58 protein-coding genes, 3 tRNA genes and 4 pseudogenes (1 of these 65 running past the window's edge) are annotated in these 56,846 nt (G+C 68.0%); 46 read left to right on the top strand and 19 right to left on the bottom strand.

The window, feature by feature from the left end; translation table 11 throughout:
* The 3 genes in view from ric to IPN02_08360 are tightly spaced (at most 46 nt apart) and all read right to left on the bottom strand, a layout consistent with a single transcriptional unit that may run on beyond the window.
* Positions 1-85: the beginning of an iron-sulfur cluster repair di-iron protein gene (gene ric, locus IPN02_08370; protein ID MBK9296838.1), read on the bottom strand. Its footprint begins 638 nt before the window's first position; the window shows 85 of its 723 coding nt (coding positions 1-85); the start codon lies at positions 83-85; the stop codon falls past the left edge of the window.
* 46 nt (positions 86-131) lie between these two features.
* Positions 132-1,010 (bottom strand): YwiC-like family protein, encoded by an 879-nt coding sequence (locus IPN02_08365; protein MBK9296837.1) that lies wholly within the window; start codon positions 1,008-1,010, stop codon positions 132-134.
* A complete protein-coding gene (locus IPN02_08360; GenBank protein ID MBK9296836.1) occupies positions 1,010-1,159 on the bottom strand; it encodes a hypothetical protein in 150 nt (49 codons plus the stop codon). Before IPN02_08360 ends, IPN02_08365 begins: the two co-directional genes overlap by 1 nt.
* A 179-nt stretch (positions 1,160-1,338) precedes the next feature.
* On the opposite strand from IPN02_08360, the gene IPN02_08355 reads away from it, so the two are divergent.
* Positions 1,339-2,067 carry a helix-turn-helix domain-containing protein gene (locus IPN02_08355; GenBank protein MBK9296835.1) on the top strand — a complete coding sequence of 243 codons (729 nt, stop codon included), beginning with the start codon at positions 1,339-1,341 and terminating at the stop codon, positions 2,065-2,067.
* Here the strand turns inward: IPN02_08355 and IPN02_08350 are convergent.
* From IPN02_08350 to IPN02_08315, 8 genes are all read right to left on the bottom strand, one after another.
* Entirely contained in the window at positions 2,010-2,483 is a 474-nt protein-coding gene (locus IPN02_08350; protein MBK9296834.1) for a group III truncated hemoglobin, read from the bottom strand. The genes IPN02_08355 and IPN02_08350 overlap by 58 nt on opposite strands.
* A complete protein-coding gene (locus IPN02_08345; protein MBK9296833.1) occupies positions 2,480-2,953 on the bottom strand; it encodes a group III truncated hemoglobin in 474 nt (157 codons plus the stop codon). The genes IPN02_08350 and IPN02_08345 overlap by 4 nt, the downstream gene beginning before the upstream one ends.
* Positions 2,954-3,109: 156 nt before the next feature.
* Positions 3,110-3,198, bottom strand: a tRNA-Ser gene (locus tag IPN02_08340).
* A gap of 84 nt (positions 3,199-3,282) precedes the next feature.
* Positions 3,283-3,489, bottom strand: coding sequence for a hypothetical protein (locus tag IPN02_08335; protein MBK9296832.1), 207 nt, complete (start codon positions 3,487-3,489; stop codon positions 3,283-3,285).
* Positions 3,490-3,577: 88 nt separating this feature from the next.
* The gene (locus IPN02_08330) at positions 3,578-4,288 is read right to left on the bottom strand and encodes an ATP-binding protein (protein MBK9296831.1); all 711 of its coding nucleotides are present in this window, start codon (positions 4,286-4,288) and stop codon (positions 3,578-3,580) included.
* 7 nt (positions 4,289-4,295) lie between these two features.
* The gene (locus IPN02_08325; GenBank protein ID MBK9296830.1) at positions 4,296-5,120 is read right to left on the bottom strand and encodes a sigma-70 family RNA polymerase sigma factor; all 825 of its coding nucleotides are present in this window, start codon (positions 5,118-5,120) and stop codon (positions 4,296-4,298) included.
* Complete coding sequence (locus IPN02_08320; GenBank protein MBK9296829.1) at positions 5,072-5,530, bottom strand: ATP-binding protein; 459 nt, start codon at positions 5,528-5,530, stop codon at positions 5,072-5,074. The genes IPN02_08325 and IPN02_08320 overlap by 49 nt, the downstream gene beginning before the upstream one ends.
* A 3-nt stretch (positions 5,531-5,533) precedes the next feature.
* On the bottom strand, positions 5,534-5,860 hold the full coding sequence (locus IPN02_08315) for an STAS domain-containing protein (GenBank protein MBK9296828.1): 327 nt from the start codon (positions 5,858-5,860) through the stop codon (positions 5,534-5,536).
* Positions 5,861-5,999: 139 nt separating this feature from the next.
* Here IPN02_08315 and IPN02_08310 point away from each other — a divergent pair, with 139 nt between their 5' ends.
* The 8 genes and pseudogenes from IPN02_08310 (at position 6,000) to IPN02_08275 (ending at position 12,039) form a co-directional block, all read left to right on the top strand.
* On the top strand, positions 6,000-6,554 hold the full coding sequence (locus IPN02_08310; GenBank protein ID MBK9296827.1) for a carboxymuconolactone decarboxylase family protein: 555 nt from the start codon (positions 6,000-6,002) through the stop codon (positions 6,552-6,554).
* Positions 6,555-6,834: 280 nt separating this feature from the next.
* A complete protein-coding gene (locus IPN02_08305; protein MBK9296826.1) occupies positions 6,835-6,933 on the top strand; it encodes an SDR family oxidoreductase in 99 nt (32 codons plus the stop codon).
* A 460-nt stretch (positions 6,934-7,393) separates the two neighbouring features.
* Positions 7,394-8,278 carry a C1 family peptidase gene (locus IPN02_08300; protein ID MBK9296825.1) on the top strand — a complete coding sequence of 295 codons (885 nt, stop codon included), beginning with the start codon at positions 7,394-7,396 and terminating at the stop codon, positions 8,276-8,278.
* A gap of 19 nt (positions 8,279-8,297) precedes the next feature.
* Positions 8,298-8,630, top strand: coding sequence for a protease inhibitor I42 family protein (locus IPN02_08295; protein MBK9296824.1), 333 nt, complete (start codon positions 8,298-8,300; stop codon positions 8,628-8,630).
* A gap of 625 nt (positions 8,631-9,255) precedes the next feature.
* Complete coding sequence (locus tag IPN02_08290; GenBank protein MBK9296823.1) at positions 9,256-9,417, top strand: SHOCT domain-containing protein; 162 nt, start codon at positions 9,256-9,258, stop codon at positions 9,415-9,417.
* A 235-nt stretch (positions 9,418-9,652) separates the two neighbouring features.
* Positions 9,653-10,534, top strand: a complete 882-nt coding sequence (locus IPN02_08285; protein ID MBK9296822.1) for an MBL fold metallo-hydrolase — start codon at positions 9,653-9,655, stop codon at positions 10,532-10,534.
* A gap of 66 nt (positions 10,535-10,600) precedes the next feature.
* Positions 10,601-11,089: pseudogene (locus tag IPN02_08280) on the top strand (hypothetical protein).
* Between the two features lie 181 nt (positions 11,090-11,270).
* A pseudogene (locus IPN02_08275) lies at positions 11,271-12,039 on the top strand (AI-2E family transporter).
* A gap of 35 nt (positions 12,040-12,074) precedes the next feature.
* On the opposite strand, the gene IPN02_08270 reads toward IPN02_08275, so the two are convergent.
* The 4 genes and pseudogenes from IPN02_08270 to IPN02_08255 all read right to left on the bottom strand — a co-directional run bounded on the left by IPN02_08270 (position 12,075) and on the right by IPN02_08255 (position 13,923).
* Positions 12,075-12,341 carry a malonyl-CoA decarboxylase family protein gene (locus IPN02_08270; protein MBK9296821.1) on the bottom strand — a complete coding sequence of 89 codons (267 nt, stop codon included), beginning with the start codon at positions 12,339-12,341 and terminating at the stop codon, positions 12,075-12,077.
* 178 nt (positions 12,342-12,519) lie between these two features.
* The gene (locus IPN02_08265; GenBank protein ID MBK9296820.1) at positions 12,520-12,867 is read right to left on the bottom strand and encodes a malonyl-CoA decarboxylase family protein; all 348 of its coding nucleotides are present in this window, start codon (positions 12,865-12,867) and stop codon (positions 12,520-12,522) included.
* A 69-nt stretch (positions 12,868-12,936) separates the two neighbouring features.
* Entirely contained in the window at positions 12,937-13,209 is a 273-nt protein-coding gene (locus IPN02_08260; protein MBK9296819.1) for a hypothetical protein, read from the bottom strand.
* A 257-nt stretch (positions 13,210-13,466) separates the two neighbouring features.
* Positions 13,467-13,923, bottom strand: a pseudogene (locus IPN02_08255) (DoxX family protein).
* 282 nt (positions 13,924-14,205) lie between these two features.
* Here IPN02_08255 and IPN02_08250 point away from each other — a divergent pair.
* The 10 genes and pseudogenes from IPN02_08250 (at position 14,206) to IPN02_08205 (ending at position 22,335) form a co-directional block, all read left to right on the top strand.
* Positions 14,206-16,081, top strand: a pseudogene (locus IPN02_08250) (hypothetical protein).
* Between the two features lie 237 nt (positions 16,082-16,318).
* Complete coding sequence (locus IPN02_08245; GenBank protein ID MBK9296818.1) at positions 16,319-16,633, top strand: hypothetical protein; 315 nt, start codon at positions 16,319-16,321, stop codon at positions 16,631-16,633.
* 284 nt (positions 16,634-16,917) lie between these two features.
* Positions 16,918-17,856, top strand: a complete 939-nt coding sequence (locus IPN02_08240; GenBank protein ID MBK9296817.1) for a sigma-70 family RNA polymerase sigma factor — start codon at positions 16,918-16,920, stop codon at positions 17,854-17,856.
* A 76-nt stretch (positions 17,857-17,932) separates the two neighbouring features.
* Positions 17,933-18,028, top strand: a tRNA-Sec gene (locus IPN02_08235).
* A 168-nt stretch (positions 18,029-18,196) separates the two neighbouring features.
* Positions 18,197-18,949: a hypothetical protein gene (locus IPN02_08230; protein MBK9296816.1), complete on the top strand. Its 753-nt coding sequence runs from the start codon at positions 18,197-18,199 to the stop codon at positions 18,947-18,949.
* Positions 18,946-20,094: a CpaF family protein gene (locus tag IPN02_08225; GenBank protein MBK9296815.1), complete on the top strand. Its 1,149-nt coding sequence runs from the start codon at positions 18,946-18,948 to the stop codon at positions 20,092-20,094. Before IPN02_08230 ends, IPN02_08225 begins: the two co-directional genes overlap by 4 nt.
* Positions 20,091-20,825: a type II secretion system F family protein gene (locus tag IPN02_08220; GenBank protein ID MBK9296814.1), complete on the top strand. Its 735-nt coding sequence runs from the start codon at positions 20,091-20,093 to the stop codon at positions 20,823-20,825. Before IPN02_08225 ends, IPN02_08220 begins: the two co-directional genes overlap by 4 nt.
* Before the next feature lie 34 nt (positions 20,826-20,859).
* On the top strand, positions 20,860-21,513 hold the full coding sequence (locus tag IPN02_08215; GenBank protein ID MBK9296813.1) for a type II secretion system F family protein: 654 nt from the start codon (positions 20,860-20,862) through the stop codon (positions 21,511-21,513).
* Between the two features lie 64 nt (positions 21,514-21,577).
* The gene (locus IPN02_08210) at positions 21,578-21,871 is read left to right on the top strand and encodes a DUF4244 domain-containing protein (protein ID MBK9296812.1); all 294 of its coding nucleotides are present in this window, start codon (positions 21,578-21,580) and stop codon (positions 21,869-21,871) included.
* Between the two features lie 140 nt (positions 21,872-22,011).
* On the top strand, positions 22,012-22,335 hold the full coding sequence (locus IPN02_08205; protein MBK9296811.1) for a hypothetical protein: 324 nt from the start codon (positions 22,012-22,014) through the stop codon (positions 22,333-22,335).
* A gap of 55 nt (positions 22,336-22,390) precedes the next feature.
* Here IPN02_08205 and IPN02_08200 read toward each other — a convergent pair whose 3' ends face one another.
* Together IPN02_08200 and IPN02_08195 are read right to left on the bottom strand one after the other, a co-directional pair.
* The gene (locus IPN02_08200) at positions 22,391-22,864 is read right to left on the bottom strand and encodes a glutathione peroxidase (protein MBK9296810.1); all 474 of its coding nucleotides are present in this window, start codon (positions 22,862-22,864) and stop codon (positions 22,391-22,393) included.
* 140 nt (positions 22,865-23,004) lie between these two features.
* Positions 23,005-25,374 (bottom strand): DEAD/DEAH box helicase, encoded by a 2,370-nt coding sequence (locus IPN02_08195; GenBank protein ID MBK9296809.1) that lies wholly within the window; start codon positions 25,372-25,374, stop codon positions 23,005-23,007.
* A 121-nt stretch (positions 25,375-25,495) separates the two neighbouring features.
* Here IPN02_08195 and IPN02_08190 point away from each other — a divergent pair, with 121 nt between their 5' ends.
* The 16 genes from IPN02_08190 (at position 25,496) to IPN02_08115 (ending at position 43,288) form a co-directional block, all read left to right on the top strand.
* A complete protein-coding gene (locus tag IPN02_08190) occupies positions 25,496-26,089 on the top strand; it encodes an ATP-binding protein (GenBank protein MBK9296808.1) in 594 nt (197 codons plus the stop codon).
* 176 nt (positions 26,090-26,265) lie between these two features.
* Positions 26,266-28,755 (top strand): DUF4040 domain-containing protein, encoded by a 2,490-nt coding sequence (locus tag IPN02_08185; protein ID MBK9296807.1) that lies wholly within the window; start codon positions 26,266-26,268, stop codon positions 28,753-28,755.
* On the top strand, positions 28,752-29,231 hold the full coding sequence (locus IPN02_08180; protein MBK9296806.1) for a hypothetical protein: 480 nt from the start codon (positions 28,752-28,754) through the stop codon (positions 29,229-29,231). The genes IPN02_08185 and IPN02_08180 overlap by 4 nt, the downstream gene beginning before the upstream one ends.
* Entirely contained in the window at positions 29,228-29,773 is a 546-nt protein-coding gene (locus IPN02_08175) for an NADH-quinone oxidoreductase subunit K (protein ID MBK9296805.1), read from the top strand. The genes IPN02_08180 and IPN02_08175 overlap by 4 nt, the downstream gene beginning before the upstream one ends.
* The gene (locus IPN02_08170; protein ID MBK9296804.1) at positions 29,770-31,257 is read left to right on the top strand and encodes a Na+/H+ antiporter subunit D; all 1,488 of its coding nucleotides are present in this window, start codon (positions 29,770-29,772) and stop codon (positions 31,255-31,257) included. Before IPN02_08175 ends, IPN02_08170 begins: the two co-directional genes overlap by 4 nt.
* On the top strand, positions 31,257-31,895 hold the full coding sequence (locus tag IPN02_08165; GenBank protein ID MBK9296803.1) for a Na+/H+ antiporter subunit E: 639 nt from the start codon (positions 31,257-31,259) through the stop codon (positions 31,893-31,895). The genes IPN02_08170 and IPN02_08165 overlap by 1 nt, the downstream gene beginning before the upstream one ends.
* Positions 31,892-32,161, top strand: coding sequence for a hypothetical protein (locus IPN02_08160; protein ID MBK9296802.1), 270 nt, complete (start codon positions 31,892-31,894; stop codon positions 32,159-32,161). Before IPN02_08165 ends, IPN02_08160 begins: the two co-directional genes overlap by 4 nt.
* 161 nt (positions 32,162-32,322) lie before the next feature.
* Entirely contained in the window at positions 32,323-32,679 is a 357-nt protein-coding gene (locus IPN02_08155) for a monovalent cation/H(+) antiporter subunit G (GenBank protein MBK9296801.1), read from the top strand.
* Positions 32,680-32,989: 310 nt separating this feature from the next.
* A complete protein-coding gene (locus tag IPN02_08150; protein MBK9296800.1) occupies positions 32,990-34,297 on the top strand; it encodes an acyl-CoA dehydrogenase family protein in 1,308 nt (435 codons plus the stop codon).
* A gap of 130 nt (positions 34,298-34,427) precedes the next feature.
* On the top strand, positions 34,428-37,211 hold the full coding sequence (gene topA, locus IPN02_08145) for a type I DNA topoisomerase (protein MBK9296799.1): 2,784 nt from the start codon (positions 34,428-34,430) through the stop codon (positions 37,209-37,211).
* 265 nt (positions 37,212-37,476) lie between these two features.
* Positions 37,477-39,036 (top strand): MFS transporter, encoded by a 1,560-nt coding sequence (locus tag IPN02_08140; protein ID MBK9296798.1) that lies wholly within the window; start codon positions 37,477-37,479, stop codon positions 39,034-39,036.
* On the top strand, positions 39,033-39,662 hold the full coding sequence (tmk, locus tag IPN02_08135; protein MBK9296797.1) for a dTMP kinase: 630 nt from the start codon (positions 39,033-39,035) through the stop codon (positions 39,660-39,662). Before IPN02_08140 ends, tmk begins: the two co-directional genes overlap by 4 nt.
* Positions 39,662-40,792 (top strand): hypothetical protein, encoded by a 1,131-nt coding sequence (locus IPN02_08130; protein ID MBK9296796.1) that lies wholly within the window; start codon positions 39,662-39,664, stop codon positions 40,790-40,792. Before tmk ends, IPN02_08130 begins: the two co-directional genes overlap by 1 nt.
* A 199-nt stretch (positions 40,793-40,991) precedes the next feature.
* The gene (locus IPN02_08125) at positions 40,992-41,933 is read left to right on the top strand and encodes a polysaccharide deacetylase family protein (GenBank protein ID MBK9296795.1); all 942 of its coding nucleotides are present in this window, start codon (positions 40,992-40,994) and stop codon (positions 41,931-41,933) included.
* A 30-nt stretch (positions 41,934-41,963) separates the two neighbouring features.
* Positions 41,964-42,039 (top strand) — tRNA-Thr (locus tag IPN02_08120).
* Positions 42,040-42,160: 121 nt separating this feature from the next.
* On the top strand, positions 42,161-43,288 hold the full coding sequence (locus IPN02_08115) for a site-specific integrase (protein MBK9296794.1): 1,128 nt from the start codon (positions 42,161-42,163) through the stop codon (positions 43,286-43,288).
* Here IPN02_08115 and IPN02_08110 read toward each other — a convergent pair.
* Both IPN02_08110 and IPN02_08105 read right to left on the bottom strand, forming a co-directional pair.
* Positions 43,250-44,389, bottom strand: a complete 1,140-nt coding sequence (locus IPN02_08110; protein ID MBK9296793.1) for a cytochrome P450 — start codon at positions 44,387-44,389, stop codon at positions 43,250-43,252. The genes IPN02_08115 and IPN02_08110 overlap by 39 nt on opposite strands.
* Positions 44,386-45,000 (bottom strand): hypothetical protein, encoded by a 615-nt coding sequence (locus tag IPN02_08105; protein MBK9296792.1) that lies wholly within the window; start codon positions 44,998-45,000, stop codon positions 44,386-44,388. The genes IPN02_08110 and IPN02_08105 overlap by 4 nt, the downstream gene beginning before the upstream one ends.
* 151 nt (positions 45,001-45,151) lie before the next feature.
* Here IPN02_08105 and IPN02_08100 point away from each other — a divergent pair, with 151 nt between their 5' ends.
* The 11 genes from IPN02_08100 to IPN02_08050 form a co-directional block, all read left to right on the top strand.
* Positions 45,152-46,186: a D-alanyl-D-alanine carboxypeptidase family protein gene (locus IPN02_08100; GenBank protein ID MBK9296791.1), complete on the top strand. Its 1,035-nt coding sequence runs from the start codon at positions 45,152-45,154 to the stop codon at positions 46,184-46,186.
* A 116-nt stretch (positions 46,187-46,302) separates the two neighbouring features.
* Positions 46,303-48,564 carry a tyrosine-type recombinase/integrase gene (locus tag IPN02_08095; GenBank protein ID MBK9296790.1) on the top strand — a complete coding sequence of 754 codons (2,262 nt, stop codon included), beginning with the start codon at positions 46,303-46,305 and terminating at the stop codon, positions 48,562-48,564.
* A gap of 248 nt (positions 48,565-48,812) precedes the next feature.
* Positions 48,813-50,216 (top strand): tyrosine-type recombinase/integrase, encoded by a 1,404-nt coding sequence (locus IPN02_08090; protein MBK9296789.1) that lies wholly within the window; start codon positions 48,813-48,815, stop codon positions 50,214-50,216.
* Between the two features lie 136 nt (positions 50,217-50,352).
* Positions 50,353-51,282 carry a hypothetical protein gene (locus IPN02_08085; protein ID MBK9296788.1) on the top strand — a complete coding sequence of 310 codons (930 nt, stop codon included), beginning with the start codon at positions 50,353-50,355 and terminating at the stop codon, positions 51,280-51,282.
* Positions 51,283-52,021: 739 nt separating this feature from the next.
* Positions 52,022-52,453, top strand: a complete 432-nt coding sequence (locus IPN02_08080; GenBank protein ID MBK9296787.1) for a hypothetical protein — start codon at positions 52,022-52,024, stop codon at positions 52,451-52,453.
* 1,099 nt (positions 52,454-53,552) lie between these two features.
* Positions 53,553-53,837, top strand: a complete 285-nt coding sequence (locus tag IPN02_08075) for a hypothetical protein (protein ID MBK9296786.1) — start codon at positions 53,553-53,555, stop codon at positions 53,835-53,837.
* A 250-nt stretch (positions 53,838-54,087) separates the two neighbouring features.
* The gene (locus tag IPN02_08070) at positions 54,088-54,321 is read left to right on the top strand and encodes a hypothetical protein (protein MBK9296785.1); all 234 of its coding nucleotides are present in this window, start codon (positions 54,088-54,090) and stop codon (positions 54,319-54,321) included.
* 125 nt (positions 54,322-54,446) lie between these two features.
* Entirely contained in the window at positions 54,447-54,953 is a 507-nt protein-coding gene (locus IPN02_08065) for an SWF/SNF helicase family protein (protein ID MBK9296784.1), read from the top strand.
* Between the two features lie 112 nt (positions 54,954-55,065).
* Entirely contained in the window at positions 55,066-55,575 is a 510-nt protein-coding gene (locus IPN02_08060; protein ID MBK9296783.1) for a hypothetical protein, read from the top strand.
* Positions 55,576-55,990: 415 nt separating this feature from the next.
* Positions 55,991-56,407, top strand: a complete 417-nt coding sequence (locus IPN02_08055; protein ID MBK9296782.1) for a DUF3883 domain-containing protein — start codon at positions 55,991-55,993, stop codon at positions 56,405-56,407.
* A partial coding sequence (locus IPN02_08050; protein ID MBK9296781.1) for a DUF1156 domain-containing protein occupies positions 56,400-56,846 on the top strand: 447 nt, incomplete at its 3' end. The genes IPN02_08055 and IPN02_08050, both read left to right, overlap by 8 nt.

Below are 56,846 nucleotides of genomic sequence, written 5' to 3'. Positions count from 1 at the left end.
CCACACCGGGGTTGGCGGTGACCAGGGCGCCGAGCGGTGGATCGGTGGGCAGATCGTCGAGTTGCGTGACGGTCGTATCGCTCATTGCTGCTCCTCGTGGAATGGTTGATTGGGTCGAGAACGAATGTGGCTCAGGCGAGGGCCACGCCGATGGCGGTGGCGATCACCACGGCAAGTCCCATCACCGTCTGGCGGATGCCGAGCACGACGGCGCGTTCGGTGGGAGCCCACGCGATCAGGGCCCGCTGGGCAACGATGGCGACGGCCACCGCGACCGCACCTGCGATCAGCGCCGGCTCGGCGATGGCGGTCGCTGCGACCAGGGCGAGCGCCACCAGGTCGGCGGCGACCGGCAGGACCGCCTTGGTCGGTCGGCCGTGCAGCTTGAGGACCTGGGAGCGGATCGTCGGGATGGCGGCGATCGCCCGCCCGGCCAGCACCGCCCACAGCCCGAGCGCCACCGCGGTGTCGAGGCCGCCGGCCAACGCCATCATGGCGGCCACGCCGGCGATGCCGACCGCTCCGGCGAGCTCGGGGATCAGCCGACGGCTGCGTGAGCGGATGTCGTAGGACAACTCGACGAGCAGCAACGGGGCGATGCCGAAGATCGGCCACCAGAAGCCCGGGGTGGCGGTGAGGAAGGCGATGACGACCAGCACGGCCAGCACGGCGAGCTCCGCAGCGGCCACCTTGCGAGCCATCCGGGTGCGCTCCAAGGTGCGTCCCCGTCGTGCGTCGACGACCGCCAGCTTCAGCGGGGTGCGGGCGAGAAACGCCAGTACGGCGGCCAGGCCGATGCACAAGGCCGAGACGCTGTGGGCGACCAGCAGCCCCAACAGCACCGGTTCGAGGGTGAGTCCCCAGCCACCGTGTTCGCTGGGCAGGGCCACCGTACGCAGCGGCGAACGTTGCTTGGCCCGGGGCGCTGCCGCAGGCGGGGGTGCCGCGGCGCCGGACGAGGCCAACGGCTCGGCGCCGGAGGAGGGTGGGCGTTGGTCGATGTTGGTCATCAGAACGAACTCATGACGGCGAGGAGGATGATCAGCAACGTGACGCCACCGACGACGAGGAGCGACGCACCCATCGGGTGGCTCGGCCGATCGGGCTCGGGTCGGTTGTGGTCGGCCGACGGGGAGATCGGATCCAGATCCTGGGGCATATCTCTAGCCTACATGAGAAGTAATCTATGTCGAGCCGCGCCCCCTCCTGGTCGAGTTTCGGCCGCGGCCCGACGGCCGGAGTCGTAATATCTCCAGCGTTTGCTAGAGTGAACACATGACAAGACCGGCGGTCGGTTGGTGCCCGGCCCGCTCGGGCCGCTGAGCTCACTGCGATTCCATGGCGAACCTTCAGGTGCAAGCGAGAGCGTTGGGTGATCCCACCCGGCACAAGGTGTTTCGCGCCATCGTCGATGGTGACGCGCCGTTGGATGTGGCGCACCTCACCGCCGAGTTTGGGCTGAACCACAACGCCATTCGCCAGCACCTGGCCAAACTGGTGGCTGCCGACCTGGTCGAGGAAACGGTGGCCGCCCCCAGTGGCCGCGGTCGTCCTCGCCTGCAGTACACGGTGGCGCCGGGAGCCGAGAGCCGTTGGGGGGTCACCGGCCCGTACGAGCGTCTGTCGATGTGGCTGGCCGAAGCGATCACGTCGAAGGAAACCCCGGTGGAGCTTGGCCGACGGGTCGGTCGCGAGGGCTACCGGGCGGCCGGTGCGTCGTCGTCGCCGATCGAGGAGATGGTGGCCCAGATGTCCCGGCAGGGCTTTCGACCCGTCGGTGCGCAACGACGGCGAGGTCGTCGAGATCGTGCTGGGGGAGTGCCCCTTCGCCTCGGCGGTGCTGGTCGCCCCGGACACGGTGTGCGGCGTACACCTGGGGCTGGCGGAGGGCGCAGCCGAGGTGATCGGGGGTATCGAGGTGGAGTCGCTCTCCCCCCGCGACCCCCGCACCGCCCATTGCGTGCTGCGCTGCCGGGTGGTCAACCCGGACTGAGCCTGCGCGGTTCGGGTCAGTTCGACCCGTTGACGGCTTCGGTGTCGGTGGGCACCGGCGGGGTCCATTCGTAGCCGAAGATGTGCTTGGCCATCCCTGCCATCAACGTGGCCGCATGGCCCTTGGCGTGATCGGCGGTCGGCCCGGCACCATGGCGGTCGACCGCTGCGCTCCACATCGTGAACCAGCGGTCGCAGTGCTCGGGACGCACGGCTTCGAGGGAGTGCAGGTGTCGATGAACCCCCATGACCTGTCCGACGTACTCCTTGGTGCCGAAGAGAATGCGGCACCAGTAGTCGATCAGGCGCGGGATGTGGCTGGCCCAGTCGACCTCGGCGACCTCACCGAACATCGGCTCGAGCAGCTCGTCGAAGACGATCTCGCGGTAGAAGTCGACGACCAGGTCGTGCACCTGCGGGCGGGTGGTCAGGTCGACGGAGGGGCCGGCGGGCGCCTGTTCCTCCACGTCGGTGGTGGCGTCACCCCTCATGGCGCCACGGCGCCGGCACGGCGTCCGATGGTGGCGGACACCACCTCGTCGGGGGCGGTCGATGTCTCGACCGAGGTGCCGAGCAGTTGGTTGCTGTGCACCCGGGCGACGTTGTGGGCAAGGGTGAGCGCCCGATTGCAGTTGGGGCCGCTCCAGCCGAGCTCGATCGTGTCGGTAAACAGCTCCAACCATCGTTGAAAGTGGGCGGGGGTGAACGGTTCCTGGGCGTGCACCAGCGTGTGGGCCCGAAACGGGTTGCCCTGGTAGCCGGGCAGGCCGAGCAGCGCGCGACACCAGAAGGCGGCCAGCTTCGGGAGATGCTCGGCCCAGTCGACTTGGGCCACGTCGTTGAACATCGGGCCGAGCAGGTCGTCTTGGGCGACGTCCTGGTAGAACCGCCGAACCATCTCGGCGATCTCCTCGGGGGAGTCCAGGTCGCGCTCCCGGTGGTCGTGTGCGCTGGCGCTCATGGTCTCCTCAAGCTGGCTTCGCGGATCGGTGACAACGATCCCGAGTTTATCCACTCAACAGCGGAAATATCCACCCACCTTGCCGATAGCGAGACAACGGCAGAGCCCCCGAACCAGTCGGTTCGGAGGCTCGTGATGTCCTACGACATCGTCGTGCGGAGAGGGTGGGATTTGAACCCACGGAAGGGTTGCCCCTTCACCTCCTTAGCAGGGAGGCCCGATCGACCTGGCTCTGGCACCTCTCCAAGGTGGGAGCCAGCGTAGCGGAGCCACCCGGCCCGACGCAGACCCGGCGCTCACTAGCGTGGTGCCGGCGTGAGGGCGGGATCTCAGACTTCGCCCTCGCCCTTCACGTTGGCGCCGGTCTCCATCATCTCTTCCTCGTGCTCGCGCACCGAGTCGGTCAGAGCGTCGCCGTGCTGGTCGGCCATCTGGGCTTCCTCGGGGGTGGCGGCCCGGTCGGCGGCGCCGGTCGTCCGGGCATCAACCTCGTCCGCTTCGGTGGTGGAATCAGATACTTCGCCGTGTTCGCTCATTGGTGACCTCCGGGTCGATAGGGAAGCGTTCGGGTAGGGGTTACCCGGCGGCGGGCTGCCCTAACCGGAAAAGTCCGACCCGCACGGGTCAGGCGGCCAGCTCGGCCCACACAACCTTGGACGCATCCCAGGAGGTAACCCCCCACCACTGAGCCAACTCGGACACGATGTGCAGCCCGCGGCCGGAGATGCGGGCGTCGGCCAGCGGGAGCGGGGTGGGCAGGTCGGGCGTCGTGTCGATCACCGAGAGCAGCGCGGTTTGGTCGAGGCGAGCCAACTCGACGTCGATCGGATCATTCGCCTGCCAATCGTTGCGCGAGGTGAGGGCGTTGGTCGTCAGCTCCGAGGCGACCAAAGCGGCGTCCATCGTGAGGTCATCCAGGCCCCAATCGTCCAGGCGTTCAACCACCCACTGACGAACCTCGGCCGGTGATCCGCCATCGTCCAGGCGAAGCGTCTCAAAGTCATCGGCCCAGGATTCCGGGGCCAGACCTCGGCCGGCCACGGTCCGGGCGACCCATTTCTCGATCTGGTCTTCGGAGAGGACCGAGTCGTCGGAGGCATCCAGATAGGCGCCGGCTATCAGCGAGGTGGGGGCCACCTTGCGAATGCTGGTGAGGATGCGGTGCAGGGGCCAGTCCTCCTGCGGGTTGATCACCAGCGTGCCATCGGGAAGCTGGTGATCGCTCAGCAGGCCGTCCTCGAAGGCTTCGACCAACGTGCAGGCCCACTCGTGGTCCTCACAGAGCCGCTCGAAGATGGTCGAGAAGGTGGAAGGTGAGCAGATCAAGAGGTTCATCAGCCAGTCAGTTCACTTGGTCGGTTTGATCGGCGAGCGTCGCTAGACGTTCAAGTGCCCGTCGTATCAATCGTGAAACATGCATTTGGCTGACACCGACCCGTTCGGCGATGTCGCTCTGGTTCAACTCCTCGAAAAATCGCAGTTCAAGGATGGTGCGTTCTCGTTCCGGCAGGCGTTCCAGGAGGGCCTCGATCGTCATCCGGTCGACCGCCCGGGTGACGCCGATATCGCCGACCGCCGGGTCGGGTGAGCCCTCGGGGCGGCCCTCCAAGCTGTTGGGCCGGTACATGCGCCTGGCCTCGAGCACCTCGTGGATCGTCTCGATTGGAAGGTTGGACTCGGCCGCCACCTCGGGCACGGTGGGGCTGCGGTCGAGACGGGCGGTCAGCGATTCCTCCGCCTGGCGCACACGTGGCATCAGGTCCTTGACGCCCCGCGACACCTTCGAGCCCCAGGAGTGGTCACGGAAATGACGTTTGATCTCCCCGACGGCGGTCGGCACGGCGTAGCTCTCGAAGGTTCCGCCCCGGTCGGGCGTGTACCGGTCCAGCGCCTTGAGGATGCCGTAGGCGGCCACCTGGGCCAGGTCCTCTCGGCTCTCACCTCGGTTGGCAAAACGCGACGCCAGGTTTTTGGCCATCTGCTGGTAGCGGACGGCCAGCTCGGAGCGAACCTCTTCGCTGCGGTCGGCCACCCACCATTCCAACAGCTGATCGTTGTCGGCACGACGGAGTTCGGAGCGGCTGCGGCGTTTGGTGCGGGCCGCAATGGCCTCGTCGGTCATCTGCCGCTCGAGGATCCGCTGCTCGCCGCTCCGGCGATCGGCCACGAGAACGTCAGCGCCGCCTCATCGGCGTCGAGGCGAAAATCGACGTCGTCGGCCAGCGAGCGCAGCACGAGCTGGGCGAGGTCGTCCACCTGGGGGTCCGGCCGGAGGCCGCCGCGCAGCTGGGCGCTGAAATCGATGGCCTCGGCGCGGGGTTCGATCGTAATCTCGACGCGGGCGGATGGCGTGGCGTGGCCGACCAGCATGGTGCAGGCCTCTCCGACGGCGATGCGCAGGTCTTCGATGTCGTCGAGTGAGGCGTCGACCGATCCAGCGACCGCAGCGCCGACCAGGCGGGCCAAGCGCACCGGCTCGGGTCGGGCGGGGAAACCCAACGTGATGGGCCCGGCAATCGCCCGCCGTGCGGCGTCATCGCCCGCATCGGTTGCTTGGATCTCGTCGGCATCCAACATGGTTCAGTCCAGCCTCTCGATCGCAAAATGGTCGAGCACGCCGGCAACCTCGAGGAGGCGCAGTGCGGCCCGTTGCGGAGAGAGCAGGGTGACCGAGTCGTTGCGATCACCAAAGCGCTGACGGGCCTGAAGGAGCGAACGCAGCCCGGAGGAGTCGATGAAGCCCACCGATTCCAGATCGAAGCTGAGCCCGTCGGCGCCGTCGTTGGCTGCCTCATCGACGGCGGCCTCCACGAGCGGAGCCGTCGTCATATCAAGCTCTCCTCGGAGTACCAACACGATGCCGTCCTCTGATCGCTCGTGGGCGACCGTGAACTCGTTGCCTGTCATCTCTCGCTCCAGTGGGGTACCCGGGTCGTGACGCAGCCGAAACTTGCGACCCCCATAAGATACCCAACGTTCATCGTGCTGCCCCACGACGCCGCCGCTTGGAAGGCATGCCGGCGCCCGACGCGTCATGATGACGACCGTGACCGACACACCTCGCATAGCGCCGTTGGCTCCCGAGGAGCGCGATGCACGCACCGACGAGCTGGTCCGGTCGCTTCGCTTCGATCCCGAAGCCGACGACATGAACCTGTTCGCCACCCTCGCTCACCACCCAAGGCTGCTCAAGCGCTGGTCCGCCTTCGGCGGCATGCTGCTGGCAGGTGGGGCGCTGCCCGCTCGGGACCGAGAGGTGCTCATCCTGCGCACCGCCGCCAACACCGAGGCCGATTACGAATGGGGCCACCACCTCCTGCTGGGGCGCCTCGCCGGCCTGACCGACGACGAGATGGCTGCCCTGGCGTCGTTCGACGCCGTCGAGCGGTCGGCGGGCGACGAGCTCCTGGTCCGGGCGGCCGATGAGCTGCACGCCGACAGCATCATCGGTGACGACACCTGGGCCGGGCTGGCCGAGTTGTACGACGAGCAACAGCTGATCGAGGTGTGCATGGTCGTCGGCCAGTACCACCTGGTCGGTTTCACGCTGAACTCCCTGCGCATCGCCAGAGAAGCCGGCGTCGAAGGGCTGCCCCGATGACGACCGACGTGACCCCGGCACCGACCTGGCACCGCGCCTCGCCACCCCCCCCGACCCGGCACCGGTCGCCTGCGCCGAACCCTGGGCGACGGCACGGCCTGGTGCTCAACGTGGGCATAGGCCGGCCTCGGACGCCACGTCGCCTTCGAGGGCGCTCGGCGGGGAATCCGGGCCAACGTGGTCGCACCCGGGTTGATCGACACTCCAGTGGGGCGTCTGCCAGCAGGGGACGGCCCGGCCGCACCGAGGCGTTGGTGGCCCTTCGCCGGCAGGGCACGGCTTGGGAGTGGCTGCGCCGGTGGTGTTCCTCCTCAGCGACAAGGCCAGCTACGTCACCGGGCAGATCCTCGCCGTCGACGGTGGCCTCTCCACTGTGTAAACGGAAGGAGCGAGCAGGTCGATGGGCCCGTCTTCCCAGCAGGGCGGGCACGGATCCTTTGGGACGATGACGGGCCACCCCCTGACCTCTAATCATCCCAAAGCGAGCGTCGTCTCAGCCGGGCGGCCCCGTGGGAGTGGCCGGCCTGCCCGATCGACAGGTTGGCAACGCACCGGTCGATGTTGTCCTGGCGCAGTTGCGTCGACGGCTCAACCCGCCAACCCTCCGAGTTTCGAGGCCGGCGAGTCCACCCATCAACCGAGCCTGGCCGTTTCGCCGCACACGGACACCACTTCAACGGTGGCCACCTCGCAGCGGTTGGTGAGTGCTTGGGCGCGCCCGGTTCGCCCGGCAACGAATCGAGACCGTGAAGCGGTTGCGTCCATCGGATTTTCGATGGAAAATGCGCGCGGGGCAGGGGACGTCCCTGGCTCAGACTCGGTGACCCGAGGGAGCGATGATGGCGAAAACAGCAGGTTCGAAGGGCAAGACCACGAGCGTGGCCAAGAAGGTGGCGGCCAAGCCAAAGCGAAAGCGTGCGGCATCGAAGACGTCTCCCCCCCGCCATGAGCGGGTCTGCAATCTGGTGCCCTCGAATGACACCCAAGCGGACTGGCAGTTTGAGGACGCGGTGGCTTCCGGAGCCTTGGGGGTCGTGGCGGCACTGCCGGCCAAGGTCGATCTGCGCCAGAAGTGGTGGACGGTCGGTGATCAAGAGGACACCGGATCGTGCGTCGGCTGGGCCACGGCCGAGGGTGTGCTGCGATACCACATGGTCCAAGCGGGCAAGCTTGGTCAGAGCGAACCGCTGTCACCGCGGTTCGTGTGGATGGCGTCCAAGGAGACCGACGAGTACACCACGCTTCCGGAGTCATTCATCGAGGGGGCAGGCACGTCCCTGAAGTCGGCCATGGACATTGCCCGCAAACGAGGCGTGGTCACCAACAAAGTGCTGCCATTCCACGTGGCAACCAAGATGTACACCGGCGATGAGAACGCCTTCTACGCCGAGGCCGCCCAGCGCAAGATATCCGCGTACTTCAACATGCAACGGAACCTGACCAAGTGGAAGTCGTGGCTGGCATCGCACGGACCGATCCTGGCTGGCGTGTCGGTGGACGCTACGTGGGGCAACGCAACCGCGACCAAGGGCATCCTCGACAAATTCCAGCCGGGCACGGTCCGCGGTGGTCACGCGATCGCGGTGGTGGGTTATCTGGCGAACGGCCGCTTCATCATCCGTAATAGTTGGGGTACCGGCTGGGGCGACAAGGGCTTCGGCTATGCATCGCCCGCTTACATCGCGGCGGCGTTCTTCAACGAGTCCTACGGCGTCACGGTGTGACCCCAGGCTCGCTGACCGGGTGACGCCCATGGCCACTATCGAAGTGACCAGTGCTGAGGACGGCACCTCGATCGAAGCGGATGTCGGCGACACGATCCTGCTGCGCCTGGCGGACAATCCCACGACCGGCTACCGGTGGGAGTTTGAGCCCGTGACCGGCGATTCCTTGGTGCTGACCAACTCGGGCTACGAGCCGTCCAGCGGCGCAATGGGCGGTGGTGGTGTGACCACTTGGACCCTGAGCGTTATCGCCGCGGGTACCACCTCAATCGCGCGCAAGCAAGGGCGGCCGTGGGAAGGAGACGCGTCAGTCTTGGACCGGTTCACCCTGACTGTTCACGCCCGCCTCTGATGAGCCGCTCAAGGTTCTCCGGCCCGATGGGGCAGGTGAGTTCTGCCACGGTGAGCAACACCAGCGGATCGTTGCGGGGTGAGCTCGTGCTTCTTCCCAGGTGGGCCAGGCCGGCGAGCCTTGCCGGATGCCCTTGGGGGCATCGCGGCGCAATAGGTTTACCGTGAATACATGCTTGGAAAGTCCAGTCGCCGCACACGCAAGAAGCTCGAGCAGAACGGACGTCGCGCTTCCGCCACCGTGGTCGCCGTAGGTGAGCGGGGGATGGCCATCACGCACGGCTCCGACAACGTCGTCTCCAACACCGAGATCGCATTGAAGCTCACGCTCCGTGTCGAGCCGCAGGACGAACCAGCCTTTGAGGTGGAGGAACGCTTTCGATTCGCGCAGCTCTCGATCCCCACCGAGGGCCAGGACTTGGCCGTGATCTACGACCCCGACGATCACGACGCCGTCATGCTGGACGGTAATCCGGCACCGAACATCGCGGCGATGATGCAGGGGAAGGGCAAGTCGGCGGGGCAGATCGACTTCATCCAGCAGCTCATCACGTCGGCGGCGGCCCCCCACCGGCGACCCCAGGCCATCCCCAGGCCCGCAGTGGGCCGAGCAGAACGGAGCCATGGTGATCACACCCGGAGCTGCCGGCGTCGGCGCCCCGCTCATGCATGGCGGCCCGCAGAAGGACCCGGTGGAATTGCTCTCCCAGCTCGTCGCGATGAAGGACCTCGGGCTGCTGACCGAGGCCGAGTTCGCCGAACAGAGGGCCCGGATCCTCGGCGAGTAGGCACCGCTTCTCGGCGGGGAGTGGCGGTCCCGTCGACCGGTGGATTGTCAACGGTCACTGCTCGTCCACTCAACCTTGGTCAACCGGCTGCCGGAGGGTGCTCACGAGCTGGCCTCACCCCGTAGGGAGGTTGGGGGGGGGGGGGCGGGCGGGGTTTTGCGCCCCCGGGTTTCAAGACCGTTCGCATTCGTCCGCTCTGCCATCCCTCCGTGCGTCACTCTAGAACCGACCCTGGATGGTCGACGAAGTAAGAGTCCAAGGCGCTCGTTGGCAGGGACCCGACGCGCTGAGATGGGCGGTGTCCCGGCCGGTGTCCGGCCGCTGGCCGCACGCTCGTCGGCGCGCCGACCACACTGGTGGCCTGCCAGTCGACTCGTCCGATACCACCCCCGCCCCGCCGACCGCTTCCGACCGGGTGTACTTCCGCCAGCTGCTGGCCGGGCGCGATTTCGCCAAGAACGACCCGATCGCCCGGCAGATGGTCAACTTCGTGTACGCCATCGGCGACCGTGAGACCGGTGAGGCGGTGCTGGTCGACCCGGCCTATGCGCCGAACGAACTGGTCGACGTGCTCGAGGCCGACGACATGACCCTCACCGGCGCGCTGGTGACCCACTACCACCCTGATCACTGCGGCGGGGACATGATGGGCCACGGCATCGCTGGGGTGCGCGAGCTGCTCGAACGGGTCGACGTGCCGGTACACATCCAGGCCGACGAGGAGGAATGGCTTCGGATCGTCACCGAGGTGCCCGAGAGCCAGCTGCGCACGCACACCTCGGGCGACGTGGTGATGGTGGGCGAGGTGGCGGTCCGGCTGATCCACACGCCGGGCCACACGCCGGGCAGCCAGTGCTTTCTGGCCGACGGCAAGCTGATCGCAGGCGACACCCTGTTTCTGGAGGGGTGCGGGCGCACCGACCTGCCCGGCGGCGACCCGGCGGCGCTGTACGAAAGCCTCACCCAGCGGCTGGCCAACATCTCCGACGACACCGTGCTGTTTCCGGGTCACATGTACTCGGCGGAACCCTCTGCCCCGATGGGCGAGACCCGCAAGCACAACTTTGTGTTCGCACCGCGTAACGCCACCGAATGGATGGGCATGTTCGGCCGATAGCCGGTCGCCGCCGAAGGCGACCGCTGCAAGTGCCCCGAGGGCGTTGGTACCTGCCAAGCTGGGGCGATGAGCGACGAGGCCGAACCCGGCAGCGCGACGCGCGAACCTACGAAGCCGCACCCAGACGGCGCGGAGACAGCGCCGGACTCCTCGCCGGACGAGTCCCACGCCGGCAACGACTCGGGAGCAGCGGGTTCGCCGGGCAGCCACTCGGCGGACCGGGACCAGCAGAGGCACCTGGTCAGGGCGATCGTGCCGTGCTGGACGACCGGGGCTGGGCACAGCTTCAACAACCCCGGACCGAGGCAGCGCACAGCCCGCTCGGCGACCGCATCCCCACCCTGGTTTCCCCGGGCGCTGATCTACACGGCGCTGACCGTCGCCGGCCTGGTGCTCTTGCGGGCCACGATCTACATGCTTCGCGACCTGTTGTTGATGCTGATGGTGGCGCTGTTCGTCAGCTTTGCCGTCGAGCCGGCTGTCAACTGGTTGGCCGACCGCGGCTGGCGCCGCGGCGCCGCCACCGGGTTGGTGTTCGTTGTCGTCGTCCTGGGCGGAGCGATGCTGACCTACGCCATGGTGGACCTGGTGATCAGCGAGACCAGCCGCCTGGTGGACGACGCCCCCCGCTACGTGCAGGACGTCACGGACTGGGTGAACACCCGCTTCAACACCGAGGTCACCTCCGACGACCTGGTGAGACAAATCCGAGACCTATCAGGGCGACCTGTCCAAGATGGCCACCAACGTCGGCGGCCGGGTGGTCACCCTGTCGGCGACGGCGGTCGGCGCAGTGTTCCGGCTGCTGACGATCGGGCTGTTCGCCTTCTACCTGACCCGCCGACGGGCCCAAGTTCCGGAACACGATCTGCTCCCGCCTGCCACAGGATCACCAACGCATGGTGCTCGACCTGTGGGAGCTGGCGATCGCCAAGACCGGCGGCTACCTGTACAGCCGCCTGGTACTGGCGGCGTTGTCGACGGTCTTCAGCTGGATTGCGCTCGAGCTGCTCGGCGTGCCCTATGCGCTGGCGCTTGCGCTGTGGATGGGGATCCTCTCGCAGTTCGTGCCGGTGGTCGGCACCTACCTGGCCGGCGCGCTCCCGGTGCTCATCGCCCTGGTGAACAACCCGATCGCTGCGCTGGGGTTGCTGATCTATTTCGCGGTGTACCAACAGATCGAGAACTACCTGTTTGCCCCCAGGGTGACCGCACGCACCATGGACATCCACCCGGCGGTGGCTTTCGGGTCGGTGATCGCCGGCGCCAGCCTGATCGGCCCGGTTGGAGCGCTGCTGGCGCTGCCCCTGGCTGCGATCATCCAAGCGTTCCTGTCGGCGTTCCTCCAGCGCCACGAGGTGGTGAGCTCAGGACTGACCGCAGTCGCGGTTCAACCGGCCGACGTCGTCGGAAAAGCGGTCGGGGGGACGACGACGAGAAGCCGGTGGGCCCCAATACCGACCAACGGGCCCCGGAACGCGTGCGAGCCTCGCTCATTCGCTTGATCCCTCGAAAAGGCGAGCCACCTCATCGCCAACACTCACAACACCCTGACCCCGGTAGTGACGAGCGCGATCGCTGACCTCCTGCGGCTCGTACAGGTAGTTGGCCATGATGCCCAGCGACTGGCCGAGCCCCTGGGGCTCCGGTTGGCCGCCCAGCACAGCCGCATCAGTCGGGCGCCGTTACCCAGATGGAAGTTGGCGACGGGGTCGGGTGAGCGTCCGGTGGCGCCGGTGTCGGTCAGGTACCGGGCGGCCAGGCCCGGCAGTGGGGAGGCCAGCTCGTCGGCTTCGTGGCTGACCAACCAGACCTCGTCGGTGAGCAGGCGCTGTACGTCGTCGACCGAGCGGTTCGTTCCCGTGCGTCGCCGTCACGCAACCGTCTCGAGGACGTGAGCGGCCAGGGGTTGGGATCGGCGACAGGGTGACGAAGGTGCTCAACGAGGGCTGCGACACACGCAGCTCAGCGCACCGCCGCCTTGATCAGCTCGTTGCCCAGGCCCAGGGAGGACAGCCCCGTTTGTGACGCCGAAATGCTCCAGAACACGGCGGTATCGGCCTTTTCGAGCGGGACGCTGGGCGCAGCCGGGTCGGTGATCGGGTCGAGTGAGTCGGGGACGCCACGGGTGAAGGCAACCCACACGAAGGCCAGCGGCTCGTCGTCCATGCCCGGTGGAACAGCGCAAACGCCGCCCGGTCCTCGTCCAGGCGGTCGCGCAGTTGCTCGATCGACTCGATCGGGTGGACCTTCTCCAGTACCGCCACCCGCTGCAACAGGCTGGCCGGCGTCTCCCAGTCCAAGCGCCGCATCTCGATCAGCGAGGGCGTCATCAACACCCGCAGGCGAGCGAGCAGGCACGCCTCCAGGGCGGCCGCTGGCGGATCGGCTCGGCGCCGGCCTCACCCGTGGCCAGCTCGAGGGCGGCGGCGCGGCTCGATAAGGAAGCGCACCCCTCCCGGCGCCGCGCACAGCTCGTCGAGGATTGGGTCGACCGGCATGCGCATCGCCCGCTGGGCGTCCCGCAGCAGATCGAGAAGGACCTGTTGGTCGGCGCTGGTTGGCGTCGAGCTGCCCAGCGCGGCCAGATCGGCTCGTTGGGCGGCGCCGGGAAGGGCCCGTTGGGCCAACGCCGGCAGCAGGTTGGGGCGGGCCGACGGCACGTCCTGGCCCACATCGTGACCAGCTCGGCGGCGATCCGGCGACGTTCAGACAGCTCAGGCGCATCGGTCAGCCGGGCGAACACCCGGTGAAGCCGACCGAGGTCCTTGGTGCTCAGCTCGTGGTGTTCGGCGGGGTTCGCGGGCTGCGATTCCCCGCGCCGAGACGGTCGAGCACACCCTGCAGGCCCGAGCGGCCCCTCCGGTGACCCAGGTCCCGGTTGCTCGCCTCCCGGCTACTCATGCTCCCGACCGCTCATGTTTCCAACCGTTCATGGTGCAGTATCGGACTCGGGGGCCGGAGGCCGGTAGAAGGCGGCGAGCAGGCTCACACCGCCGACGATGCCGAGGCCGGCCGACAGGGCTAGGCCGAGCCAGCCGCTGAAGCGTGCCGTCGAAGCCGAACGTCCGGTCGAGGGAAACCGTCCCGGGCCGATCATGGCCACGCCGACCGTGCCGGTGGCGAGCACCATGTTGTACTCCCAGCCGCCTTTGACGATGAAGAACTCCCTCGCGGTGCACCGTCCAAGCGGCCACCAACATGATGCCGACACAGCCGGCCGACATCAGCGGCGTCAGCAGCCCGATCGCGAAGCCCAAACCCGCCCCGATCTCGGTGCTTGCGGCCAGCGGGGCCATCACCTTGCCCGGCTTCATCCCCATGCCGTCGAACCACCCGGCGGTACCGGGCATGCGCCCGCCGGTGAAGAATTTCTGCCAGCCGTGCATGGCCAAGGTGAGGCCGAAGACGGCGCGCACGATGAGAAGTGCCGTGTCGACGGATGTAGTTGGGGGTCTGGGCGAGGATCTGGGCGAACACGAAGGGGCTCCGGGGGTTGTCAGGGGGACCTGACAGGCGATCCTAGATTCCGAGGCCGAGACGGCCCCCTTCGTGCTCGGAACCGCCGTTCTCTACGCTGGGGGTTCGTCGGAGCCGAGGTGGAACCATGGGGAACAGCCGAACCGCCCAAGGATGGCCCGGCGACCGATGTCAGGCCGGAGCTCAACGAGTTGGCCGCAGCCTTCGAAGCGCCCGACGAGAGCGAATGGTTGGCCCTGGTCGACAAGACGCTGCGCGGCCGCCCGATCGACACGATCGTCACCACCCGGCGCGACGGGATCGAGGTGGGGCCGCTCTATCAGCGCCCCCGTGGGGACGGTCGCCGACGCCGCCGGGTTTCCCGGCCAGGCGCCCTTCACCCGGGGCGTGGCCCCGGCCGGTCGAGCCCAGGGCACCTGGGACATCCGCTGCGTGATCGACGCGGCCGACCCGGGGACGGCGTCTGCCGACGCCCTCGGCGACCTGACCGGTGGGGCGTCCAGCCTGACCATCCGATTCGACCAGGCCGCCCGCCGCGGCCTCGCGCCTGGCGACGAGGCCTGGCAGGCCGCCGCCGGCGTGGACGGCCTGCTCGCCCTGGAGGTCGACGCCCTCGACGCTGCGCTCGAAGGAGTCGTCCTGGAGGCGGCTCCGGTGGCGCTCGACGCCGGCGCTTCCTTCGAGTGTGCCGCCGAGCTGTTGGTGGGGGTCTGGCAGCGGCGGGGCATCGACCCCTCAGAGGCGCTGGGCCCGACGTCAGCGCCCTCGGTATCGACACCGGCACCTACGCCGAGGCCGGGGCCACGCCGACCCAACAGTTGGCGACGATGCTGGCCACCGGCCGCCAGGTGCTCGATGCGGTGACCGACGGTGGGCTGAGCCTGGACCAGGCGTTGGCCCAGGTCACGATCACGGTCGCCCTCGACGCAGACATCTGGGGAGGCATCGCGCTGCTGCGCGCCGCCCGCCGGTGCTGGAGCCACCTCGCGCTGGCGGCCGGGGCCAGCGAAGCGGCCGCCGCCGCCTCGGTGCACGCACGGACCTCCTCGGCGATGCTCACTCGGCGTGACCCGTGGGTGAACCTGCTGCGCGGCACCGCCGCCACCGTGGCCGGCGCGCTCGGCGGCGCCGAATCGATCACGGTGGCGCCGTTTGATGCGTCGCTCGGCGGGCACAGCGACGGTTTCGCCCGCCGCATGGCCCGCAACACCCAGCTGCTCGCCCAGGAGGAGTCCGGACTGGGACGGGTCGTCGACGCCGCCGGGGGCTCGTGGTACGTCGAGTCGCTGACCGACTCGCTGTGCACTGCAGCCTGGGAAACGTTCCAACAGATCGAGGGGGGTGGGGGCATGGTGGCGGCGCTCACCTCCGGGTGGTGGGGCGACGAGATCGCCCGTGAACGCACCGCCACGCTGGAGCAGGTGGCGACCCGGGCTCGGCCCATCACCGGGGTGTCGGAGTTCCCGCTGCTCGACGAGGAACCCGTGCACCGCCCCGCCCCCGACCTCGACGGGCTGCGCCGGGCGGCGCTCGACGCCTGGGCTCATCCGGCCGACGGTGCTGCGCTGCTCGCCCCGGACACCGTGCTGCCCGCCCCCCTGACGCCGGTGCGCTGGGCCGAGGACTGGGAGGCGCTGCGTCAGCGCAGCGACGACACGCTCGCCGCAACCGGCGCCCGCCCCAGGTATTTCTGGCCAACCTCGGCCCGGCGGCGGTCCATACCGCCCGAGCCTCCTGGGCCCGCAACGCCTTCAGGAGGCGGGCGGTATCGAGGCGCTGGACAACGCCGGGTTCGACAGCCCTGAGGCGCTGGCGAGCGCGTTTGTCGACTGCGGCGCATCGCTGGCGATCGTCTGCTCCTCCGACGCCGTCTACGACGAGTGGGGCGAGGCGGCGGTGAACGCGCTCGGCGCAACTGGTCCTGCGCGCCTCTACGTCGCCGGGCGCGCCCGCCCAGCGTTCGACGAGGTCGCCGGGTCGATCGCCGCCTACGCCGGCGTCGGGGTGAACCTGCTCGATCTGCTCGGCGATGCCCACGACGCCGCCCGTCACGTCTCGACCCCATGACCGGTGACGACCTGGCCGCCTGGACGCTGAGCTTGGCCTGGGCCGAGCATCAGTGTTGTGTGTCGGTGGGCCGCTGGTCGGTCGCCGCCACGGTCGATGGGGTGACCGCAGCGCTCGGCCCGGTGAGCGCTCACCACGCTGGCGCGCCGAGCGTAAGCGCGAGTTGTGGCCCGCCCGGCGTGGAGGCCTCGACGGTGCTGCCGCCGATCCGCCACCCCGGCCGGGGCCGACGACCCCTTGGGGGGGCTCATCGGCGAGGTGCTCGCCGCCGACCGCGCCTTGGGGCCGACCGACGGTGAGCGGTGGGATGAACCGACGTCAGTGGCCGCTTTGGGGGTCACCGCACAAATGATATTGCCCAGGTTGATGGTGGGATATCGCACCCTGGTGCGGCTGGCCGACGGGCCGGCGGGCGTCGTCGTGCGGCGAAGCGCCGAACGCTCGCTGGGCGACGCCACCTCCGATTTCCTTGCGGTGAGTGGGAAGTTGGGTGCGCTCGGGTGCAGCCCGACCGCCACCGCCACGCTGTCGGCATGGGTCGAGCCGCAGTGAGCGCAGGCCGTTCGGAGCACGCTTGACGGCTCCCCGGGGTGGGATGCCCTTGACGTCGAACGTATCCTGCACATTGCCCAGGCCGGAATGGCACACCGACCGACCCATGCTCCGCTTGGGCGCCCGACCCCAACCCCTGTCACGACCAGCAGCACCGCAATGTCGCGTCGTCCAGAGTGCGACCAGCGCGACCGCAGCGAGGTTTTGGCCGAGGAGCCGGTTGGCCGTTCACCCGAACCCCGCACCAGCACTCAGCACTCACTCTCAGCACCGAAAGGAACCACGTGGCGAAAGATCGCGTAGAGCGCGACGAGGAGGACCTTGTCCGCCTCTACCTCACCGACATCGGCCAGTATCCGCTGCTCACCAAGGACGACGAGGTGCGCCTCGCCCAGGTGATCGAAAAGGGCGCCGACGCGCGCGGCCAACTGGACAACCCCGAGGTCACGTTGACTCCGGCCAAGAAGCGCGAGCTTCGGCGCGCCGCCCGCAAGGGTGACGCCGCCGAGCAGACCTTCGTGCAGTCGAACCTTCGTCTCGTCGTGTCGATCGCCAAGAAGTATCAGGCGTCCGGACTGCCGCTGCTCGACCTGATCCAGGAGGGCAACCTCGGCCTGATGCACGCCGTCGAGAAGTTCGACTGGCGCAAGGGCTTCAAGTTCTCCACCTATGCCACCTGGTGGATCCGCCAGGCGATCACCCGCGGCATCGCCAACACCGGTCGCACGATCCGTCTGCCGGTTCACGCGGGCGACACCCTGGCCCGGTTGCAGAAGGCCCGTGCCCGCCTCGAGCTGAAGCTGGGCCGTCCGGCCACCCTGCTCGAGTTGGCCGCCGAGGTTGAGATGCCCGAGGAGAAGGTGACCGAGGCGCTGCGCTTCGCCGCCGAGCCGCTGTCGCTGTCCGAGCCACTTCGGGAGGACGGCGACGCCGAACTGGGCGACGTGGTCGAGGACCGCTCGGCCGAGTCCCCCTTTGAGGTGGCCGCCACCGCGCTGCTGCCCGAGGAGATCTCCCGGCTGCTGTCCCCGCTCGACCAGCGCGAGCGCGAGATCCTGAAGCTGCGCTTCGGCCTCGACCGGGGCGAGCCCCGCACCCTCGAGGAGGTAGGGGAGCACTTCAACCTCACACGGGAGCGCATTCGCCAGATCGAGGCCCGTGCGATGAGCAAGCTGCGCCATCCGTCCTCGGACACCGGTGCCCGCGACCTGCTGGCCGTCTAAGGTCCGACGACTCGGAGGCCGAGCGGCCTCCCGTCCGCACAGCGCAGCGATCGCGCCGTTCGGTAAACACAGTCGTGGAGGTGTCCGGGTACCTGGTGGGCTCCGCCGCCTTCAAAGCGGTCGGGACGGGCGATCCTCGTCCGGCGGGTTCGATTCCCGTCCACCTCCGCCACGCAATCGAATCGGGCCCGGCCAGATGGCCGGGTCCGATTCGCGCCTGCCCCGGGTGAGCCGACCGGTGCGACCGGCCCGGGAGGGCGGCCCAATGACACGGTCGTGTCGCATGGGGATGCTGAGAGGTGCTCGACCACCACCGGTCGAACGGTTCAGGAGTTTTCCCATGATCACCGTGTGGTCCCCCAAAGGGGGCCAGGGCCTCAGCGTGACAGTCGCCGCTCTGGCGCTGGCGCACCTCCGACATGACGGTGCCAGCGTGGCGATCGTCGACCTTGCCGGCGATCAGCCGGCGGTGCTCGGCGTCGAGGGTGTTGGCTCGGTTGGGGTGCTCGACTGGCTCGGGTCCCGGGCGTCCCCACAGGCGCTGGGAAGAACTGCGATCGAGGTCATCGATGGGTTGACGCTCATCCCCCGGGGCGGCGGGCCGCCGTCGGTTCGGCCTCGGCCGACCGATGCCCCCGAGGTGGCCCGCCCATCCCGGGTGGTCGAACTGTGGGGCGCGATCGACGGCTTGGCCGATCTGGTGCTCGTCGATGCGGGCGTCCCGGCGCCTGCCCCGGGCGCCCTCCGCCTCGCCTACGGGGCCGACCTCAGCCGCCAGGCCGTGCGAGCGGCTGCGACCAACATCGTCGTCGTGCGGGCCTGCTACCTGGCGTTGCGCCGCTTCGGTCGGCTCGACCTGGCCGCCGGCGCGATCGTGTTTCTGCGTGAGCCTCGGCGGGCGCTGGTGGCGGCCGACCTGGAGACGACCGTCGGCGCGCCGGTGGTGGGTACCGTTGAGATCGACCCGGCGGTCGCCCGGGCGACCGATTCCGGATTGTTGACCTCGCGGCTGCCTCGGCGTCTGGAGCGCCAGCTTGTCGACGTTGTGCACACCGCTCGCCGGGCCGGCTCGGCGTTCGGGGGTGTGACATGACAGGCGATGCCGATGTCCTGCGGAACCGGCCCCGCATGGGCGCAGCGGCGGTGTCGCCGCCGCTGATCGCCCGGGTGCGCGAGCTGCTCGAAGCCAGCCGACCCGATGGGGACTGGACGCTCGACGAGGTCAAAGCGGTGCTCCATCGTGCCGACCCGCTGATCGACGAGGCTGAGAGCGCCGAGCTGCTCAGCGGCGTTCACGCCGAGCTGGTCGGACTTGGGGCGGTTGCCGCGCTGCTCGCGACCCCCGGCGTGACCGACGTGTTGGTCAACGGCCCCGGGCCGGTGTGGATCGAACGCCGGTGCCCTCGAGCGCACCTCGGTCGTCCTCGATGCGGGCGATGTCGCCCGGCTGGTCGAGCGCACGCTCGGACCGCTCGGTCGGCGCGTCGACCCCGCGCCGCCCATCGCCGATGCTGCGATGGCCGACGGCACGCGGTGGCGGTGGTTGTTCCGCCGGTGGCCCTCGGCGGCCCCGTGCTCGCCTACCGTCGCTTCGAGGTTCGGGCGGTGCCGCTCGACCGGTTCGCGTCGCCCCGGGTGGAGGCTGCGCTCGAAGCGGTGATCGCTCGCCGGTACAACACGGTTGTGTTCGGTGGAACCGGGGCGGGCAAGACCACCCTCCTCGACGCCTTGTGTGCCCGGCTGCCTCCGGAGGAGCGGCTGGTCGTCGTCGAGGACACCGCCGAACTGGCTCCGCCCGGCCGCCACCTGGTGCGTCTGGAGGCCCGCCGGGCCAACGCCGAGGGGTCGGGTTCGGTCGAGCTGGGCGACCTGGTGCGCACCGCACTGAGGCTGCGCCCCGACCGACTGATCGTCGGCGAGGTGCGGGGCGGGGAGGCGGCCGACCTGGTCACCGCCCTGTCGACCGGGCACGACGGCGGCCTGTCCACCGTGCACGCCGGCTCGCCGGCCGAGGCACTCGACCGGCTCGAATCGATGACGCTGCTCGGGGCACCCGGCCTCGGCGTCGCCGGCATCCGTCGCCGCCTGCATGCGGCGATCGACGTCCTCGTCGGCGTGGCCCGGCGGGGCGACGGCGCCCGATCGGTCACCGGCGTGTGGCGCGTGGCCGGGTCGGCCGAATCCCCCGAGTTCGAGGAACTCACCCCCGGGGTCGAGATCGAGGCGGTCGGCCGATGAGCGGCGGTCTGGGACCGTGGGCGATGGCGGTGCTGGTGGCGGGGGCAGCGGTGACGGCCGTGGTCCTGGCCACCGGTCACCCGAGCCGTCGAGCACGCACGCGCCCTGGCGAGACCGATCGAGCGGGTGGTGGCCAGCGCCGAGGCCGCTGGCGCACAGACGCGGGGGCCGGGGCCCGCCGGGTGGATGACGAGCAGGGGGCGGTGGGCGAGCTGGCCGAACGGTTGGCCGCCCAGCTGCGATCGGGGGCGTCGCTGCCCGAGTCGCTTGTCGGCGCCACGACCACGGCCGAGCCGCTGGGCGCCGACCTGGCCGCCATGGGCACGTTGCTTCGTCGGGGCGAACCAGTCGACGACGCACTGAGGGCATTTGGGGTCGGCGGGTCGGCCGAACGAGCGCTGCTGGTGGCAGCGCTGCGCATGGCCGCCCGCCACGGGGGTCGAACCGCCGATGCGCTCGACGGTGTCGCCGGCACCGTACGCGACCGCACGGCGGTCAGCGCCGAACTCGCTGCCCAAACGTCCCAGGCCCGCTACTCCGCCTGGGTGCTCGCCGCCCTCCCGCCGCTGTTTCTGGCGCTCGGCTCGATGGTCGACCCTCGGCTGCTTGGCGCGTTGGCCTCGCCGGGCGGCGTCATGGCGCTGTTGGGTGCGCTCGCCTTCGAACTGGCGGGTGCCGCATGGATCAGGCGCATCCTGTCCTCGGGGTCCCGCTCGATCGGGCACCGATGAGCCCCGCCGTAGCGCTGGCGACCTTGTGGGGGGCATGGGCCTTGTGGCACGTGGGCGCCGGGCGCCCCCCGACCACCGACGCAGCCCGGCACTGATCGCACGCCAACGGTCGCTTCGGCGCTGGGTGATCGCTGCCGTCGTCGCTCTGGCGGTGCACCCGATGCTGGCGATCGGTGTCGGGGTCTGGTGGACCCGGCGCCACCTGGCCGAGCGGCGTCGGCGCGCCAACGAGCAGGCCGCCCGGTTCGCCGACGTGCCCGAGGTGGCCGACCTGTTCGTCGTCGCACTGTCCGCCGGGTTGACCGTGCGCAGCGCCCTGCTCGGCGTGGCCGATGTCGCACCCGGAGCGCTCGCCTCCGACCTACGCAGCGCCCGTCGAAGCCTGGGGCGCGGTGAATCGGTGTCGGAGGTCCTCGGCGCCTGGCGCAGCTCCGACCATCCGTTGGCACCACTCGGGGCGGCGCTCGGCGCGGCCGAACGGACCGGATCCTCGTCGTTGCCCGTGCTGGCCCGGTGCGCCGATCAGCAGCGCGAGCTGGCCCGTCGACGATCCGAGGAGCAAATCAGGCGGTTGCCGGTGCGACTGCTGGGGCCGCTGGTGTTGTGCATCCTCCCGGCACTAATGATCGCCACGTTTGGGCCGCTGGCCCTGGTGTCGCTCCGCCAGCTGAGCACCACCGTCCCCTGAACCCCCCAACTACCCCTCGGCCAACCGGCCGGGACCAACCACAAGGAGTATTCCCATGTCAGCGATGAAGCAACCGATCTCGCCGCATTCGGCCACGCCGGCCTCGACCTACCGGGGTGCAACCCCGGCCCGGGACGCGGGCGCAGGTCCACACCGCCGACCATCTCGGTGGGTCCAGCCACAGATCCTGTTTGCCCGCCGCCACCTGGCCAGGGGCCAGAGCACGGTCGAGTATGCGCTGTTGGTGGTGGGCATCGCCACCTTGGCATTGCTGGTGCTGGCCTGGGCCAGCTCGACGGACGTGGTCGGTGCGCTGTTCGACCGGGTGTTCCGGTGGGTCACCGGCCGGGTCGGGTGAGGCCCCGAAGCGCCGCGGTGGGCCACCCGGTGGCGGCCGGTTCCACCAGCCCGCCACCGGCTGGTCGGCCGCATTGGTGTGGTCCACATCGACGGTCCTGCGGCGGTCAATCGACTGTCGAGCTGGCGGCGTTGTTGCCGGTGCTGGTGATCGTGACGCTGCTCGTCATCCAAGCGGCGCTGCTGGCACGCGACCGCATTGCGCTCACCCACCGCTGCGGGGTTGCGGCCCGCCACGCGATGGTGCGACCCGACGCTGCGGCGGTCACGGCCGCCGGTGCGTCGGCAGCCGAGGGCGGGTCCGGGTTTTCTGCCGAGCTCAGCGGGTCCCGCTCGGTGGGCTCGCTGGTCACGGTCACCTGCCATCAACGGCTGGTCACCGGGTTGCCGCTGGTGGGCCCCATGCTCGGCGACCCCGAGGTCGTCGAGCGCTTGGTGATCCGCGTCGAGTCGTTGGGCGGCTGACCGGCTGCGTGACGGAGCCGAGCGCCGGTCGGGCGGTCGTCGTAGCCCGAAGCCCTCAGACGAAGTTGGGCAGGTCGGCGCCGATCTCCTCCGGCTCGACCTGGGGCTCGTAGCGCTTCAGCGGGGTGCCGTCACGGTCGACGAGGAACTTGGTGAAGTTCCACGTGAGGTCGCCGACGCCGTCCTCCCTGGGCAGCGCGCTGCGCAGGAGTTGATACAGCGGGGCGGCGTTGTCGCCGTTGACGTCCACCTTGGACAGCAGCTGGAAGGGCTCGCCGTAGTTTTCGGTGACGAAGGCCAGGATCTCCTGGTCGGTCCCGGGCTCCTGGGCACCGAACTGGTTACAGGGCACGCCCAACACCACCAGGTCGTCATTGTTGGAATCGAGGGTACGCAGACCTGCGTACTGACCGGTGAGGCCTCAATAGCTGGCGACGTTGACGACGAGCACCAGCTTGTCGGCAAAGCTCGAAAACGAGATCTGTTCGCCGGTGATCGACGTCATCTCCAGGTCGTGGAATTCGCTCATCGGGAGCCCTTCGGTCGGTTGCTCGGTCCTCGCAGGCCGGCGACGGCCCCGCCCGACCCTACAGCGGCGTCGACCGCCCCCGGGCGGGTCGGCAGAGCGACGCGGAGAGTGCCGATCACCGTCTCGCGTCGTCGTCGCCGTCAGCGGCCGAGCAGGGCATCGATGGCGATGAGCGCCCCCGGCTTGTCGAGCGGTTCGTTCAGGTTGCCGCACTTGGGCGACTGCACGCACGACGGGCAACCGGCCTCGCAGGGGCATTCGGCGATCGCCGCGCGGGTGGCGGCCAGGTGCGCCTCGGCAACCCGTTCGGCCAACTCGGCGATGCCGGCACCGCCGGGGTAGCCGTCGTGAATCAGCACGGTGGGCCCTCCGGTGTCGGGATGGTCGGCGGTCGACAGCCCGCCGACGTCCCAGCGATCGCACAGCCCAAACAGGCCCAACATGCCGATCGCGCCATGCTCGGCCGCGTGCAGCGCCCCCGGCAGCGTGGCGGCGTTACAACCGGCGTCGAGCGCTGCCCTCGACCGGTGATCGACGCCGTCCCAGGTGAAGACGACCGCCCGGGTCTCAAGCTCTTGGGGCGGTAGGTCGAGGCGGGTGGTGCCCAGGTTGTCATGGCTGCCGACCGCCCGTCGCTGATAGCCCGTCACCCGGCTGGTGACCAGCACCGGGGCCACCCGCACCCGCCCGGTGCCGGCATCGGTTATCGCCGTTTCGGCGAGGAGCGGACGCCCCTCCGGCACCTCGAGAAGCCGGACGTCGGAGGTGGTTCGGGCCAGCGTGTAGGTGTCGCCGGGGTCCTCGACCACGGTGGCCAACCGGGCGTCGAGGTCGAGCTCGATCACCCGCCAGGCCCGGCCGCGATGCAGGTAGATGGCGCCCTCGTGAACGGTCTCGGGCGCCCGACCGGCGCCGACCGTGCCGATCAGGTCGGGCCCGCAGCGAATCTCCACCTCGGCGAGATCGCTGGACCGCAGGCCGACCAGCGAAAAGGGCCAGCGGGTGCCCGCCCAGGTGGCCACCACCTCGCGGCCCGCGCCTCGACCCCGCCGGCGCACGGAGAGCGCCCCGTTGCGGGCGAGGGTGGTGACCGCCTCGTCCAGCTCGCCCGCCCAAAATCGGTCGTCGGCGGGGCGCAGCGGGTACTCATGGGCGGCGCACAGCAGGTGCGGGTGCAACACGTACGGGTTGGCCGGGTTGACGACCGCCGGTTCGGGCACCCGCTCGAGCAGGTCGCGGGGGTGCCGGGCCATCCACTGGTCGAGCTGGTCCTCGCCGCACACCAACACCGCCACCGACGCATTGGCGCCCCGCCCGGCCCGACCGATCTGTTGCGCGAAGGATGCCACCGTGCCGGGAAACCCGCCGCACACGACGGCGTCGAGTGACCCGACATCGATACCCAGCTCAAGCGCTGAGGTGGCCACGACGCCCCGCAGGCGCCCAGCGAACAGCTCGGCCTCGATCTCGCGCCGCTCCTCCCTCAGGTACCCGGCCCGGTAGGGGTGAACCAGGGCGGCCGTCTCGGGGTCGAGCAGCTGGCGCATCCGGGACCAGGCGAGCTCGACACCCTTCCGCGACCGGGTGAAGGCCAACGTGCGGTGCCCGCCGGCGACCAGCGCCGCTGCGATGGCGGCGGTGGCTTCGGTGAGCGACTGGGCCGGGACGCCGCCGCCGGAGCGTTCGGCGTGCGGGTTCCAGACGACCAGCGTGCGGGTTCCGGTCGGGGAGGCGTCGTCGTCGATCACGTCGACCTCGTCGCCGATCAGCGCCCCCGCCAGCTCGCCGGGCCGGCCGATCGTTGCCGAGGTGAACACGAACGTCGGGTCGGCGCCGTAGAGCGCGGCCACCCGTCGCAAGCGTCGCAGCACGTTGGCGCTGTGGCCCCCGAACATGCCCCGCAGCAGATGGAGCTCGTCGACGACGACGTAGGTCAGGTTGCGAAACAACCGAGCCCACCGCCGATGGTGGGCCAGCAGTCCGTGATGGAGCATCTCCGGGTTGGTCAACACGACCCGGGCCGAGCTCCTGGCCCAGGACCGCTCCTCGGGGCCGGCATCGCCGTCGACGGTGGCCGCCAGCAGCTCCCCGGCGCCGAAATCGCCGAGGGCCCTGAGCTGGTCCTGGGCGAGTGCCTTGGTGGGATAGATCAACAGGGCGGTGGCCCCGACGCCGGGCTCGGTGACCGCCTCGGCGATCGGCACCTGGTAGCACCGGGACTTGCCCGACGCGGTGCCGGTGGCGATCACGGTGTGGCGGCCCGCCCGGAGCAGGTCGATCGCCGCCGCCTGGTGGGCCCAGAACGGAGGCTCGGCCAGTGCGGACAGGCGGTCGGGAAGCGGGGTGGCGAGCCCCGCCGTGCGTCCTGGGCGGCTGGGAACCGACAACACCCCCGCCATCCGGGGGTCGCCCTCCAGGTGGGCCAACGCCGGGGGGAGGGAGACGCCGGTGGCAACGACATCGCCGGAAAGGCGGTCGGCGGTGGTGCTGCGGGGGCCGAGAGCGAGCATGAGTCCCCCAGGCTACGGATCGACTCCGACAGTCAACCGCCCACCTCGTTCTGAAAATAATGGCGGACTGGCCGCAACAGGTGGGTCGTGGGCCTAGATTGGGGGCGCAGAAAGGGGTCGTGTGAAGTCCCGAAACCGAGCGCATCAGTCCTCACCCGACGAGGCCAACGGCTCGGCGCGCCCCGGAGTTGACGGTAGCGGTGTCGACGGCAGCGCGGTCGACGACAAGGTACTGACCGTTCCGCCCGCCAAACCGGTGGAGATCGAGTTCGACTTCCCGGCCGATCTGGCCAGCCTGGCGATGGTGCGGCGCCGGGTGGAGCAGGTGGCCCGGCTGACCGCCACGATGGGGGCCGAGGACCTGGACAAGCTGCGCCTGGTGCTGACCGAAGTGGTCGCCAACGCGGTGACCGCCCACGCCGAGCAGAGCACCCCCGAGGCCTTGCGGCTGCGGTGCTGTCTCAGCCCCGATCGCGTCGAGGTATCGGTCCTCGACCAGGGCGGCGGATTCCTGGCCACGACCGGTTCCCATCCGGTGATCGACACCTCGCTTCCCGACGTGTCGGCACCCGAGGTGCAAAAGCGCGAGGGCGGGTTCGGCCTCGGCATCATCGACGCGTTCGCCGACGAGGCCGAGTTCAGCCCGGTCGATGGCGGAACCTCGGTGCGATTCGTCATCTACCCGAGCGGCGACAGCGAACCCGAGACGCCGTAGTCGACCCGACCGGCGGCATTGGCCCCGGTTCGGTCCGACGCGTCGGGGTGCCGGTTTTCCGCCCTGTCGGCTAGGATTTCCCACTTGGCCAGCACCGACTCGACCGCCCCAGCGGCCCCCTCATCAGGTGCGCGGCGGGCATCTCTGGTTGGAGGCCCCCGCTGACCGTATTGCTGTTGGTCCACCTGTGCTTCGGCGCGGCGCTGCTGGGCCTGGGACGCTCCGACGATCGTCGGTTGTTCTGGGTGGCCGCCATCCCGCCAGCGGCCGTGCTGGTCTGGGTACTGGCGCGCGCCGGAGGAATTCTCGACGGCACCGCGGTGAGCGAGACGATCAACTGGGTGAGCGGGCTCGACCTGGCGGTCAGCGTGCGCGTGGACGCGTTCTCGCTGGTGATGGTGTTGCTCGTCGCCGGCATCGGGGTGCTGATCCAGGCCTACGCCAGCCGCTATTTCAACCCCGACACGCCGGGCCTGGGCCGCCTGGCGGGTCTGCTCACCCTGTTCGCCGGGGCGATGTTGGGCCTGGTGACCGCCGATAATCTGCTGTGGCTCTACGTGTGCTGGGAGTTGACCTCGATCACCAGCTACCTGTTGATCGGCTGGTCCGACCGGGACCCCGAGGCCCGCTCGTCGGCGCTACAGGCGTTGCTGATGACCGCGGCCGGCGGACTGGTGATGCTGGTCGGGCTGATCCTGGTCGGCCAGGCGGCCGGCACCTACGAGCTGTCGGCCATCGTTGCGTCGCCACCTTCGGGCACCACGGTCAGCGTTGGCCTGGTCTGCATCCTGATCGGTGCCTTCACCAAGTCGGCGCAGTTCCCGTTCTCGTCGTGGCTGCCGGGAGCGATGGTCGCCCCGACGCCGATCTCGGCCTACCTGCACTCGGCGACGATGGTGAAGGCGGGCGTGTACCTGGTCGCCCGGTTTGCGCCGCCCTTCGCCGACGTGGGGTTCTGGCGTCCGGTCGTGTTGACCGTGGCGCTGATCACGATGATCACCGGCGGCGCCCGGGCGCTGCGCCAGACCGACCTCAAGCGGCTGCTGGCGTTTGGGACGGTCAGCCAGCTGGGCTTTTTGATGGTGATGTTCGGGGCCGGACGCCCCGAGGCCACGCTCGCCGGCGTCGTGTTGATCATCGCCCACGCTTTGTTCAAGGCGCCGCTGTTCATGGTGGTTGGGGTGATCGACCACCAGGCCCACTCCCGCGACATCCGGGCGCTGGGCGCCTGGGGCCCGGGCTGGGGCGGTCCCCGTTGGGTGGCGATCATCTCGGGCCTGTCGATGGCCGGCATCCCGCTTCTGTTCGGTTTCATCGCCAAGGAGGCCGCCTACGAAGCGTTCTCCCATCACGCCGGAACCGGCGAGTGGGTCGTGCTCGCCGGCATCGTCGCCGGCTCGGTGCTCACCTTCGCCTACACGGGCCGATTTCTCCTCGGGGCGTTCACCACCAGGGACGTGCCCGGCGCGCCGCCGCTGCCGGCGGCCGAACATGACCACACCTCCGGTGGCCAGCCGGCAGGGGCCCCATCGACGGCGTTCTGGGTACCGGCGGCGATCCTGGCAACGCTCACCATCGTGCTCGGCGTCGTTCCCAACCTGGCCTCCCGCCTGGTGTACGCCGCGGCATCCTCCCTCGACGGCGCGGCCCCTGAGGGCCACCTGGCGTTGTGGCATGGCCTGAGCACCCCGCTGGCGCTGAGCGCGCTGACGATCGCTCTCGGTGCGGCGATGGTGGCCGGGGGGCGCCAGGTTGCGGCGGTCCAGGGTGTGCTGCCATCGCTCACCTGGGGCGACCGTGGGTATTTGGGCGTGCTGCGGCTGCTCAACCGGGTGGCCGACCGGGTGACCGGCATCGTCCAGTCCGGGTCGTTGCCCACCTATGTCGGCGTCGTGCTCGTCACCGTGGTGACCGTGCCGGGCTTTGCGCTGATCGGGGCGATGCAGGGCCAGGCGCTGCCCCGCTTTGCCGACAGCCCGGGCGAGGTGGCCCTCACCGCGCTGATCGTGGTGGCGGCCGCAGCAGCCGCCACCATCCAACGTCGCCTGTCGGCGGTGCTGTGCTTGGGCGCGGTCGGCTACGGCATGGCGCTGCTGTACGTGCTGCGGGGCGCGCCGGACCTGGCGCTCACCCAGCTCGGCATCGAAACCCTCGGCGCCGTGTTGTTCGTGTTGGTGCTGCGGGTGCTCCCCAACGAGTTTCATCAGCGGCCCACCGGGTTGGGTCGCGCCGTCCGCCTGGTGATCTCCGCGTCGGTCGGCGTGTTCGTGTTCGTCTTTGCCCTGGTGGCATCTGGTTCTCGAACCGCACGCCCGGTGTCCGATGAGTTCTTGGCCCGTGCGGTGTCCGAGGGCGGCGGCTCCAACGTCGTCAACGTGATCCTCGTCGACTTTCGCGGGTTCGACACCCTGGGCGAGATCACAGTGCTCACCGTGGCCGCTCTCGGCCTGGTTGCGCTGGCGCGCGCCGGCGCCCGCGGCCTGACGATTCACAAGCCCGACGACGATGCGTTGGTCATGCCCAGCCTGCGCTCCTACATCGAGCCGCGCAAAGCGGACCACGGGGCGCTCGCCGACATCCGCCGTCGCCTGGATCCCAACGACGGTCCGCATGGGGCCGCCGCCCCTCCCGAGGAGCCCGACCGGCCGCCGGAGCGACCGTCGTGAGGCGCTCGATGGTGCTCGAATCGGTGGTGCGGGTCGTCTTCCCCTCGGCGATGGTGCTGGCGCTGTACCTGCTCTTCGCCGGGCACAACCAGCCGGGGGGCGGCTTCGTCGGGGGCCTGGTGGCGGGTGCCGCTTTCGCACTGCGCTACGCGACCGGCGGGTTGGACGAGGTCCGCCGGGCCGGCCGGGTCCCCGGGCGGTACTTCGTTGGCACCGGGCTGTTCCTGGCCTGCGTCACGTCGATCGCACCGCTGCTGCTCGGCGGCGAGCTGCTCGAGAGCGGCAAGATCAAACTGCACCCGCCATTGCTGGGCGAGATCAAGCTCAGCTCGGTGCTCGCCTTCGATGTCGGCGTCTTCCTGGTCGTGGTCGGCCTGGTGTTGATGATGTTCGGGGCGTTCGGCGAGCCGGCGGTGCCCGAGGACGGCCCGGACCCGGCCCCGGGCGCGGCGACGAGCCGGAGCGAAAAGCGATGAGCCTCACCTTGGCCGCCGGGGCGGCCCTGCTCTTCGGCATCGGCACGTGGCTGTTGCTGCAACGCCGGCTGAGCCGCATCATCATCGGCCTGGGCCTGATCAGCCACGGCGCCAACCTGTTGTTGGTCACCTCCGGTCGGGGCGGGCTGCCCGCCTTTCTCAGCGGGACGCCGAACGATCCCGACCGGTACGTCGACCCGCTGCCCCAGGCGATGCTGCTCACGGCGATCGTGATCAGCTTCGGGGTCACAGCGTTTCTGCTGGCGATGGCCTGGCGCAGCTTCGTGCTGACCGGGGATGACCTGGTCGAGGATGACCGCGAGGACCGACGCGTCGCACGCGAGCGTGATGCAGCCCTGGACGAGGAGGTGGCCGACACCGAGTTGACCGGGGAGCGCCTGGCCTCGGCCAAGGCAGGGAAGAACCCCGATGGCCTCACCGACGCCGCCCTGGCTCGTCACGATGAGGACCCCGGCCCGGACCGTGACATCAAGCCCGACTCGGACAGCCCGGGCGCCGGCCGGCGGGATGGTCCGAGGTGAACGCGCTCCTCCCCATGCCCATCGTGTTGCCGCTGCTCGGGGCGGCGCTGTCGATCATGGCCTTTCGGCACCGCAGCGTCCAGCGCATGATCAGCTTGGCGGTGCTGTCATCCACTGCGACGATCAGCTGCATTCTGCTGATCCAGGCGGATACCTCCGGGCCGGTCGTCGCGCAGATGAGCGGCTGGCCGGCGCCCTTCGGCATCACCCTGATCGCCGACCGCCTCGCCGGCATCATGTTGGCCGTCGCTGCGGTGATGTTGATCTCGGTGCTGGTTTACGCGATCGGCCAGCCGGGCGCCGAACGCAACCACGGTGCGTTTCACCCGGTGTATCTGGTGTTGTCGGCGGGCGTCGCCGCAGCGTTCCTCACCGGTGACCTGTTCAACCTGTTTGTCGCCTTCGAGATGATGCTCACCGCCAGCTACGTGTTGTTGACGCTCGGTGGCGGCAGGGAACAGATCCGCTCCGGCATGACCTATGTCGTGATCAGCCTGGTGGCCTCGGCGCTGTTTCTGACGTCGCTGGCGCTGATCTACTCGGCGACCGGCACGGTCAACATGGCCCAGCTTGCCGAGCGCTTCGGCGACCTGCCCAACGGGGTGCGCCTGGCGTTCGGGCTGCTGTTGTTCGTCGTGTTCGGCATCAAAGCAGCGCTGTTTCCGCTGTTCTCCTGGCTTCCCGACAGCTACCCGACCGCCCCCTCGCCGATCACGGCGGTGTTCGCCGGCCTGCTCACCAAGGTGGGTGTGTATGCGATTATCCGCACCCAGACGCTGTTCCTCGACCCGGGCACCCGGCCGGGCACCCTCATCCTCGTCGTCGCCTCGATCACGATGCTGGTCGGGGTGCTCGGGGCGATTGCCCAGGACGACATCCCCCGCATCCTCAGCTTCCACATCGTGTCCCAGATCGGCTACATGATCATGGGGCTAGGCCTGTTCACCGTCGCCGGCCTGGCCGGAGCGCTGCTGTACGTCATCCACCACATCATCGTGAAGACCACCCTGTTCTTGACGGCCGGCCTGGTCGAGGTGCGGGCCGGGTCGGGCCGGCTGGCGGCGATCGGGGGCGTGTCGCGGGCCTTCCCGGTGCTCGGGTTGTTGTTCCTGTTGCCGGCGCTCAGCCTGGCCGGGATACCCCCGCTCTCGGGATTTGTCGCCAAGTTTGCCCTGGTCGAGGCCGGGCTGAGCTCGGCGCAGTATGCGGTGGTGGCCGTGTCGATCCTCGTGTCCCTGCTCACGCTGTTCTCGATGACCAAGATCTGGGGCGGGGCCTTCTGGGGTGAGGTGCAGCTCACCGACGAGGCGGGCGACCCGGACGATCCGCCAAAGGGCTTGGGTGTCATGTACCTGTCGGTCGGGTTCCTGGTCGTGCTGTCGCTGGTGGTGGCCATTGCCGCAGGTCCGCTGTACAACCTCAGCGCCCGGGCAGCCGACGAGTTGCTGACCCCAGGGCAGTACGTGTCGGAGGTGTTGGGCTGATGAGCGAGTCATCCGATCCCACTCCAACGGGAGACGCACGGTCGAGTCGGGAGGTGTCCGGGAGTGACACCTCCACGGTCCGGCGTTCGCAGCGCTGGGGTCCGACGCTGCTCGCCGGCTGGCTGGTGGTGATGTGGACCGCTTTGTGGGGCGCGCCGACCGTGGCCAACCTGCTCGGTGGCGTCGTGGTGGCCGCTGGAGTGCTGTGGGTGTTTCCCGGGGAACGGGGAGTGGACTCCCGGGTCGCCCTGCGCCCGCTGCACGCAACCGTCTTTGCGGTGTGGTTTCTCGGCCAGCTGGTCGCCTCCAGCCTGCGGGTGGCCTGGCTGATCGTGAAGCCGTCCGGACCCGCCGAGATGGAGCCGGGAATCGTGGCCACACCGATCCGTGGCCTGTCCGACCAGCTGACCACGATGGTGGCCAACTCGATCACCCTCACCCCTGGCACGCTGACCGTCGAGGTGTCGCGGGAGCCCTCGGTCATCTACGTCCACGCCATCGAGGCCCAGTCTCCCGACGAGATCCGTGCCCAGGTGCTCGATTTGGAGCGCCGCCTGGTGGTGGCGTTCGGTTCCCGTGACGCCCGCGAAGCGCTCGACGAAGCGACGATCCCGGCGATCGGAGAGGTGCGACGATGATCTACGCCGCGGCGCTGGCCGTTCTCGCCCTGGCCGGAGCCGCGTTTGTCGCGCGGCTCGTGTACGGCCCCCGGCTGGCCGACCGGGTGGTGGCGCTCGATGGCGTGCTCACCACGGTGGCGCTGGCGATCATCGCGAACAGTGCCCGCACCGATTCGACCCAGTACGTGGTGGTCGCGGTCGTCGTCGGGCTGGTCGCTTTCGTCGGCACCGTGATCTACGCCCGCTTCATTGAGACCACCAGCGGCGGAGGTGCCCCCAAATGATCGGTTTCGTGTTGGGTTGCTCGTCTTCGTGGCGCCTTGGCGGGAGTGTGGACAGATGATCGTGTTGGGTTGCTCGTTCCTGTGGCGCCTTGGCGGGAGTGTGGACAGATGATCGTGTTGGTTTGCTCGTTCCTGTGGCGCCTTGGCGGGAGTGTGGACAGATGATCGAGGTCATCGCCGCCCTCTCGATCCTCGCCGGGGCGGTGCTCACGCTGATCGCCGGGGTGGGACAGCTGCGTTCCAACGACCTGTTCGTGCGCATGCACGCGGCCACCAAGCCGGCCACCCTGGGCTGGTTGCTGGTCGTCGTTGGAGCAGTGATGGCCATTCCGAGCTGGTCGGTGGTCACCAAGCTGATCCTGGCGTTGGCGCTGCAGTTCCTCACCGCGCCGGTGGGTGCACACCTGGTCGGGCGGGCCGCCTACCGGGTCAGGGCCGAGCGTCCGGGTCGCACCCGCAGCGAGCGGCTGGTGATCGACGAACTGGGTGAGCGGCTGCCCCCCGACGAGATCGCCTGACCCGGGCCTTCCACCTCGGTCCGCTCCGAAGCGGGCACGGTCCGGCTCGGGTGCGAGCCGAGCCGGGATCGCAGATCGGTAGTCGGGAGTTGAGAGCGCGGTCTGGCGGTCGTGTGGGCTCCCGAGTTCCGAGTCCCCTCGAACCGGGGAGTGCAAAGCGCGGTCTGGCGGTCGTGTGGGCTCCCGAGTTGCGGACGGGGCATGCGGCGCGGTCGACGTTCGAGGTCGGCCGACGCAGGCGTCGCCTAGGTTCGGGCGTCACGGCTTGTCGATCGTGTTGTCGAAAGGACCCGCCATGCCCGCACCAGGAATGCACTCAGGTGATGCGACCGACGAGGCGCTCAACCTGGCGATGTCGGCCGCAGCGCTGCCGCTGTACGAAGCGGTCATCGAGTTCATCGCCAACGAGATCGACCCGATCACCGAGGAGTTCTTTGCGCTCGGCGATGGGCGCAGCGACCGCTGGCAGTTCGCCGACGGTCAGCTGGAGCTGCTCGATGGCGCCAAGGCCAAGGCTCGCGACGCGGGACTGTGGAACTTCTTCCTGCCCGACGCCGAGACCGGCGAGGGCCTGTCCAACCTGGACTACGCCTACATTGCCGCCGAGCTGGGCAAGAACCCGTTGGCTGCGGAGTGCCTCAACTGCTCGGCGCCGGACACCGGCAACATGGAGGTGCTTGAGCGGGTGGGTACGCTCGAGCAGAAGGAGCGTTGGCTCCAGCCCCTCCTCAACGGAGAGATCCGCTCGGCGTTCGCAATGACCGAGCCCGACGTCGCCTCCTCCGACGCCAAAAATGTGGCGACCGTAGCCGAGCTCGATGGTGACGAGTGGCTGATCAACGGGGAGAAGTTCTACATCTCCGGCGCCGGCGACCCCCGCTGCAAGATCATGATCGTCATGGTGCGCACCAGCCCCGACGCCCCGCCGCACCGTCAGCAATCCCAGATCCTCGTGCCGATGGACACCCCCGGGGTGGAGATCGTCGGCCCGATGCACGTGTTCGGCCAGGACGACGCCCCGCACGGGCACATGCACCTGCGCTTCACCGATGTGCGGGTGCCCGCCTCCAACATGCTGCTCGGCGAGGGACGCGGCTTTGAGATCAGCCAGTTGCGGCTTGGTCCCGGCCGCATCCACCACTGCATGCGCTCGATCGGCGCGGCCGAGAAGGCGCTGGAGCTGATGGTGCGGCGCGGGCTCAACCGCGAGGCGTTCGGCAAGCCGCTGGCCCGCCTGGGCAAGAACACCGAGGTGATCGCCAAGGCCCGCATCGAGATCGAAGCGATGCGGCTGATGGTGCTGCGTGCGGCCCGGGCGATGGACCTGACCGGCAACGCCGAGGCTCGCATCTGGGTGAGCGCGGTGAAGGCGATGGTGCCGGTGCGGGTGTGCGAGATCATCGACGAGGCCATCCAGATCCACGGTGCCGCCGGTATCTCCCAGTGGACCCCGCTGGCGAGCATGTACGCCGCCCAGCGCACGCTGCGCTTGGCGGACGGACCTGACGAGGTGCACTGGCATGTGGTGGGTCGCGCCGAGCTGACCCGTTACGAGGACGACCGGGCGCCCTCGGTCGGCCCGGCCACCGACCGGTCCGGGGTCTTTTCCGGGCCCTGATCGGCCTCATACCGGCCCGGGATCGGACCCATCCAACCACCGGTCCACCGGTGTTCGACGGCCCCCGGAGCGATCGGTCCGGCGGGGTCGGTGTTGACGCCGTGCGCGGCGCTGGTCTTGGCTGGACCCGATGTCCTCCCTCGTAATCGTCGAGTCACCTGCCAAGGCCCGCACCATCTCGAAGTTCCTCGGTGCTGACTATGTGGTCGAGTCCTCCATAGGCCACATCCGCGATCTGCCGCGCTCGGCGGCGGAAGTGCCGGCCGCCTACAAGGCCGAGTCGTGGGCACGGCTGGGCGTCGACACAGCCAACGATTTCAAGCCGTTATACGTGGTCGCTGGAGACAAGAAGTCCCAGGTGAAGCACCTGAAGGGCCTGCTGGCCGACGCAGACGAGCTCTATCTGGCAACGGATGAGGATCGCGAGGGCGAGGCGATTGCATGGCACCTGCTCGAGGTGCTCAGCCCCAAGGTGCCGGTGCGGCGCATGGTGTTTCACGAGATCACCCCCGACGCCATCCAGGCCGCGATCGACAACCCTCGGGATCTCGACCGCCGCATGGTCGATGCCCAGGAGGCCCGGCGGATCCTCGACCGCCTGTATGGCTATGAGGTGTCGCCGGTTCTGTGGAAGAAGGTGATGCCCCGTCTGTCGGCCGGCCGGGTGCAGTCGGTGGCCACCCGCATCGTCGTCGAGCGCGAGCGGGCCCGCATGGCGTTCCGCTCTGCGTCGTATTGGGACCTGAAGGCACAGGTGCACGTCGCCGGCGGAGACGGCGGCGCCGCTGCGCCAGCGGCTGGCAAGGCGACCAACTTTGGCGCCCAGGTGATCGAGGTGGACGGCGTGCGCTTGGCCACCAGCCGCGATTTCGACGCCGAAGGCCAGCTGACCCGAGAGGGTGCGCTGGTGCTCGACGAGGGGGCCGCCACAACCTTGGCCGGCACCCTCACCGATGCTCCGGCCACGGTGACCTCGGTCGAGGCCAAGCCCTATACCCGCCGCCCCTACCCGCCGTTCATGACCTCGACGCTGCAACAGGAGGCCGGCCGCAAGCTGCGCTTCAGTTCGGCTCAGACGATGTCGGTCGCCCAGCGCCTGTACGAGAACGGGTTCATCACCTACATGCGTACCGACTCGACCACGCTGTCGGGGGCGGCGCTGGCGGCGGCGCGCAGCGAAATTTCGCAGCGCTATGGGGCGCCGTATCTGCCCAAGGAGCCCCGCACCTACAAGAAGAAGGTGAAGAACGCCCAGGAGGCTCACGAGGCCGTCCGCCCGGCCGGTGACAGCTTCCGCTCGCCCGATGAGGTGCGCGGGGAGCTGCGCAGCGACGAGTTCCGGCTCTACGAGCTGATCTGGCGGCGCACGGTGGCCAGCCAGATGAACGATGCCCGTGGCGAGTCGGTGCAGGTGCGGTTGTCGGCCCAGACGGTTGCGGCCGGCTCGGCCGGGTCCCAGAACGTCACCCTGTCAGCGTCCGGCCGCACGATCCTCTTCCCTGGCTTCCTCGCCGCGTACGTCGAGGGCGAGGACGACGGGGCGGAGGCCGACGATGCCGAATCGGTGCTGCCCGAGGTGAGCGAAGGTCAGTCGGCAACAATCGACGAGGCCGAGGCGAAGGGTCACGAGACCCAGCCGCCGTCGCGCTTCACGGAGGCGTCGCTGGTCAAGCGGCTTGAAGAGCTGGGTGTGGGTCGGCCCTCGACGTATGCGTCGATCATCTCCACCATCTTGGATCGCGGGTATGTGTGGAAGAAGGGCTCCGCCCTGGTGCCCAGCTTCACCGCCTTTGCTGTGATCGGCCTGTTGGAGGGCCACTTCCCCGAGCTGGTCGACTACGCCTTCACCGCCCGCATGGAGAACGACCTCGACGACATTGCCGGGGGCACCGAGGAGGCCGTGCCATGGCTGAGCCGGTTCTACTTCGGCGCCACCGACGACGACGCCGGCCTGGCCCGCATGGTCAGCGAAAACCTGGGCGACATCGATGCTCGCGAGGTCAACTCGATCCCGCTGGGCTCCGATGATGAGGGCCGTGAGATTGTCGCCCGGGTCGGTCGCTACGGGCCGTACCTGCAGCGGGGCGAGGACCGCGCCGGCATCCCCGAGGACCTGGCCCCCGACGAGCTGACCCTGGATCGGGCCACCGAGCTGCTCGACGCCCCGTCGGGCGACCGCGAGCTGGGCATTCACCCCGACACCGGCTGGCCGGTGATGGTCAAGGCGGGGCGTTTCGGCCCCTACGTGGCGATGTCCGATCCCGAGGAGCCGGACGAGAAGCCCGCCACCGCCTCGCTGTTCGCCACGATGGACGTGGCCACGATCGGGCTCGAGGAGGCGGTGAAGCTGCTCACCCTGCCCCGCGTGGTGGGCGTCGATCTGGCGGACAACGTGGAGATCGAGGCGCTGAACGGCCGGTACGGCCCCTACATCAAGAAGGGTTCCGACAGCCGCAGCCTCGACAGCGAGGAGGAGCTGTTCACGGTGACGTTGGAGCAGGCGCTGGCCAAGCTGGCCGAGCCCAAGCGTCGCAAGGGGCAGAGCGCCAAGCCGCCGCTGAAGGACCTGGGCCCCAACCCCGACAACCCGGAAAAGTCGATCGTCGTCAAGGACGGCCGCTTCGGCCCGTACGTCACCGACGGCGAGACCAATGCCAGCCTGCGTAAGGGCGACACGCCCGATGGGCTGACGATGGAGCGGGCCCAGGAATTGCTCGCCGACCGACGTGCCCGAGGCCCAGCAAAAAAGAAGGCGGCCGCCAAAAAGAAGGCGCCCGCCAAGAAGAAGGCGACCAAGAAGAAGGCGGCTGCGAAGAAGAAGGCTCCGGCCAAGAAGAAGGCCCCTGCAAAGAAGGCGGCAACCAAGAAGGCGCTGGCCAAGAAGACACCACCCCCCACGCCGTCCGAGGACTAGAGCACTCGATGGGTTGCGGCCGATCCTGCGGTGTCGCGTGACGAGCGTCCGCATCCCACCTCGAATCCCTGCGGTGCAGTAGAAAAGGAGCCTGCGTACCCGGTCCGAACGGTCGGGTCGGCGCGCCTTCAACACCGTGATGGGAACCACCAGACCACCAGAGGGATCAGATTCGGCCGGAGCATCCGTCGAAGCCGAAACGCTCCCCTCCTCGCCCGACCTCTCTTCGTTCGATCCGGACTCGACCGGTTCGGGCGAGGGCTGGATGCAGCGAATCTTCGGTTCTCGGGACTTCTATTACCTGTGGGTTGTGCAGCTGGTGTCGGCTCTGGGCGACTGGGTGGGGCTCTTTGCCATCACCGCCCTGGCGGCGCAGCTCTCGTCGGCGCCCGAGGCGGCCACGGCGCTGGTGCTGACCGCCCGTGTGGCGCCGGGGTTGTTTCTCGCACCGCTCGCCGGCGTCTTCGTCGACCGCTTTGACCGCAAGAAGGTGATGATCTGGTCGGACCTGGCCCGGGCGGTCGTGTTCATGGCGCTGCCGTTCGTGCGCTCGGTCACCGGCCTGGTGATCGCCTCGCTGCTGCTCGAGGTGTTCACGATGCTGTGGTCGCCGGCCAAGGAGGCGGTCACCCCCAGCCTGGTGCCCCGCAAGAAGCTGACCGACGCCAACTCGCTCAGCCTGGTGGCCGCCTACTGCACCATGCCGGTGGCCGGCGGGCTGATCTACCTGCTCACCGCCGCCAACGGCTCGCTGGCCAACATCTCCTGGCTGGGGCCCCTTCAGTTCAGCAACGAGCTGGGCAACACCCAGGCGCTGGCGTTCTACTTCAACGCCGCCTCGTTCGTCATCGGCGGGCTGATCATCTGGAAGCTGGTGCGCATTCCCAAGCACGCGCTCGGCCGCCACGTGATCGGCGAGGAGCGGGTGGCGGGCGTCGGCGAGACATTCCGCGAGATGCGCGAGGGCTGGCGCTACATCGTCGAGAACCCGGTCGTGCGGGGGGTCAACGTGGGCCTGGCCACCGGGCTGTTCGGCGGGGCGATGCTCGTGCCGTTGGGGCCGGTGTTCGCCGAGAAGGTGATTGGTTCGGGGGACACGTTCTCGCTGTTCATCACCGCGCTCGGCCTCGGCGTGGCGGTTGGCATCGCCGCGCTGTCGGTGGTGCAGAAACTGTTGCCCAAGCGGGCGTCGTTTCTCATCGCCTCCTATGTCAGCGGCATTGCCTTGTTCCTGGCGGCGTCGATGTCCTCGTTCTGGCCGGCCGCGGCCTGCGTGTTCCTGCTCGGCGTGTGCGCCGGCACGGTCTACATCCTCGGCTTCACCCTGTTGCAGACCTATACGACCGACGAGCTGCGGGGACGGATCTTCTCGACGCTGCTCACCCTGGTGCGCCTGTGCGTGCTGGTGTCGCTGCTTCTGGGCCCCGCCATGGCGGCGCTGTTCGAGCAGCTCACCTCGTCGATATTTCCCAGCAATGCCCAGGGCATCCCCCAGGCCGAGATCTTCGGCGTGTCGCTGGCGGTGCCCGGCGTCCGGGTGGCGCTGTGGTTCGGCGGGCTGATCATCCTCGGCGCCGCCACACTGGCCGCCAGATCGATGGGCTTTCAGCTACGCGAGGGCCTGGCCGACGTCCGAGCCGGGCTGCGCCACAACACTGTCCGCCCCGAGTATTCGGCCGAGCTGTTTCATGGCGACCTCCGCCAGGCCGAGGTTCAGACGGCCGAGGTTCAGGCCGCCGAGGCGGTTGGCATCGATGTCGGCCTGGCCGAGGTGGACCCGGCCAAGCGCGCCGCACCACGACCCGACCCCGAGCGGCGCCGATGAGCCCCGAGCGCGGCCGTTTCATTGTCTTCGAGGGGCCCGACGGTTCCGGCAAGACCACCCAGGTCGGGCGGCTGGCCACGTCGCTGGGAGCGCTCCCCACCAGGGAGCCGGGGGACACCCCACTCGGGGCGCAGCTACGCCATCTGCTGCTGGCCGACGACTCCGAGGTTACCCCCGGGTTGCGGGCCGAGGCGTTGTTGATGGCGGCCGACCGCGCCCAGCACGTCGAGCGCGTGGTCGCACCGACGCTGGCCGCCGGACGGTCGGTGGTGAGCGATCGCTTCAGCGGTTCCTCGGTGGCGTACCAGGGGTACGGACGAGGGCTCGACCCGATGGAGGTGCTGGCGCTGTCGCAGTTTGCTGTGGCCGGGCTGGAGCCGGACCTGGTGATCGTGTTGGACGTCAGCGTCGAGGTCACGCTTGCCCGGCTCGGCACTGAGCGAGACCGGATCGAATCGGCTGAGCCGGCGTTCCATCAGCGGGTTCGTACCGGCTTCCTCGCCCAGGCCGACGCCGACCCGGAGCGTTGGGCGGTACTCGACGGCTCCGCCGACATCGAGCGGGTGGGTCGCGCAGTCGAGGCGCTGGTCGAGGAGCGGCTCGGTCTCGTCATCGTGGACCGCTAATGAACGAGGAGGGCACGCCCGACCAGGACGGTATCGGCCAGGGCGGGCTGGAGACCGAGGCGACCGGTCCGGGGATCACCCCCGGTCCGTTCGCCGAGCTGGTGGGGCAGCAGCCGGCAATTGCCCAGCTCAGCGCGGCGTTACAGCGTCCGGTGCCCGCCTACCTGTTCGTCGGCCAGACCGGTTGGGGAACCCGCAGGGCCGCCGACATCTTCGCCGGCGAACTGTTGGCCCGCCACGATCCCGAGACCGCCGACCGGCATCGGCGCCTGGCGGCGGCGGAGTCGCACCCGGCGATCGCCGTCGTCGAACGCACCGGCGCAGCGATCAGCGTCGAGGAGGCCCGCGATATCGCCCGCAGGGCCGAGCTGGCACCGCCGGAGGGGTCCCACCAGGTGCTGGTCCTCGTCGACTTTCACCTGGTCCGCAACGCCGCACCGGCGCTGCTGAAGACGATCGAGGAACCACCGGCGAGCACAACCTTCGTCGTATTGGCCGAGGAGGTCACCCCGGAGCTGGTGACGATCGCCTCCCGATGCCTTCGGGTCGACTTTCGTCCGATTCCCACGGAGGTGCTGGTCGCAGCGGCCGCCGAGGAGGGCTTCGACCCGGACGCGGTTGCGGTGGCGGCCCGAGCGGCGGGCGGCGACCTTGAGCGTGTCCGGGCGCTGCTGTCCGACGAGGCGGCCTCGCAGCGCTGGCGCCGCTGGAGCGACTTGTTGGGCCGGGTCGACGGAACGGCTGCGACGGCGAGCGGGCTGGTTGCCGAGCTGATCGCCGACCTCGATGCGGCGGGGGAGGCGCTGGCCGCAAGCCATGCTCGCCAGTTGGAGTCGTTCGATCACGCCGAGGGGGATACCCCACGGGGGCAGACCGGACGACGCAAGCGGTTGGAGGAGCGCCACAAACGCGAGGCCCGTCGGCTGCGCAACGACGCGTTGCGCGCCGGAATGGCGGCGTTGGCCGATGAGGCGCGGGCACGCGCTGTCGACGCAGCCGGGGCGCAGACCTACGGGCGGGTGGGCGACGGGCTCGCCGATCTGGAGTTGGCGCTTCTACATAACGCACGGGAGGACCTGGCGCTGCTGGCGCTGTTGCTGGCGTTGGGTGAGCCGACGCCGTCGCTGTGACCGACGGCGCCCTGGGCATGGCGGCCCGAGCCTCTTATCGGGGTGTAAGGTTCGGACAACTCCGTCGAACACATCTGGTGGCTTCGTCGCGTTCAGTGCCGTAAGCCGATCTCAACCTCCGAGGTGATAGCGCGTGACCCAACCGAGCGTCGAGAACACTCACGAGCGATCCGATGGCCGCACGCTGCTCGCTCTGAAGGTGGCGCTGGTCGCTGTTGTCGTGGTGACGCTAAGCGCCGCCGGGTGGCGAGGGGTCACGCAGGCCAACGGTCGAACCGAGCAGGCCAGTGGCCCACAGCCCGTACTGACTTCCCTGTCGGTGGTTGGAGAACTTCCTGAGGCTTCATCGGAGGCCCTCGTCAGCACCCCGGTAGAGGTAGCGCTTGTTCGTCAGGCGGAGAAGATTGCACGAGAGGCCGAGGAGAAGCGCCAGGCGGAGGAGAAAAAGCGGGCGATCGAGGCGGCCACTTTGCCGGAGCGGGGCGTCTGGAACGGCTCTGCCCCAATGCCCGGTTCCGAGGTACACGAACTGCTGACGATGCCGATGCTCGAAGGGGAGCAGGCGCCGGTGATTGCTCTCACCTTCGACGACGGGCCCTCGAAGTACACCGCCGAGATGGTGGAGATCCTGAAGAAAGAGAAGGTGCCGGCGACCTTCTTCTTCCTTGGTCAGAACGTGCAAGAGCGTCCCGACGATGCTCGGCTGGTCGCCGATGCCGGCTTCTCGGTCGGCAGTCACACGATGGACCACAAGGACCTGAAGACGCTGTCGCCTGCCGCAGCGGAGGCACAACTGGCCGACTCGACCAAGATCATCGACGATCTGTTGGGCAAAGGCACGGTGCAGTGCGCCAGGGCGCCCTACGGCTCGTTCAACGACGACACCCTGCGAGCGGCCAAGAAGCACGGCCTGGGCCTGATGGGCTGGGACGTCGACACCGAGGACTGGAAGGTGCGCGACAGCGGCAGAATTCTGGCCAGAGCCACCGTGCCTGGGCAGCGCCAGCTGATCCTGGCGCACGACGGCGGTGGGGAACGTCGGGCGACCGTAGAGGCCCTTCCCAAAATCATCGCTCATTACAAAGCCCAGGGCGCCCGCTTCATCGAGCTGTGCAGCGCCAACGAGTCCGAGGGGAACTGAGCGACGTCACGCTGGTAAGGTGAGATCTTCGCCCGGGTAGCTCAGACGGCAGAGCAGCTCACTCGTAATGAGCAGGTCAGGAGTTCGATTCTCCTCTCGGGCTCCACTCACATCCCAGTGTTCCCAAGGCATCCGGACCTTTTTGAAGGTCGGCTGCGGGAGCGTAACACCGCTACAGACCACAATTTAGTCCACATTCTCGCCATCGGCCCCTAGAATCGGGCCCCGTGAGCACCAAGTCTGCAAGTGGAAGCATCCGGGCTCGGCCCGGTGGCAAGTGGCAGGTCCGCGTGGCCGGAAAGAGCCGTAACGTCTCATCGCGCCGAGCGGCGGAGCGCATGCGGCGGACGATGCTCGAGGAACACGAGCGAGCCACCCAGTCGGGTCATGAAGAGACCACTGTCGGTGTCTTCCGGGAGATCTGGCTCGCCGACTGCGCCGATCGGCTTGCACCGAGAACCGTCCACTCATACCGGAGGATCCTCCAGCTGGAGGCGCTTACTCCGCTTCTACCGATGGAGCTTCACGAGGTCACCGCCAGGAAGCTCGCCCCGATCATCTCGCGGGTGACCGCCGAGCACGGCCGGCCCAGCGGGCTGGCCGCTTTCAGAAGCCTCTCGGCGATGTTCGGGCTGGCCGAGCGATGGGGCTACATCGAGATGAATCCCTTCCGTCGTATGCAGGCCCCGTCGGTCCCCAAGCGGGAGCCGACCGTCCCCACCCCGATCGTCATGGAACGGGCGATGCGGATCGCCACCCCGGAGTTCGCGTCCGTGCTGCAGTTCGCGATCTGCACCGGCTGTCGCCGTGGCGAGATCGCTGGCCTCCGATGGGGCGACATCGACACCGAGAAGAACAGCGTCATCATCCGGCGGTCGATCGACTCAACCCCAGGCAACGGCCTCCCAAAGGAGACCAAGACGTCCAGCACGAAGGTCATCAGCCTCGATGAGGGCACGCTCGCAGCGCTGGCTGCGCACAAGGCTCGCCAGGCGGACGAGGGACAGAACAACGCCTGGGTGTGGTCGCGGGATCGCGACGGGGTCATCCCCATCAGGCCCGACAGGATCAGCGACCTCTGGGCTGACGTCCGAGCCCAGCTCCCCGAGCTCGAGGGCGTCCGCTTCCACGACATTCGACATGCGACCGCCACCTGGCTCATCGCAGCCGGTATGGATCCGCGTACGGTTGCGGACCGGCTCGGTCACGACGACGTAAAGCTCACGCTGAGCACCTACACCGCGCCCGTGGCAGCGAGCGATCGCCGCGCAGCCACGATCATCGGCGACCTGTTGGCCGGGGCGAGAGCGGGCCTCTCAGCCGACGTCGACGACGGGGAGCGGCCCGGGTCGTAGCGGGTAGCTCTCCGGCCAGTCCGGCGACCGGTCCACCATCACCCGCCGCTCGCGCAGCGCCTTGGCCCACTCGGCCAGCTCGAGCCGGGCGAGGTGGAGGCCCAGGCACTTGTGTTGCCCGACACCGAACGAGAGGTGCGGGGTGGCATCGGGCCAGCGGGATGGATCGAAGGTCGTCGCATCGGTGTAGACGTCCGGGTCCATGTTCCCGGCCCACAGCAGCGCGAGCGCTCGGTCACCTTCGGCTACCGGGTGCCCCGCGATCTCGGTGTCCTCGGAGGCGACGCGGACGAATGCGCCGGGCGAGGACCGGTACCGCAGCACCTCCTCGACCACCTGGTCGTCATCCCACTCACCCGCCCACCAGCGGTCCCGCTCCGACGTCGAACCGCACATCTGCCACCCGAGGATCGCCGATTGAGCGGCGGTCGTCTCCCAGCCGGCGACCAGCATCTGAACGATGAGGGCGACCCGCTCGGCGTCGGACAGCTCCGCCGTTGCAATCCCCGTGGCCAGCGGTGTCGACGGTGCCTTCAGCACCTCGTCGGCCATCTCCGACAGGCGGACGCACGCCGCCTCGAGTTCATCCCGATGGCTGACCGACTCGAAGGTCCAGATCTTCGCAAAGTTGCGTGCCTCGGCGACCAGCACCTCGAGGTCACGCAGACCCAGCACCTGCTGAAACACCAAGCCGGCGAACCGCTGGGCAGCGTCGCCCAGGTCGTCACCCGGTGCGAGTTCGCCCACGATCTCGCGGGCGATCGTTCGGACCGTGTCGCCCAGCTCAAGGATCGACCCCTTGGTGAAGGGGGCCTCGACCGGGCCGCGCAGCTCCCGGTGCCGGTCCTCGTCGGCGAACGACGAGATCCGCTGGGCGATCTCCCAGGCCGGACCGGAGACGATCTCACCGAAGCTCAGGTACTCGATCGAGCAGGCCCGCCAGGGGGCCTTCCCCAGCGATGAGATCAGCTCCCGGCTGCCCACGATGAGGTCGCCCCACGGCGCAAGCCGCACTGGTCCGGGCCACCCGTGTCGGTGCACGTACCCGGGCGGGTCGTTCAACCACTCGTCGCTGCGGAGTTCCAGTTTGTCGAGCGTCATAGCAATCCTCTCAATGTCTCGGTCACTTGCCGGATCTCCGCTTCGGACCCCAGCCCATCGGACTTGTGGGTGCCTCTGAGGAGTTCTTCGGCGGCCAGGTCGATCCGGGTCATGGTTTCCAATCCGCTGATCGCCACCTCCCATTGCCCAAGCCACTCGTTCAACATGTGGCGCCCCATGCACAGCGCCATGCGCAGTGGCCACTCCAGCCGTACCGCCACCACCAGGTCGGCTTCGCCGGCGAAGGCTGCCCGCACGTCCTCCACTACTCGGGTGTCCATCCGGGACTGCACGGCGAGCATGGCCCGAGCCGACATCGAGTTGCGGGTGGCGAGCGCCTCGACGAGCCGGAGTTCATCAGCGCCGCTGACCTTCCGCAGCCGCCGCGCGGTCGCTAAAACATCGGTCGAGGAGCGCTGAACCAGCTCGCACCACTCAGGGGGAAGCATCACCGCAGATCGGTGGATGTAGAGCCGCCAGCGGACGGCTCGCTCCTCGAGCGTTGGAGTGTGAGGTTCCGACGGAGCAAGCGCCACCGCCGCCTTCAGCCCATCGGCCGACATCAGGGCGTAGTGCATCAGTTCGTCGACGAGGTCGGGGTCGTAGTCCACGAACGCCGACGCTAAGAACCCGGCCGCGATCACTCAAACCGATCGGCTGTGGACTATTTCACAGGCAAACGAACGTAATTTCACGTTTGAAACTCCGGAGCGCATCGTCTCCTGCGGGTCAGTCCCACAAGCTGGCGCTAGCAGCTGGGTCATGAAGTTTCTCGCAGCAGTGATCGCCATGGTCGTTCTTGGTGGCGGCGCCATGATGGGGATGGGCTACTCCCAGCAGTCAGCAGCGGCAGCAAGCGCCGCCGGCGGTGTCTCGTGTGTCCTCCCACCGGGACAGGGGCTGCCTGCCGTCGGCCCGTGGCCGGACACGCTCGACGCGGTCCACGTCGCTCAGGTCGCCGCAGCAGCCGGGTTCACCGGGCCAGACCTGACCATCGCCGTGGCCGTCGCCTCGGCCGAGAGCAGCCACCGGCCGCACCTCACGAATCAGAACACCGACAAGCACCGCAGCGTCGACTACGGGCTCTGGCAGATCAACGGGTACTACCACCCCGAACAGATGGCGACCGGTGACTGGGCCAACCCGTGGGACAACGCCCGCATGGCTCACAGCATCTGGGAGGAGAGCCAGAGCTGGGGCGGTGGCTGGGGCTCGTGGGTGACCTGGAAGAAGGGCCTCCACACCAAGTACATGGCGCAGGCCACGGCCGCAGTGGCCCAGCTCACCAAGCTCGGTAGCGATGCAGGGACGTGCCTGCCCGGGCCGGCGGGGGAAGGTGGCGCCGCCATGCCAGGAGGCCCGACAGAATGCGCAGCCGTGTCTGGAGGCGTCCCGGAGAACCAGACGGTTCCCGTGCGCCACCGGCGAGGCACCACCACGGTCAACCGGTGCTTGGCAGCCAACGTCGCAGCGCTCTTCAACGCCGCCCAGGGTGCGGGGCTGCCGTTGGGTGGTGGCGGCTACCGGGATCCGGCCGGGCAGATCAGAACACGTCGCGCCAACTGCGGCACGTCCAACTACGACATCTACCAGAAGCCCAGCACCGCATGCAGTCCCCCGACAGCACGCCCAGGCACGTCCATGCACGAACGGGGGTTGGCGATCGACTTCACCTGCGGTGACGGGACGGTCCGACTCGGCGACCAATGCTCTCGATGGCTTCTGGCCAACAGCAAGCGGTTCGGGCTGACGAACTGGCCCGTCGAATCCTGGCACTGGTCTACGAATGGTCGGTAGGTTGCTCTAGTTGGGGTTAGTGTGTAGGGGTGGGTTGCTGTAGATGCCGCTGGTCTCCGAGCCGGTAGCGATCTGTGACGGGTGGGCGTCGTGATGCGGGTGGAGAGTCGGCCGATGTGGCGGATGTTCGTCGAGCGTCTGAGGAGTCTCGGGACGAGCTGACGAATCGTGGTCGGGCGGCAGCGTCGGAGACGGCTGCATCGTATGAGCGGCGTTGGCGTGTGTGGACCCGTTTTTGTGCTCACCATGGGGTGTCGCCGCTACCAGCGAATGAGCATCATGCGGCGGCGTTCGTTCTGGCACGGTTGGGTGCTGGGATCTCGCCTTCGGCGATCGGTGCGAATCTGGCGGCTGTCCGTTGGTATCACGTTCATCGAACCGATCCACCGATCGAGGAGGTGACCGATCTTGCCCGGCGTGTGCTGAGCATGCAGGAGCGGGTGGTGCCCCGCCGGGCGCAGGGCGCTCCGGTGGTGTCGGTGGGTGCTTTGGAGTCGATGTGTCGGATCGTCCGCCCGGCAAAGCTCGTCAACTATTCGGCGCGGTTGGTGCGCCATTTGTCGGGGCTGTCACCTCGGCAGTTGATGGCTATTCGCGTCGATGGGATCGATTGGGTTCCGTTCGGCGCGATCCTTCACGTCCCGGCGCTTCAGTCGGCTGGTCGAGCGGGGGCGACTCCGGCGGTTGAGGTGCGTTTGGAGCGGTTTGCGATGCTCCGGTTCTGTCCGGTCGAAGCTCTCGAGGTTTTGGTCGACTCGTCCGGCGACGAGATGCTGTTCACTCCTGGGCTGGCCAACCCGACGGGCGCGAAGGGGTGGGATCCTGTTGGTGATACCAGTGGGCTGGCATGGGCAATCGCGTCGCGTAACCGGGCGTTGGTTGCTGTGGGCTATCACGGTGCTTTGCGTGCTGCGGAACTCGTCAAGGCCCGCGCCGAGGATCTGGAGTGGTTGCCGGAGCGCCAGAGGTTCATCCTGAAGATCCCCTCGTCCAAGACCTCTGGGGTGAATGCCGATTTCGTTCCGCTACCGGCGACAGGCAAAGAGTCCTGCCCGGTCGCGGCGCTCCAAGACTGGTTCAACTACCGCGGTCCCGACGATGGTCCGCTGTTCGGTCAGATCCACCACGGCATCACAGCTGACCGGGGGATCTCGGCGGGGGAGATCCGCAAGGTTCTCGCCGCCCTGGCCCAACGTGCCGGTGTGGAGTCGTCGGTGACCGCCCACTCGCTGCGTCGGTCATGGGCCACTCATTCATGGTTGAACGGTGGCGACGGCGCGCTCGAGTCGATCATGGTGCGACTCCGCCACACCGGCCCCGAGATCACAGGCCGATACATCGAGGACCTTGGTGTCCACGTTCTCGATCCCAGTTCGTTTCTCGACCCGACGGTGGTGACCGCCACCCCAGACCGTCCGTTGCCCACCCAGACTGCCGAATTCGCCGCCGAACCGTTGGACCAGTTGGTGGACCAAGCGGACAGGCTGGTGGCCAAGGCCGACTATGCGCCATCGACACTTCACGGCTACACCAGTTCGTGGAACACCTGGAGCAACTGGGCGGAAGAGCACGGGTTCGCTCCGTTCCCAGCAGATCCCGATCACGTCGCGCTGTTTGTCGCTGCCCGCCAGCGTGACGGGCTGAGCGTGAGTTCGATCACCGGCTACCTCGCTGCGATACGGGCGGTCCACCTCGGCCGGAACGCCCAGGTTGGTGGGCTGACGAGTGCCACCGCCGCCATCCTCGAGGGGGCACGACGCACAGACCGTCGCCCGGCCCACCCGGCACCCATCCTCACGATCAGCGAGATCGCAGCCATGGCGGACGCTGCGCGTGCCGAATACCAGTGCACTGGTGATTGGAGGGCGTTGCGTGACGAGATCACCGTGGTGTTTGGGTTCACCGGCGCGTTGCGAGGCAACGACCTGCTCCGGCTCCGCCTCGACGACTTCACCACGATCGACGACAAGGTTGTCGTTGCCCGCATGAGCGCTTCGAAACAGAACCAGCGTGGACGCCGCCCCGAGCGAGTCCGTCTTGATGACCAGCCCGGTCTGCGGCCAATGGTTGGGCTTCTCAACGAATGGCGGACGGTCAACGACCCCGACGCTCCTCTGCTCGCCCGCCACCAGGGCGCCAACGGGCCGGTGAGCTATGACTCGGTCCGCTACCGGCTCCGACGAACCGCCGTTCGCGCCGGGCTCGAAACGGTCCCCGCTGTTCACTCGCTGCGCCGATCTTGGGCGTCCTACGCCTACACCGAGGGCCTCGACATCGCAGAGATCTCCAGGCATCTCCGCCACACCAACCCGACCATGACCCCCAGATACGTCGAACGCCACGACCCTTGGCGGCACAGCCCGGACCCCTCACAGTGACCGGCTCACACCAACGTCTGTGCGCTGGGACGAACCGTTTCGACCAACCATGCGGCAACCCACCGGCCCAAGACTCCGACTTCTGCGGCAAGTGCAAAGGCCCAAAATCGCTCCCATCCCCACCCGACCCTCCGACACCCCTGGGTGCGCCCCAGACCAGCCAGGCATCCGACGACCCCTGGACCCCGGCCGGTTCCCTCAACGACCGGCTCAGCCGAATCGCTGTCGACAACCCCCAACTCGGCGAGTTGGCACGCGTCGCCACCGAACTCGCCGCCGCATCCAGATCCCAAACAACCCGCGACACCTACGAGATCCATTGGCGGACGTTCACCAAGTTCTGTGATCTCGTCGGCCTCTCAGCGACCGTTCCCGTCCCGCCCGAAACGGTCGTCCTCTACCTCGCCTACCTGGCCCGCTTCGGCCGGAAGAACCCGATCACCGGCGAACGCGACAACGACCCCGACCTGGCACCACTCAAGCACGGTTACCTTCGCCAGGCGATCTCAGCGATCAGCCGCCGCCACGAACTGGCCGGGTTCCCGACGCCTACCTCCGACCCGGCTGTCGGGGCGGTGCTCGTCGGCTACGGCAAGACCCACGGGACCCGCCACAACGGATCGGACCCGCTCCACGGACACCAGATCCGAACCATCTGCGCCCACATCGCCGCCACCCCCAACACCACCAAACGAGACCTCGCACTCGTCGTTCTGATCGCCGGTGGACACATCACCCCAGGCCAAGCAGCCCGCCTCAACAGCGAACACGTCCTCTGGGCGACAGGCCACCCCGAACACGCTGCGGTCATCGCAGTCCAACGCCGTCGTTCGGCGACGGGGCTCGACCTCATCTCGCTCCCCGACAGCCTGCCCATTGCGATCTGTCCCACAGCGGCACTCCGGGCACTCGATCACCACCAGCGCGGCCCGGTGTTCAGGCGTCCCGACGGCGCCAGGCTTACCCGCCAGGCCATCGTCAAGATCCTCACCAAAGCCATCGGCACACCCGCCACCACCAGCACCCTCGCCGGACTCACCACCCGCGATATCGCTGACGCATCCGAATCGTTGCGAACGCCGGCCTGGTCAGACATCCGGGCACGAGCGGTCTTGGTGTTCCTCTACGGCGCCACCCTCCGAGGAGGCGAACTCGCAGCGCTGCGCTGGGACGACACCCGCATCAGCCCCAACGGTGTCGAGGTCACCGTCAGGCGGGCCAAGAACGACCCCCACGGCAAAGGCCACACCATCGGAGCCCCAAGAAAGTCCGACCCAATCCACTGCCCAGCAGCGATCCTCGACGAACTTCACGCCACGTACGCCGCCGTCCTCGGCCGTGACCCCCACCCCCACGAACCGCTCATCGCCAAACTCGACACCACAACAGATGGCCTCCTGCCGATCAGCCGGGAACGGATCAGCGAGATCGTCACCACACGAGCCGCTGCCGCTGGAGTTAAAGGCCGCTACACCTCACACAGCCCACGCGCCGGGTCAGCCACCGACATGCTCGACAACGGCGCACCCATGGCACAGGTCATCAAACACGGCCGCTGGCAGACCGAACAATCCGTCCACGCCTACTATCGCCGCACCCAAATCTGGGGAAACCTCAACCCCGCCCAACAACTCCCAGACAGCGCAAGCTGACCCTCGCCTCAGATCCTGACTGGAACAACCGGCCGCGCGCCCAGCGGGTGCCGCCCTGTATCCGGCTGACTACACTTGAGCGCAATACAGAGTGTTCGGCGGTTGGCCAGCATTCCAACGATCCAAATGAGGGGCCATGAACCAACTCGGAACCATAAGCAGGCTGCGACGAGCTGCCACCGCCGCCGTCGCGATGCTGGTCGCCCTCCCCATCGGTTTGTCCTCAACCGTCGGAGCCCAGGACGCCGACTATTCACTGTCCCGTATTGCGGCCTGCTCTCCGGGGGCCGGTCAGAGTGACGTGCCGGGCGCCGGAGTCCTGCGCATCACCAACAATTCCGATTCCGAACTGGGTTACACCTACACCACTGCCGCGGGGGCGATTGCCGACACCAGCGGGATTCCCGCTGGAGGCACCGTCGCAGTTCCGATCCCGAGCGACGACGAGCTACCGACAGTCAACGTTGGCGGCGCGGATGTGGGAATCCCCGCCGCAAACGGCTGCGGATTCGGCCTAGAGAGCGGCATCGACCCATGTCCGGATCGCGAAGCGACCGGCCTTGGAGCCTTCATCCTTAACAACCTTCCGGAACAGGTTGAGGTGGACGTCGACGGTGAGCCAGTAACGCTTGACGTTGGGAGCAACCCGATCGACCTTCCATTCGAAGCCTCGTTCGTCGTGACCGAAGGCGGCGAGGAGGCCGTGGACGTGACGCCGGCTATCGGGTGCGTCGGGCCGCTGAGCATATTGGTGGACGAGGAGCCCTGCACCGACTCTGATCCGGCGGTGAAGGACACCTTCGTCGTCAATCGAGTGGCGGTGCCGGTGACCTTCACCGTCAACGGAACTGAGGCCTCACTCGACCCCGGCGAAGCCCGGACCTTCAACGACACCGGTGAAAACCCCAAGGTGGTGGTCGGCGGCCGTCAACAGGCACTGATGAATCAAGACCCGATCATCGGCATTCCAGCAGTTGGATGCCCGGCGCCAGCGCCGTCCTCTCCGGCCGAGCCGCCCTCTTCCCCATCAGCGCCAGCACCGCTTAGCCCCAAGTTCACCGGCTGAGCCGCTACTTGCCGACAATCCCCCTGAACGGCTCTCCTGGACTCAACGTTGTCCAGGATTCAGGTCAGTCCTGGTTGGCGCATTCGCAGTCATCGCTGGTTGACCCTCAGCCCGCCGTTGCGAGCCTTCCTGGCAACTACAGCAACCAGTGGTCGACGGAATTCAGCTCCAACGGTCACTGACCAGCGTGGTCATTCAACCGTCGATGCTCCCCAGGTCGACTTACGGATCATCGCTACGGACCATCATCGAACCGGACGGGTGGCAGCGCCTCAGACGAGCCGCAGGAAGAACAACCGGGGGTGCCTGCGCATGGTGTGGGGCGGTCGCACTGGCCGGTAGGTGGCGCACGTGGGAGACACACGAAGTCTGGACCTTCGACATCGCCGCCAAACGCCAAGTTCTCTCTGCGGTCGTCCCGCTCTGTCGCACCTGCCACCTCACCCAACACATCGGCTACGCCCGCCGTGAAGGGTTGGAGGGCCAGGTTGTCGCAGGAGGCCATGCATCTCAATCGTTGGTCCCACGATGAGACTGCGTGGGCGATCGCAGAGGCCGAGCACCTTGCATCACGCAGAGGGCGAACAGCTTGGGACCTGGACCTCACCCGCTGGGGCGAGCACATCGAGTTGCCTGCCTGGCCGGATCTGTTCATCCCCGCGGACGCAAGACGGGCGGCCGTGGTTCGCGCCATCACCGGCACACCGTGACTGTCAGTGTCGGCGGGTACCCTCCAACTATGGACACCGCCCAGCTGATCCAATCGATCAGAGACGGCGACTACCCGGCGGTTGCCACCGCGGTAGCGCTCCCGCCCGGACATCGTGCCCTCACCGTCACCGCCGGTGTCGTGTGGTGGCGATACGGCGCCGGGTGGGACCAGGGCGAGAACGTCGAGGTCACCACTACCAGCCACGACGTGATCATGCGCTCGTGGACCCAGGTGCTCTCCTGGGGATGGCACGCGATCGACGCCGCCCAGCTATTCGAGGATGACCTGCTGCTGTGCCAAGGCAGGAGCACCACCGGCGAGACCTCGTTCATGCTCCGCACCGAGGCGGCTCAGCTCACGTTCTGCTTGTGGGCCGCTCACCGCAACCCGAACCACCCCCAGGTAGCCGCCCTGCTGGAAGCGCTCAGCGCTGGCCCTTCCAGCCACATCAGCTGGTAGGCACGAGAGCGTTCCTATTTGAGGAGAAGCAGCCGAGCAGAGCTTGTCGCTGTGGATTACCGGGTAGGAGGACCACGTTGCTTTTGGGAGGGTCTAGTTCGGGAGCGACGGGCCCGAGGTGGTCCACATCGCAGCGGAGCAGGTTTGTCCCTCTGCCCCACCCATTCGGCCGTCGACGAAGTCAGTTCTTCTTTGCTGACGGATCCAGTGGTTTCACTAGTGAGCGGACGCCCATCATTGCTGCGTCACTTGACCTCCGGTCCCTCCTCGGCGTTCGACTCGGGTGGTTCGTCAGCCGTCGCTTCCCTGGCCGTGATGCGTATTCGGACGAGCTCGGCACGTTCGGGCAGCCCGCGCTTAATTCCGGTCGTTGGCGCGCCAGGCCTCTTCGCCAAGTTTCCCGAACACCGGTCGAGAGGAGACTCCGCACGGCGCCGGGGCCATGCTCCTCAACTGACCGAGTACGTCGTCGTACCCAGAGATAACTCCGGAGGAAAACCAGGTGGCCTATCGAGTCGGCAACCGCCGGGCATCGCGACGCTCAGGGGCTGACCGGCCACAATAGGAACATGACAAGAGGTCAGAGCCGGTGAACCACAGTGAATCGGGCCTTCGACAAGCTCATCGTTCGGCTGGGCGAAGCTCTTCATGCGAACCAGATCTTGAGACGTTCATCGACAACCGGATCGACCCGTAGGCGTCGAACCCAGACTGCAGTCATTAGTCAGCCAGACGGAGTGGACTCCGGTGACTGAGCGACTGCCTCTAAGGGGAGACCGACTGCATATCGATGGCGAACTCGTCACTGTCGAAATCGCGACTGCGACTGAAACTGGCGCAGATCTCATTCTCCGGACAACTACGGGGTCGCTTCTGGACCGGACTCTCACTGTGCAACAGCTGGCCAAAGCGCGCGTTCCGGAAAACGACGGCCTCGGCCAGCCTGCTAAGGCACTCGCAGGCCTTTGGGGTCGCTGGATGGAGTTCGCCTCTCCGCGTCTTCGGTCGGCGGCGTTGGCAACGCGGCCCGCCAAACAGTTCAGCGCATCAGGATGAAGCTGTCTTTGACCACATGTTGCCGCAACCCCAGCTTCGATTCTTGCTCGCTGACGAGCCTGGCACCGGCAAGACGATCATGACGGGCATGTACTTGGTCGAGGTCGCCGGCGCGGCTGATACCGGGACCGACAATCGTCGTCGTGCCTGCTCACCTCGTCAGAAATGGCTGGAGGAGCTTGAGGACTTCTTTGGGATTCAGGCGAGCAGGCTCACCCCAGCGCAGCCAGAGACCCCAAGGATCTCGATCCGCGTCGACGTATGGGTGAGGAGTATCGATCTCTACACCCGCAACAACGATGTCCGACGTAAGGTTGCAGAGAAGTAGAGCGTCCTGGTCGTTGGCCGTGTTTGACGAGGCCCACCGGGGCTCACACCAACCTCTCGGTATCTGGCGGCTGCCCAGGAACTCGCGAGTCGCACACACCATCTCCTGCTGCTCACAGCCACCCCTAGGGGAAGGAGCACTTCTTCGCGGACTGTGCAATCTCCTCGACCCAACGCTCTATCCCTGGGATCCAGACCAGAGCGACTACGAAGGGTCGCTCCGCCCGAGTCGATTGACGTTTCTCAGGCGTATGAAGGAGGATCTCAGAGACGTCGACGGCACGCGCCTGTTCCCAGAGCGCTACGCAGAGACGGTTGCAGTGAGCCTTGGTGAACTTGAGCGCGCCGCATACGAGGCCGTTATGGACTACGCAGAGGCGTGGTATGGCGAGAATTCCACTTTGGCGCTGTCCATCTATGGCAAGCGTGCTGCCTCGTGCCTTCCGGCCGTAAAAGCGACGTTGGAGCGGCGCCTTGCCTGGTGACGGGTTCGGTTGCCAAGCGGGGTAGTCGGCAAATACCCGAGACGATGGCGGAAGACCTGCGGGCGCTCGGTCGATGTCTGAGGCGTTCGAAGATCCCACACAACTGGCACAGGTGGAGGATGTGATTGTCGACATCCACGAAAGACAAGCAGGGCGAGATCGAAGCGGTCGAATCCCTGCTGGCCCAGCTTCGGGCCGCCATCGAGTTTGGTGGCACGCCAGCGAAATGGATCAAGGCTCGAGAAATTCTCGATCGGCATGACATCGCTCCCGGAAAGGGTCAGCTGCTGGTATTCACTGAATTCGCTGACACGGCGCGGTGGCTTCACGGCTGCTTTGCAGATGCCGGGTTCAGCGTCGAGATGCTTGAGGGAGCAGTCGATCACAAAGCGCGCCATGAACTCCAGCAAGGCTTTCTCGCCAACCACTTTCAAGTACTGGTCTCGACCGATGCCGGCGGTGAAGGCATCAATCTACAGAGCGCGCACGTCATGCTTGACTGGGATATCCCTTGGTCGCTTGTCAGGCTTGAACAAAGGATGGGAAGGCTGCACCGCATCGGCCAGAAGAATGACGTGTTCATTTATCACCTCGTGGCGCCTGAGACCCGTGAAGGCCGGGTGCAAGGGTAATGCTTCAGAATCTCGAAGCGGCTGCGACGAGCCTCCGGCGGTCGCATCTTCGATCTTCTGGACGCCACGGCGGAACAGGCGCTCGGCACCAACTTCGATTTCCCCTCAGGTATTGTCTAACGCTCAGTCCGATCCAAGTGCGACGATCAATATCCCTGATGTTGCTGATCTGAAGCGGGCTGGTGAGGCGCTCGAGAAGGAAGACAAACATCTCCGCTCCAAAGTGAACCATGTTGCTGCCGACGCTCGATTCCGTGCTGACCGGCTCGAATCCATCAACCCGGTGATCGTCGACGGGTTCGTGGATGCTGTTGCGGCTGCAGAGGGTTGGCTCACCAGTCCCGGGCCCGCGGTCGGGATCCGTCGGTTGCAGGCATTGACACGGTTGCCGGCTGCCCTCGGCGGTGGTTCATCGAAGCTCTTCGCCGCCGACGGAGGAGCCGTTCAGCAAGCCAAGGCTGACGGGGTTACCGACCTCGAAGATGTCGCCGTCCTAGGGCCAACTGAGGATTCGTTTGCAGAACTGGTCCGCATAGCTGTCGATATGGGACGCTCCGAACTGCTTCGGCGCAAGGGGGTTGTTGATACCGGCTCGCTTACGAATTACCCTGCTGATCTATGAGGCAGAGGTTCGGATGCACGACGGTGTCCACCAGGTTTTGCGCCCTCGCCGGTTCTCATCAGGTGGTCGGGCGCCGGAGCCTGAAGTCTCCTGGGAGTCGCTATTGAGCCTCAAGCCAGGTGCTGGCCCAGCCGGTGCCAAGCCCAGCCAGCTCAACTCGCCGACGGCGAGTCAGCAGCGAAATCAAGCGCTGAGCGCGAGGTGAAGGTCAGTTCGCCGAGCGTCTGGGCTGGGTGACCAAAGCGCGCGAGCAACAACGAGCTCGAGAACTGACTTTCTGGAGATCGCTGAGTTCCGGAAGGAGAGACAGGCCCGCCAAGGGGCCTTCTCCAGCCTCAAAGTGGAGCGCCTTGCGCAGCTGAGGGAGCTCGAAGATGTCCAGCCCACTGCCGTTCGCCTCGTTGGTTGGACCCACGTGAGTGCGGGCGTCACGGTTGACGAACTCGGCTACGAACCAAATGCCGAGAAGGTTGCCGTCGCCAAGGTCATCGCCGAACTGGAGTCATTGAGTTATACGGTCGACGATAGACAGACGGCGGGAGTCGGCTACGACCTCCTCGCCCGACACGTGCACACTGGCGAGCAGCGCTGCGTGGAAGTCAAAGGTTTCACTGGTCAGATGGGCCCCGTTTGGCTTGAGCAGAACGAGTGGGCCCAGGCTCTCCAGCGCCGAGACGACTATTGGTTGTACGTCGTCGACGATTGTGCCGAACAGGCCGCTGTAACGGTGAGAGTTCAAGACCCAGTCAATGTCTTCGCTGACGGCGCTGGCAGGATCCAGCGTTACCAGATCAAGCTCTCACAGCTGAAGGAACAGACCAGGCATGGATGAAACAGCGAACGAGCGAATGATTGATCGATGGTTCCCAGTGGCCGCCGTCGACAAAGCGTGTCGATCGGCCGTCGGCTCGGGCAAGCTGGAGAAGGCAATCTTCAGCTGGTTTGCATCGAGGCCGATCGCTCAGGCACGGCGCTGCCGCATGACCGGGATGCTGCCCGCAGATCCTGCGCTCAAACTGCTCATCGAGGCAGCGATCGTGTCGGGAAGTCCCGACACCATGAGTGAACTCGCCGATCTTGTGGTTGCTTCGACTGGCGGACGGCGACCCGTCATGCTCGACATGTTCTCGGGGCGTGGCATCCTGCCTCTCGAGGGTGCCAGGGCAGGCGCAAAGACAATCGGGATCGACCTATCTCCGGTCGCTGTTCTTGCCGGAAGATTGCTGGCGGACTACCCGTCGCGCGACTGGTCGCATGAACCGCCGCTGCCC

The organism is Candidatus Microthrix subdominans (genome assembly GCA_016719385.1).
GTDB classification, from domain to species: Bacteria; Actinomycetota; Acidimicrobiia; order Acidimicrobiales; family Microtrichaceae; genus Microthrix; species Microthrix subdominans.
The sequence above is the reverse complement of the archived record's forward strand: the minus strand, read 5'-3'. Positions and strand labels throughout refer to the sequence as shown.

What these genes read in the sequence shown, in the direction of transcription:
- IPN02_08365 (MBK9296837.1), bottom strand. Translation starts at nt 1,010, where the DNA reads ATGACCAACATCGACCAACGCCCACCCTCCTCCGGCGCCGAGCCGTTG.
- IPN02_08360 (MBK9296836.1), bottom strand. Translation starts at nt 1,159, where the DNA reads ATGCCCCAGGATCTGGATCCGATCTCCCCGTCGGCCGACCACAACCGA.
- IPN02_08355 (MBK9296835.1), top strand. Translation starts at nt 1,339, where the DNA reads ATGGCGAACCTTCAGGTGCAAGCGAGAGCGTTGGGTGATCCCACCCGG.
- IPN02_08350 (MBK9296834.1), bottom strand. Translation starts at nt 2,483, where the DNA reads ATGAGGGGTGACGCCACCACCGACGTGGAGGAACAGGCGCCCGCCGGC.
- IPN02_08345 (MBK9296833.1), bottom strand. Translation starts at nt 2,953, where the DNA reads ATGAGCGCCAGCGCACACGACCACCGGGAGCGCGACCTGGACTCCCCC.
- IPN02_08335 (MBK9296832.1), bottom strand. Translation starts at nt 3,489, where the DNA reads ATGAGCGAACACGGCGAAGTATCTGATTCCACCACCGAAGCGGACGAG.
- IPN02_08330 (MBK9296831.1), bottom strand. Translation starts at nt 4,288, where the DNA reads ATGAACCTCTTGATCTGCTCACCTTCCACCTTCTCGACCATCTTCGAG.
- IPN02_08320 (MBK9296829.1), bottom strand. Translation starts at nt 5,530, where the DNA reads ATGTTGGATGCCGACGAGATCCAAGCAACCGATGCGGGCGATGACGCC.
- IPN02_08315 (MBK9296828.1), bottom strand. Translation starts at nt 5,860, where the DNA reads ATGACAGGCAACGAGTTCACGGTCGCCCACGAGCGATCAGAGGACGGC.
- IPN02_08300 (MBK9296825.1), top strand. Translation starts at nt 7,394, where the DNA reads ATGGCGAAAACAGCAGGTTCGAAGGGCAAGACCACGAGCGTGGCCAAG.
- IPN02_08285 (MBK9296822.1), top strand. Translation starts at nt 9,653, where the DNA reads ATGGTCGACGAAGTAAGAGTCCAAGGCGCTCGTTGGCAGGGACCCGAC.
- IPN02_08265 (MBK9296820.1), bottom strand. Translation starts at nt 12,867, where the DNA reads ATGACGCCCTCGCTGATCGAGATGCGGCGCTTGGACTGGGAGACGCCG.
- IPN02_08230 (MBK9296816.1), top strand. Translation starts at nt 18,197, where the DNA reads ATGATCACCGTGTGGTCCCCCAAAGGGGGCCAGGGCCTCAGCGTGACA.
- IPN02_08225 (MBK9296815.1), top strand. Translation starts at nt 18,946, where the DNA reads ATGACAGGCGATGCCGATGTCCTGCGGAACCGGCCCCGCATGGGCGCA.
- IPN02_08220 (MBK9296814.1), top strand. Translation starts at nt 20,091, where the DNA reads ATGAGCGGCGGTCTGGGACCGTGGGCGATGGCGGTGCTGGTGGCGGGG.
- IPN02_08215 (MBK9296813.1), top strand. Translation starts at nt 20,860, where the DNA reads ATGGGCCTTGTGGCACGTGGGCGCCGGGCGCCCCCCGACCACCGACGC.
- IPN02_08210 (MBK9296812.1), top strand. Translation starts at nt 21,578, where the DNA reads ATGAAGCAACCGATCTCGCCGCATTCGGCCACGCCGGCCTCGACCTAC.
- IPN02_08195 (MBK9296809.1), bottom strand. Translation starts at nt 25,374, where the DNA reads ATGCTCGCTCTCGGCCCCCGCAGCACCACCGCCGACCGCCTTTCCGGC.
- IPN02_08175 (MBK9296805.1), top strand. Translation starts at nt 29,228, where the DNA reads ATGAGCCTCACCTTGGCCGCCGGGGCGGCCCTGCTCTTCGGCATCGGC.
- IPN02_08165 (MBK9296803.1), top strand. Translation starts at nt 31,257, where the DNA reads ATGAGCGAGTCATCCGATCCCACTCCAACGGGAGACGCACGGTCGAGT.
- IPN02_08160 (MBK9296802.1), top strand. Translation starts at nt 31,892, where the DNA reads ATGATCTACGCCGCGGCGCTGGCCGTTCTCGCCCTGGCCGGAGCCGCG.
- IPN02_08155 (MBK9296801.1), top strand. Translation starts at nt 32,323, where the DNA reads ATGATCGAGGTCATCGCCGCCCTCTCGATCCTCGCCGGGGCGGTGCTC.
- IPN02_08150 (MBK9296800.1), top strand. Translation starts at nt 32,990, where the DNA reads ATGCACTCAGGTGATGCGACCGACGAGGCGCTCAACCTGGCGATGTCG.
- topA (MBK9296799.1), top strand. Translation starts at nt 34,428, where the DNA reads ATGTCCTCCCTCGTAATCGTCGAGTCACCTGCCAAGGCCCGCACCATC.
- IPN02_08140 (MBK9296798.1), top strand. Translation starts at nt 37,477, where the DNA reads ATGCAGCGAATCTTCGGTTCTCGGGACTTCTATTACCTGTGGGTTGTG.
- tmk (MBK9296797.1), top strand. Translation starts at nt 39,033, where the DNA reads ATGAGCCCCGAGCGCGGCCGTTTCATTGTCTTCGAGGGGCCCGACGGT.
- IPN02_08130 (MBK9296796.1), top strand. Translation starts at nt 39,662, where the DNA reads ATGAACGAGGAGGGCACGCCCGACCAGGACGGTATCGGCCAGGGCGGG.
- IPN02_08110 (MBK9296793.1), bottom strand. Translation starts at nt 44,389, where the DNA reads ATGACGCTCGACAAACTGGAACTCCGCAGCGACGAGTGGTTGAACGAC.
- IPN02_08100 (MBK9296791.1), top strand. Translation starts at nt 45,152, where the DNA reads ATGAAGTTTCTCGCAGCAGTGATCGCCATGGTCGTTCTTGGTGGCGGC.
- IPN02_08085 (MBK9296788.1), top strand. Translation starts at nt 50,353, where the DNA reads ATGAACCAACTCGGAACCATAAGCAGGCTGCGACGAGCTGCCACCGCC.
- IPN02_08080 (MBK9296787.1), top strand. Translation starts at nt 52,022, where the DNA reads ATGGACACCGCCCAGCTGATCCAATCGATCAGAGACGGCGACTACCCG.
- IPN02_08070 (MBK9296785.1), top strand. Translation starts at nt 54,088, where the DNA reads ATGAAGGAGGATCTCAGAGACGTCGACGGCACGCGCCTGTTCCCAGAG.